Genomic DNA, 57,671 nt, shown 5'->3' with positions numbered 1-57,671 from the left:
ACTAAAGTGCGATCTTTCATCACTTTTGCCCAGAATGCATTGTAATCAAAATGGCGGTGATATTTGTCGCGAGTGGTGTAATAAATGTTTTGTACATCAACTAATATGGATACAGTTTGCATAAATTTCCAAATAAAAAATACGGCATTATGAGTGACTACTAGACTGGATCCATTGTAGGTACTCGTGGAACCCCGTTTCGATGGGCAGCATAACGATTTGTGGTACTTGATAGTTATGGTTAGCTAAAATAACTTGCTCAACTTCTTGGTAGTGTCGATGCAGAATTTTAATGATCAATAGTGATTCTTGATCATAATTCACCTCTCCATGCCAATGGTAGTAGCTCGTTATTGGCATGACTTGGATACAAGCGGCTAATTTTTGGGTTAATAACGCATTAATAATCGCTTGTTGGCTTTCTTCTTCGTTTGTTGTTGATAGAACAATCGCATAGCCATCAGGGTGTGTGTCCATAATGCAATTCTCCCTTTGTTCATTATCGAAAGTGTCTATTTAGTGTAGAGCTTTACTCTGGCTTTACCCATACCTGACTAAAATCAAACCAACCCAAGGCATTACAAGTGGCATTTTGCAGTGAACCACATTGATCTTGGCTTACTCCTAACCAACAGTGAAACATAGGTATGAGTTGCTGAGTTTGAACTAGTTGCTTAGCCAACTCTTTTGCCGGGAAAGTTTGATTGGGTTGAGAACGCCAAGCTGAAACCATCTTCTTCCAATGAGAAAAGTGGTCCTGATTACTCATGATATCGATATCACTGTAACCAAGAAGCCAGCCGATTAAAGCATCCTTACGATGGTTAGCCAACCCCATAGGTTTGAGCCAAATATCCACCTCATCAGGGTTTTCAACGGTGAGATCATATTTAACCGTTTTTAAGCTAATGCCATCTTCTTTTAATAAACTTTTCATGGATTTTATTACATAAGGAAACAACGGGTGCATACTGTGATAGGCAACCGTAATTTGTGCTTTTTCATTATGTTCTATTGCTGGTGGCATTAAGTTTGATTGTAAAATGCCACTATGATGCCAACCAGGCTTTAAGCCATGAGCGTGTAGCAAGCCTAATTCAATAACTTTTTGATCTGGGATCCCTCTCAATAAACTAAACGGATTTAACCTTTGCGCTAAGTAATGCGCCCAATCGTCATTTGTAGCAATACCAGAACGACGGTTAAGTAGTAAATAGGTGCAACCAGGATCGAGTTCTACATCGGTGAACTGCCCTTCTTTAGGCTTATTTGGATGAGTTAAGCTAGGATAAACCATGGATGAATGAGCTTCATCAATGACCCATACTTCCACTCGTTCAATGAGCGGGCGATAACCAAAGTAATGTTCAAAGGCTTCTAGCACCAAACGAGCCGAATCATTTCTGGTGACTTTATATGGCCCTGTACCGTTAGGAATCAAATCAAATTTATCAAGATCACTGATGTGGGACTGCAATATTTTTGCCGGAGTTTCTGTCAGTAATAAAGGTAAGTAATAATCGGCATCGGTTAAGTGAATATCGAGTGTATTATTAGAAGGCGAAGCAACCGACTCAATATGTTCAAATAGAGTTAATGTTTTTAATCGATTGATGCTTTCAATCACGTCCGTCATGTTCAAACGGTCGCCATTATGAAAACGTACGCCTGAACGTAAGTAAAAACGCCAATGCGTTGGTGATAACATTTCCCAGTGGTGAGCAAGATCTGGTTGAACTTGCTCTTTTTCATCTAACTGAGTTAAGCCACTAAAAATTTGTCGGATGATGTGTTGTTCAGAACGGCGAGTTGGCTTTAATGGATTGAGTGTGGCGAGTTGACGATAATAAGGTAAACGGATGACTTGCTGCCCTTCTAAATGACTAAAGCCTAGGTAGCCTTGGAATACTTGAGTAAGCCGTGCAGGATCATTATCTAAAACAGAAAGAGCATGTTCTATTTTGCCTTCTTCTAAATAACGCTTGGCAAGATTCTCACTTACATCAATTTTATTACGTTTAAAAATCAAGCGTGATAATTTACCACGCCCTGCTGCTGGCACCCATTCAATCCAGCCTTCTTCTGCTAATTTGTTAAGGACAATACGAGTATTTCGGCGAGTACAACACAATATATCGGTTAACTCTTCTAAATGAATCGCGCAATCTTCACCTTGGAAGTGTTCAAATAAACGTTCAAATTGTGTTCTTAATCGTGGGCTGCTCATAAAGGGGAAACTCTATTGTTTAGCAATAAGAAATCATTTCCCACTTTATCAGCTTTAAAGGGATAAATCTTGTGGTAAAGCCATTTTTAGGTATGAAATGTAAAACGGAAAGTTCCTCTTTTATTACTAATCGCTATTGGATTGGTAAACAAAGAAAATCAGCCAGTTGCTGTAATTGTTGTTCGGAATCTAACTTAATCGACCACTGACATTGCATATCATGTGCAGTAATCACATTGGCACCACGACCAATCAGTTGCAGCGCTTCAGTTTGACATTGCATCGTGACACTTGCCATTTGGCTTAAACGCACCACAATTTCGTGTTGGTTAGCAATGATTTTGCCTTGTGTGAATTCAATGATCATTTTCGGCTTTTAACTACTTTTTCGAGTTTTAACGGCCATTGTAATTCGGCTCGTACATAGTAGACGCTGTTCTTCATCAACAATTTCAATTTGCCATACCTGAGTAGATACTCCGATATGAATTGGCCAAGTTTTTCCTGTCACTACTCCGTTACGCTTTGCTCGAATATGGTTGGCGTTAATATCGAGACCGACGCAGTAAGCATTATCATCCACACACATATTGGCAGCCAGAGAGCCGAGTGTTTCAGCTAATACAACCGATGCGCCACCGTGCAATAACCCCATTGGTTGGTGAGTGATACTTGATACCGGCATGGTCGCTGAAATACTATTATCTGTGATCTCAACATACTCAATATTAAGATGCTCCATTAAGGTATTGCGAGACGTTGCATTTAAACGTTCTAAAGTGACGTCTTTTTTCCAAATCATGGTGATCCCTATATTCAATAACACTGAGCTCGTAACAATATTCTTATCAATAACTAAGTGCAAGATCTCACTTCTCAATATGAAGACGCCACTCTCATTTTGATGTCAGCCTTATCGTACATTTGAGCAATTGCTGTTATAGATAATGTGTTTTAAAGTTAACTCAATATTGTTAGATCAGGAATTATTATGAACATGCTTTCACCACGATTAAAGAAAGTCACGTTAAGTGGATTAATCATGATGGGTTTGTCTGCTTGTACTTCTTCTCCCACAGGTAGAAGTCAGGTGATTCTATTTTCAGATAGTGAAATGTCTCAATTAGGCGCACAATCTTTTGAGCAAATGAAACAAAAAGAGAAAGTCAGTAAGGATGCCAAGGTCAATGCTTATGTGACTTGTGTGGCTAATGCAATTACCAAGCAAGTGCCTAAGCAAGCAAGTTTTGAACAATGGGAAGTGGTGGTGTTTGATTCTGACCAAGTTAACGCATTCGCCCTGCCTGGTGGCAAAATCGGTGTTTATACTGGTCTACTTAATGTAGCAACTAACCAAGATCAACTGGCAACAGTCTTAGGGCATGAAGTGGCGCATGTAATTGCTAATCATGGTAATGAACGTATGTCACGTAGCCAAATAACCAGCACTGGATTGCAAATTACCGATTTTGCCTTAGCCGGTACGGAATACAAAGAAATGATGATGAGCGCTTTAGGCTTGGGCGTGGAATACGGCATTAATTTACCTTATGGGCGAAGCCAAGAAACGGAAGCCGATATTATGGGTATTGATCTGATGGCCAAAGCTGGATTCGATCCGCAACAAAGCATTCAACTATGGAAGAATATGGCAAAGGCATCCGGTGGAAATCAACCTCCTGAATTGTTGTCAACTCACCCTTCTCATAACACTCGAATACAAGATCTAGGTGATGAGATTAAAGCTTTACCTAGATACAACGCATCAGCCCCGAATTGCCAAGCATAGATGTATGAAGAGTTAATAACAGAAAGCATTGTTTCATCGCTTCTTACGCAGATTTAGAATGAAGTCTAATAACTCAATTATTACAAGCGCGGATAAAATGTTTGTGGTTATAATGAAAGGACAATAATGTCGGCACTAGTGCTGGTATAAATCCCACTTGATGGGAAACGGGTGTTACCTTTGCTTGCAAACACCAAAAGGGGTAAGTCGTTGGACTTACCCCTTTTTCTATTAATCTCAAATATATCGTTGCTAGTACACAATTATTATTTATTATTGGTTACTGACCTTTTTATGGCCTTGTTCTAAATGTACGACACCAATAAGATCGTCACCTGAAACTTGGAAGGCCTGACCAAACCCTTTAACAAACAGGCCTTGTATAGGTTTTAAACAAAAAAGTTTAAAATCTTCTAATTGGCTTAAGCCTTTCACTATTTCACCAAATCGTTGTTCTAATTCTTCTGTCACTTGTTGCCATTGTTTTGAGTCTCGCTCAACAATACTTGCAACCGCATCAAATGTTAGTCTCTTACGAGCAAATAATTGCTTAGATCTATCTTCGTCTTCAATCAACATTAAAGACACTTGAGGGTTTGCGGTAAGGTTTCTAGCATGACGAGCAATTTCAGAAATAAGTACAAAGTATCCATCGCCATTTACCACAAAAGGTGCATAACTCACATTAGGTTTACCTGTTTCATCAACCGTTGCTAACTGGATGGTTTTTCTCTCTGAGCGAAACTCTTGAATTTCTGGACCTAATCTATTTTGTAATCTTTCTTGCTTTATTACTTTCGCTTGAATGGTTTGACTTTCCATAATGTCCCCTTATTGGCTCAATTCAATTTGAATTTGTTTAAATTTCTCTACTTGATCTGCAAATAAAACGCGTTTCTGATCTCGACCTAAATAAATTTTAAAAATGCTATTTCCTAATGAGTCAAAAAAACCGAAGTAATAGCTCTCCTTTCCTCTGAAAGGTTTTGAGACAAGAGCAACTTTCTCGATAAGGTTTAATCTTAAGTGACCCTGTAACTCACCAGGTTTTCCCATTAAATTATAGTAACCATGAGCGTTTTTACCTTTGGGGAATGGTGCTTTCACTTCAAAGATAGAACCAAAGGAATGCATTATAGTTGTCACTGGCCCCCAACCAACTATAGTTTCTAGCATTGTTTGAGCATGTTCACCGGGTACGATAACGGCCATGTCTTTTGGAAATGCACAGACTATTTCGCCTTCACTCACCCCTAAGTGTTGAGCTAAGGTAGCAGGTAAAGTGCTGTCATCTTTGTCTAGAAGTTCTCTAACTCTTTGTTTTAGTACATCCCTATCCATTGGTAATTACTCTTTTTGTCTTCATATTAAGCAGGTGAGCAGAATCATAATTTTACATTAATGAGAATGCAATTGATAATTGATATTATTTAGATTGTGATCAATAATCGTTGAAAGTTAAGTTTATGTTCTAAAGGATTTGATGTGAACGTTCGTCGTTATACTTGTGCTGCAATTATTTCTTTTGGCGCTCATGCTGCATTAGTCAGTCAATTTGATGAGCAAAAAGCTTTTGCCATGCCTGTTGGTACTCAAGCGAGCACAATTTCACTTCAGTTTGTTAAGGTCCCATCACCTTCTACATCAAACAAATCTGAGATAAAGCCAACTGAATCGACGAACCTAAAGTCATCTTCTGAAAAAACTGAGCCTATACCACCTCCCTCTAAAGCGGTGCAGCCTGTAGTAAATAAAAAGCCTGTTACTAAGCCAAAGCCCGTTAAAAAGAAAAACGCTATCGAAAAACAAACAGTTGCTAAAAAAGAAATAGAGAAAAAGCCGGTATCAAAACGCTCCGTTGTAAAAGATCCATCAATAGATAAGCTTCAGCCAAAGGCTCAAGTTGAACCCGTTATCGAAAAAGAACTTTCCGCTCAAGCCTCCCCTGCAAGCTCGGCAAAGCAAGGCGTAAGTGAAAAGCCAATTCTCATTGAACAACCAAGCTTTTTAGCTCCGCCAACAAAGCCTCGTTACCCTAGGTTAGCTCAGCGCCGAGGCATTGAAGGCACGGCTATGTATGAAATTTGGCTCGATGAAAATGGTCAACAAATTAAGCAAAACTTATTGTCTTCCTCTGGTGCATCGATGCTTGATCAAGCTGCTCTAGAGGCAATAAAAAAGTGGAAGTTTTCACCACGTAAAATCAATGGTACTTCGATCGCACATCGAGTACAGGTTCCTATTCGTTTCAAGTTGGATTAATCAATGATATTTATTTCTCAAATAGAACAGTTGCTTGGCTTAATGGCTTGGCCGCTTATGATTTGTTCTTTGCTTACCTTGATTATTATTGTCGAGCGTTTAATTCATGTGGTCTTTAATCACTCGGTTGGACGAGCTCAAATATCAAATTCATTATCTGCAATTAAGTCATCAGAAACGGCAAAGGTTCAACATTTAGCAGATATTTTTGTTCAACGTCGTGCTGTGATTTATCAAGGCGTTTCATTACTTCTTCGTCAATCTTCTTTATCTAAGTCATTGCGTGAAGATGTCGCAGGGATTTGGCTACAAGAAAAGCATCATCAGTTACAAAGCGGTTTAAAGATCCTCTCTCTTATCGGTGTTATCAGCCCATTAATCGGCCTGTTAGGCACCGTTTTGGGACTCATTGATATGTTTAAAGGTGTGGCGGCGAGTTCTGGCAATATTACGCCAAACGATCTTGCTGATGGTTTAGGTATTGCGATGCGCACTACAGCGGCAGGTTTAATTATCGCTCTACCGGCAATTGTTAGCGCGCAGCTTTTCACTTTATGGTCAGAGCAGCTTATTAGCAAACTTGAACATGCGATGAATCAAGTCAATTTATGGATTGAAGGTGTCGATATGTTGCCCTCTGTAAAAACACCATCAATAGAGTCTAGTCATTTAACCTCAACAGAAACGCAGGTTGAAAAATGATTCGTTCAAATATAGCTATTTACTCATCTCCTATTACCCCAGATTTAACCCCGCTTCTCGATATTATTTTTATTGTGATGGTTTTTTTAATGCTAACCGCTTCCGTTAAGTTGAGTTCATTAGAAGTGCAACTCCCATCAACGGAATCAGGTGAAACGAAAGTTGTCGAGAAACAATCCATCACAATCAATATATTAAACCAGCCACCCTACTGGGCGATTGATGGGAAAGCTTCTCCTAATTGGGAAGAATTTCAAAAGTCTTTAACGACTACCGTTACGCAAGATCCTAAAAAAGAAGTGATTATTGCCGCGGATAAGCACGCTGAAATACAACATATAGTGAAGTTATTTGGCTTCCTTCAACAGCAAAACATCTCAGCCACTCAAATTCTCATGGAGGAACCAACCAATGTTAAATAACAATAAGAAGTCGTTAACGGTTTTATTGTCAGTTATTGCAAGCTTTTCTGCTAATGCTTTAGCTTCTAATACTGTGGATTCTAATACTGATAGCAAAACTGAACGTATTATTAGTGCAGGTTCTGCCGTAACTGAAATTATTGAAGCATTGGGTGCGGAAGAGCAATTAATAGCGATTGATGTGACCAGTGATCAGCCTAGTGGAAAATCATTACCGGTAGTGGGTTACCACCGTCAACTCTCTACTGAAGGTTTGATGGCGCTACAACCAAGCCTATTAATAGGTTCGGATGAAATGGGCCCAGATTCGACTCTCAATACACTAAAACAAGCTGGTATTTCGGTAGAGGTTGTCAATAACGAAACGACAATTGAAGGATTAGATAAGCGTATTGATCAAATTGCGCACATTACCGGAAAGCAGCAACAAGCCGCCAGTATTAAGCAAAATGTGGATAAACAAGTTGTCACTTTACAGTCTCATCAACCACAAAATAAAAAGAAAGTGATGTTCTTACTTATCCATGATGGGCGACCTGCAAATGTAGCCGGCAACCATACAACACCAAATGCTTTAATTGAAATGATTGGTGCTATCAACCCTGCCGCAGCATCTCTCGATTCATACAAGCCGATTTCACTTGAATCGATGATTGAGATGCAACCTGATGTTATTTTAATTAGTGGTCGTAGCTTAGATGACTTAGGGGGCGCGGAAGCGATTTTAAAAAAAATGCCTATGTTAGCGGCAACCCCAGCAGGAAAAGCTCATAACATCATTTCAATTGATGGTAAGGCATTAGTTGGCGGTGTGGGCTTAAAAACATTATCTGAAGCTGAGCGTATTCAGCCTTTAATTTACCCAAGCGAATAAGTTAAATATGTTAAGACAAGCTTCCCTACCCATTATTTTATTACTGTTTGCTAGTCTTACGATTATCACAAGCCTGGTGTCGATAGCCGTTGGGCCTATGCAGATTAGCTTGACTCACAGCATCATGAGTTTTCTGCCATCAAATGCAGATCTCCCCCAACATGTCGCTTTAATTATTCATCAAGTTCGCTTGCCAAGAACATTACTATGCTTGTTGGTTGGTGGGATTTTAGGGTTATGCGGAGCGGTGATGCAAGGTCTATTTCGTAACCCACTTGCTGAACCTGGCATAATCGGTGTGTCCGCAGGTGCCGCCTTAGGTGCTGCACTTGCGATTGTGTTATTTTCTAACATAACAAGCTTCTACCCTAATTTTATGAATTTCGCTGCGGTTCCGATATTTGCTTTTCTTGGGGGTGCTTTAACGACAATTATTGTTTATAAGCTGGGCACGAGTAACTTAGGGACATCCGTTACCATTATGCTATTAGCAGGTGTTGCTATTAGCGCCTTATCGGGAGCTGCGATTGGTTATTTAAATTTTATTGCTGATGACCAAATGTTAAGAGATCTCTCTTTATGGTCTATGGGTTCATTAGCAGGTGCAACCTGGCCTAGTATTACTCTAGCTAGCGTAACATTGGCGCTATTATCGTTTCTATTTATTAAACAAGCCCCGGCTTTAAATGCCTTGTTGCTAGGTGAATCGGAAGCTAAACATCTTGGCGTACCGATTCAATCTCTCAAGCGTCGTTTGATCTTACTCACGGCAGTCGGTGTTGGTGTGACAGTTAGCTTAAGCGGCATGATAGGTTTTGTGGGGCTCGTAATTCCGCACCTAGGTAGAATGTTGGTTGGGCCGGATCACCGTACCTTACTCCCTGTTTCTATTTTGTTAGGTGCTTTACTGTTAACCCTTGCGGATATGTTTGCACGAGTGGCGGTGATGCCAGCGGAACTGCCTGTCGGTATTGTTACCGCTCTCGTAGGGGCCCCTTTCTTTCTGTATCTTCTATTTAGGCAAAAGGGACGTTTTATCTAATGCAGGTTCAAAATATGCAGCATGAAATCGCCATAAAAGCACAGCACCTCACCCTACAATACAGAAAAAAGCAGATTTTAAATGATGTCAGCTTAGATATCTGCCTAGGAGAAGTCACGGCTTTACTTGGTCCTAACGGCACAGGAAAAAGCAGTTTATTAAAGTTATTATGTGGAGAAGCATCACTCTCACAACAAACGAATTCAAATGCCAGTTTGAAATATTTTGGTAAGCCTGCAGAAAGTTGGGATAAACAGCAGCTTGCACGTCACTTGGGTATATTACCCCAACACAGCACCCTATCATTTCCTTTTTTAGTTGAAGAAGTCGTTGAGTTAGGCGGTTTACCACTAAATGTTTCTAAAGCTGAGATCAGTATTATAGCTAGAGAAAAAATGAAGCAAGTAGGCATACTCACTATGGCCAAACAGCTTTACCCTCAATTATCTGGCGGTGAAAAGCAACGAGTACACATAGCACGAGTATTAACTCAGCTTCATTATGCTCAATCTAATCGCATTTTTATGTTAGATGAACCCACTTCCGCGCTCGACTTAGCACATCAGCACAATACATTGCAGTTAGTTAAAGAGATGGCTAAAACGGGTACGGCGGTTGTGGTGGTGTTGCACGATTTAAACTTAGCAGCCCAATATGCAGATAGAATTTTACTACTCGATCAAGGTGACATTATAAGTGATGGCAATGCTTGGCATACTTTGACTGCATCGAATATAGAGCAAGTTTATGGACAAAAAATACTCCTATCAAAACATCCTCAACATGAGTTTCCTGTCATCATGCCAGCTTAGTCACTAGCGGTAATATACTGTGGGTTTGTTTTAGCTCAATGCTTTTTTCTGGTTTTAATCTAAAATCAGGCGTAAAGTACCCACAGTTTTTGTACGAGGATAAACATATGACAACAGAAACAGAGTTAGAAGTAAGTGCAGAAAATGAAGTATGCGAAGCTTGTGGTTGTAGTGCGGAAATGGGATTCATCATCAAAGAAGGTGATGATGTTGCTGAAGTAACCATTTTGGCTCAAGGTAAAGAGACATTAATGGCTCAACTACAACCTTATCTTCAACTTGCTGAGCGTGTGAATTCAAACTATCAAAGTGACATTGAAAATGTTGCCGATGATGCCACGCAACTGACCGCTCGCATTAAGTTTGAATGTAGCGCTGAAAAGTTAATTTTTGAACTACAAAGTCGTTCTTTGAATCAATAATTCCGACCTACTCCTTAGGTAATAAAAAAGCAACTGAATCAATCAGTTGCTTTTTTTGTAACTGGGTTTTAGTCGTCGGTTATTCTACTAGTTGCTCGACTTCGTTTTTCTTGGTAACCGGATTAGCATACATCGCGACCAATTTTTCTTGAGCACCAGCCGGTAACGCTTTTAATTTTTTAGCAAAGTTAGCTTCAACTTCTTCTGTGATGGTATCGCTTTGCTTACCTGCAGCTAATAAATTTACTGGGTACAAACGATACAGTGTATGAATTTGACGATCTAATTCTTTGGCAAGTTCATCAGATGTTTCAAAGTCATCGGTGATCACATCACCAAAGCTAACATGTACACGCCCTTTTTCACCAATAATACCTTTAACAATACTGGCAATATCTTCAAATTCTGTTTTTTCGTATTTACCATTCATTTCGATTTCATAAAGCTCTTTGGCTTTGTCGATATCACAAGGATCATTTTCATACGAAATAGAAACCGGAACAATTTTGAGTGATTTAATGTAATCAGGAAATGCAATTTTTTGGCGACGTCCTTCTACATGAAACATCTTCAAAATAGCCGGTTCTGTCATGTCATTACCGTCTTTGGCTCGACCTTCTCGTTGAGCAATCCAAATAGAATTCTGCGTTTCTAGTGAATGTTTAATATAAGAAGACAGTAGACCTAACGCTTTCATCATTTCACGCGGTGCTTTAATTGAGCGTTTTACGATAAAGCTTTTATTTAGCTTCATCATCTCTGTCGCACAAGGCATTTTTAATAAGTTATCACCAATCGCGATGCGAACGGTTTTATGTCCATTATTATAAAGGCCCCAGTTAACTAATGCTGGGTCCATGGCAATATCACGGTGATTAGAAACAAACAGATAAGCTTGCTCAGGGTCGAGCTTTTCTAGACCTGAGTACGTTACGCCATTGGTCGTCTTATTTAAGGTTGAACCCATGTAAAGCTCAACTTCACGTTGAATATCATCAACGGTTTTGAGTTTTGACCATTTGATCTTTAGATAGACTTTTATCGCAGGAGAAACCAGCTTTTTAAACCAGGCCGGCTTATGAGAAAAACGATATTTGATGATCGCATTAATGAAGCTATCATCATTAATTAGACGCTCAAGAGCCGCTGGGATTTCATCATCATTATAAGGACGAATTTCTTTGTATGGATCGTTATCAATGCTCATTAATTTACTGCAGTTATGAATAAACGGGTAATTTTACGATGATATGCTCCAAATAGACAGGAGCAATCTCAAAGCAAAACCAATTGGGATGCGTAAATTACCTGAATTCGTTAAATTAGTGAATAGATGAATGTTCAAGTTTAACAAAACCCTTAATTTTATTGTGCTAAAACAAGAACGATAGGGATTAAAGTGATTGGAAAGGTGACTATAAAACGGTATCTTAACGCTAAATTTTAATCGTTAAAAAATGGCTCATGAACTATTTAATCGCTCACCAGATATATCAATATCCTTTCTTACACATCACCGCACGTAAAAAGACGATAAAGCATAAGTTAATTTCTGTTTTAAGTGGCCTTGTTTCTGTGCGCTTAGGGAAAACGGAATATGTGATGAATGCGGGCGATACTTTCTGGTTGCCTTTTGACTGTTTAAACTCCCTAACCTATTTTCCAAACTGTTCATTGATTGAAATAGAAGTATCGGTACGTTCAACCAAGAACTACCCCCACCAAGCGGGTTTGGTTCAACGCTCAGCATTACTCAATGTTTTGCTAGATACCTTAAGCCAATCCCCTTTCGACCCAAGCCAAAATGAGCAGAAAAAATGGCTGGAAATCGTAGATTTTGAACTTGAAAAACTGAGCCCTCAGCTAGATGATTCCGTGTTAACACTAGAAAATGCTACTAAGATACCGAGTATTGATCACGCCTCACTGCAAATGGCATTAAAAGTAAGACAAGCATTCAAACTTCGTGCATCAGGCATTAAAACAGAACGTATTATTGATGAGGTGTTTTCGGCAAATACCCAGCAGGCTGAACAATTGTGTTTGACCATTGCCAATAAATCGTTGAGTTCATAGCGCATCTTTTGAATTATAAAGTTTATGCTCTTGAATATATGCCTCAACTGAGGGCGTAATCAGATCGTTAATCGATTGATGATTGGCAAGACGCTGTCTGATCTGAGTACTACGAACCGGTAATGTTTCAGGGCAAGCCAATATTGACCATTTGGTTGTAATTTCATCCGCTTTATAAAATTGACCAAAGTTTAGAAAGTTATCGGGGCCGAGAACAAAGGTAAGCTGACTTTGTGGGTAGCGTTCTTGCAACGCCGTCATTACTGCATAGGTCGTTACTGAGATCCCTTGTCCCTCTCCATTTGATTGCAAAATCTCCGCTTCAATATTACTTATTTTTAAATTGTCTAGCTTAGCATCTCGAATAAAAGCTTCAACCATCTCGCAGCGAGCGGAATACTCGAGCATGTCTTTTCCCCATGCGTGAGCAATACTTGGCACTAACAAAACCAAATCATAATGCTTGAGTCTTTCTAGTACACTTTTGTGCCCTAAGCTTGGCGGATTAAATGCACTACCAAAAATTGCAATATTCACGAAGCAGAAGTTCCTCAGTCGATACAAAATAAGTACAAGATTACCATTGTTAGTCATACAGTGAAACGAGATAAAGGTATACACTGAAGTTACTTGGGTATGGACTAGACTCACTCCTTGAGGTCAATTGGGGATAGTTATATGATGGCAATCACAGTTTAATTTATAATTTTTTTGCTGCACAATAAGGAATTCTCATGGAGCAACTCATTCGTCAAGAAATGCAAGTCCTACCCATTATCGATGCTCAATTTGAAATTACTCGCCGAGTTTCTTTTATCAAGAAAAAATTGCAGCAATCTGGCTGTAAATCATTAATTCTCGGTATTAGTGGCGGTGTAGATTCCACTAGCTGTGGTCGCCTTGCTCAGTTAGCGGTAAATCAACTGAATACAGAAAACAATACAACTGACTACCAATTTATCGCAGTACGCCTACCTTATGGTGATCAGAAAGACGAAGATGAAGCTCAAGTGGCACTGTCATTTATTCAACCGACTCACTCTATTTCGGTGAATATCAAGGCCGGTGTTGATGGGCTGCACGCCGCAAGCCATGAAGCACTAAATGGTACAGGGTTACTACCAAGCGATCCGGCAAAAGTCGACTTTGTGAAAGGTAATGTTAAAGCTCGTGCCCGTATGGTGGCTCAATATGAAGTGGCCGGTTATGTTGGTGGCCTAGTGTTAGGCACAGACCACTCTGCAGAAAATATTACGGGTTTTTATACTAAATTTGGCGACGGTGCGTGTGATTTGGCGCCACTGTTTGGTTTAAGCAAACGCCAAGTGCGTCAAGTGGCGGCTGAACTTGGTGCGCCTGAGATATTAGTGAATAAAGTACCAACAGCCGATCTTGAAGAACTTGCTCCACAAAAGGCTGATGAAGATGCGTTAAACCTAACCTATGACCAAATTGATGATTTCTTAGAAGGTAAACCAGTAACGCAAGAAGTGATTGAGCGTTTAGTTGGAATTTATAAATCGACGCAACATAAGCGTCAGCCTATCCCGACAATTTACGACTAAGCTTTTTTATTACAATAAAGATTTTATAACAAGGCTTTTTACGACTAAACATTAAAGTTACGTTGGAAAAAAAGCCATGGTGTCAAATAAAAGAAAAAAGGCTCACTAATTTAATTAGCGAGCCTTTGTTATATGGGTAAGTATACGTTTTAACCGTTACTGCTTAACACCTTCAACATAAAGGTCTAAATCTACGTAAGTTGCCCCTGCCATTTCTTTAATACCAAAGTCTTTTACTTCTAGACGAGTAGTACCTTTAAAACCTGCACGTTCACCACCCCATGGGTCTTTACCTGCACCGATAAATTCAGCATCAATCGTTACTGGAACCGTTTTACCATGTAATTGTAAATTACCATCAACCGCTAATTTGCCGTTGCCTTTATCAGTTACTTTAGTACTCGTAAATGTCGCTTCAGGGAATTTACTCACATTTAAAAGATCATCGCTACGAATGTGTTTGTCACGATCAGCATGATTTGAATCAATGCTGCTAGTATTAACGACAACATTCACTTTTGAAGCTTCAACATTGGTTGGGTCGTAAGAAAAGGTACCTTCAAAATCATTAAAACGACCTTGTGTGAAGCTATAACCTAAGTGGCTTACACGAAAATTTACGGAGGCATGTGCGCCTTTAGTATCAATTTGGTAATCCGCTGCAATTGCCCCCATAGGTAGTACCATAGTGGCACATAAACCAGCAGTTGTTAGCCATTTTTTCATTTCCATTTTGATCATTTTGTCGCTCCTGTCATTTTTCGTAACGTATTGTCTTTATTAACAAAGTGATGTTTTAGTGCTGCAATCGCATGTATGGATGTTAAACCTATCAAGATACATGCAAAGTAATAATGTAGCAGACCTGCAATATCCGATTGGTCTTCAAATAGTGCGCCGAGTGATGGCACTGTGTACCAATCAAAAATATCAATGCCACGGCCATCAGAAGTAGAAATGAGATAACCTGAAATAAAAATTCCAAACAATAACGCATACATTAACAAGTGAGCAATTTTCGCTGAAATTTTTTCAAATGAAGTCCCTTCTATTTCTGGTGAATGAGTAAATAAGCGCCAAATCACCCGAAACACAGTATAAACCGCGAGTAATAAACCGACTGATTTATGCCAATGTGGCGCATCTTGATACCAAGTACTGTAATAACTTAAATCAACCATCCATAGACCAGCAGCAAATAAGCCAATAATGACTAGAGCAGAGATCCAATGGTTAATTTTGCTAATAAGATTATAGCTATGTACAACTTGATTCATGTAACTAATTCCATATATGAAAGTTATTCTTGTTTCGTCTTAGTATTACTAAAACATTCACAGAAGATAAGAGTTTATTCTGTACAACTTGTTCAATTTTTTTGACCATGTTGTATACATTGTGACAACCATTAGAAATTTAAGGAATTATAAATATAAATTAACGGTTACTTTTATGTAACAAAAATTTTGTCAAGAAGTGTAAGTGCAAACCCATTAATCATTTAAGATACATTCAGTATTTATATTTGAAATTAATTGAACAGTATTACGGTCTTATAAAAGTATATCTCTATCATCGTCTTCAATAAGGACTATTTTATGTTGATTAAATCACGTCCATCTTGGGTTTTAAGTGAAAATAAGGCTACACCAGAGTCTATTTATAAACAGCGTAGAGATATTGTTAAAAAACTAGGTATTGCCGCAGCAGTAGCCCCTTTTGCATCTCAGGCTCATGCTAATTTATTTGATGTATTCAGTTCATCAAATGAAAAACTCACTGCGAAAGATTCAAGAACTACGTTAGAAGGCGCGGTGTCGAAGTATTCAACAAAAGGATTGTCACTGACACCAGAAAATAAGGTCCTGACTTATAATAATTTCTATGAGTTTGGTACAGGTAAAGGCGAACCCGCAGAGCAAGCAAAGAATTTCAAAACCACGCCTTGGACGATAGAAATTACAGGTGAAGTCGCCAAATCGGTAAAACTTGATATGGCTGATGTGATGAAGAATATGGAGATTGAAGAACGTATCTACCGCCACCGCTGTGTAGAGGCATGGTCGATGAATGTTCCATGGTTAGGTTTTACATTAGCGTCACTATTGAAATTGGTTCAACCTACCAGTAAAGCCAAATATGTCGCATTTGAAACGCTTTACGATCCTGAACAAATGCCTGGTCAACGTGGTTTTTCAAGTATTGACTACCCGTACGTAGAAGGTTTAACCATGGCAGAAGCCATGAATCCACTGACCTTAATGACGGTTGGTTTATATGGTAAAACTCTTGCGCCACAAAATGGTGCTCCATTACGACTTATTGTACCTTGGAAGTACGGTTTTAAAGGGATTAAGTCGATTGTCAAAATCCATTTACTTGAAAAACAACCACCGACTACTTGGAATTTACTTGCTCCTGATGAGTATGGTTTTTATGCCAATGTGAATCCAAATGTCGACCACCCTAGGTGGAGCCAAGCAAGTGAACGATTTATTGGTGAAGGCAGTGTATTTAGTTCCGTTCGACAAGAAACCTTGATGTTTAACGGTTATGGTGAGCAAGTTGCCTCGTTGTATAAAGATCTAGACCTAAAGCGAAATTATTAATGCCTTTAAAGCCAAAGCACATTATTGGGCTAAAAGTATTCATACATTTAACCCAAATATTTTCATTTACTTGGTTGGCCTTTGCCGTGATTAATGGGCACTTAGGGGCAGACCCTGTTCAGCCGATTATTCACTTTACCGGTAAAGCAGCACTTAATACCCTGTTAATTACACTACTCATTTCACCACTAGCGAAAAAAATCAAACAAGGTCCGTTAATTAGAGTGCGGCGCTTGTTAGGTGTTTATAGCTTCGCTTGGGCAGTCATTCACTTAACGGCATTTGCTTGGTTGGATTTGGCTTTACAATGGCAATTAATCGGTAGTGAAATCATTAAACGTCCTTACCTCGTTCTAGGTGCGGTAATTTGGATTATCTTGTTGTTATTAACCATCACTTCCACACAAGCGGTGCAACGTAAAATGGGCAGCAATTACACAATTGGGTGTATCTCGCCGCCATACTCGCGCCAATTCACTTTTACTGGTCGGTTAAATCAGAAATTTTAGAACCAAGCCTTTATATTGGTGGATCCTTATTATTACTATGGCTAAGAAAAGAGAAAGTTCTACGTTGGCTCGATACCTTACTACCGAGCAAAGCATCAGCAACAAAAAAGAGTTCGAAGTCATAATTCCTTAATCATTGTTTGGCATGGTAGTGATTACTTTAATAACCATGATTTTTATATTTGAAGACACTCAAACGCTACCAGTACGAACGTTATGCCATCCTTTGCCAATTGGCCTACCCTAGAGTTTTTAAGCAAACACGGTATGGTTTTGATCCCAATGGCCAACGCATCATCTATAACGCCAAAGGAAAAACCTTAATCCGTGTATTGTGGTGTAAAGATAAAGAAGAAGTGATTGTTGTTATTAAAGGCTCGCATAGCATAAGTGACTGGCTGTTAAACTTTGCAATGTGGCATAAATCTTGTCTTCCTACCTTAGGGTTGCCATATTCCATACATGCTGGCTTTTATTATTTATTACACCAAGAAAGCATACCATCTCATCGTGACGATAGATTGGGTGACTCTGTTTATACCCGTTTAGAGACGATACTGACCCCGCTGATAGAGGAAGGTAAAAGAATTAGTATTACCGGGCACTCTTCTGGCGGTGCTATTGGATTAGTGTTTGCCGATTATTTAGAGACAAAGCACCCGAATATCATAAAACGTGTAGTGACCTTTGGTCAGCCTGCCATCGGAGGGTGGCGGTTTCGACGACGTTATCAATTAACAAGAAGAACATTTCGTGTCTGCTGTGATATTGATATCGTCACCTTTCTACCTCCTATTCCATTTATGTATTGGCATGTAGGAAAAATGTTGTGGTTATACAATGGACGTGTTTATGAAAATACCCCGACAATTTTACGGTTAGGTCGTTCATTATTGAGTTGGTTAATCAGACCATTTTCTTATCATTTAATGAGTAAGTATATACGTGACAAAGATTTTTTTGATGAACGATAACATAAGCGAAACATTCCTCAAACAATTGATTTTATCTCTAAAAATCAATATTGATCTGAGTTAAAAAAACGTTTTTCTCATATTAAATAGATAGCTGATATTGCTTGTATTTGGTATCTTAAACACAATTTTTAGTAGTAATTGAGCACCTGAATCAATGTCAAAAAAATTCGACATGTATTTTATTAAAGACGAGCGTGGTAATCATTTTGCACGATATAAGAACTTAATATTGAGTACTGTTTTTCAGCCTATTTTTAATCAAGAAAATACGATTGTTGGTGTTGAAGCATTGCTAAGAATGAAAAGCGAATCTGGTGAACACATCTGCCCTGGCGACTACTTTTCAGATGATAACCAAGATCAAGATGAAAAAAGCGCAATAGACCTTATTAGTCGAATTCTACACATCAATAATTTTGTTGATTCCCAACATAAAAAAATTAAGTTATTTTTAAACTTCTTACCTAATAGTTTTAAAGCTTTAGAATCCTATTGCCCGCATGAAGTTTGTTTTCTAAAAGAGCTTAACAAGCTTAATCTTTGCTCAAATCAAATCGTACTCGAATTACTTGAGTTTCATTGTGAAAATATTAAACAACTGAAGGCATCTGTTAACAAGATGTATGAGCATGGGTTTGATATTGCGATTGATGACTTCGGTTCGGAATATTCAAATAGCGAACGTGTTGATCTTATTAACCCGAGTATTGTTAAAATTGATCGAATGCTTTTAGAGCAATACATGAAAGGCAAACAAGACAACCTCCTAGAAGCAATGGCTATCGCCAAGGCTTACGATGCTCAAACCGTTATTGAAGGCGTTGAGACTCAACAACAGCTAGATACCATGCAAGCATTAAGTATCGATATGTATCAAGGATATTTCCTTGGCATGCCTGAACCAATGATCCCAGCAGCGTAAGCTCTCTGCTTCAGATACAAAAAAACGTTCACTTCAACTTTGGAGTGAACGCTTTTTTATTGTTTAACTATCGAATAATTAAGTGCGATAAAGTACTTTTACGACGTGCCAGCCAAATTTAGTTTTAACTAAATGAGGTGTAATTAACTCTCCGCTAAAACAGACTTTATCGAAAGCAGGAACCATTGCACCTTTAGGGAACTCCCCTAGATCACCCCCCTTTTTGCCCGATGGACATGTTGAGTACTTCTTAGCTAATGCTTGAAACTTAGCGCCTTTCTTAAGCTGCTGTAGAATGTCTTTTGCTTGAGACTCATGCTTAACTAAGATGTGCAGTGCCGCGGCGGTACGTGCCATATTAACCTCTCTAAATAAAAATAGCGCCCATATTATCGGCGCTATTCTATATAATAAATCTGAATCAAAAGTAAAGACGGATCACCGATACGACGACACAACCTGGTCGTCTTACACCATCGATTTCAACTTTTACTTCACGTTCGATTTCTAAACCACGTTTGATTGGTGTCACTTTCAAAAGCTTGCTACGAGCACGGATCTTATTGCCAGCTTTAACGGGATAAGGAAAGCGAACTTCATTCAGTCCAACATTAACTGTCATTTTAGCGGTTGGAAATGGCGGGTTTTCCTCATCAACACTATCGGTTAAACGAGACAATAAAGATAACGTTAAAAAACCGTGTGCGATAGTCGTTTTAAAAGGTGATTCTGTTGCCGCACGATCGGCATCAGTATGAATCCATTGCATGTCTTCGGTGATTTGGCCAAAAGCGTTAATGCGATCTTGATCAACTGACATCCAGTCACCTACATGAATTTCTTGGTCAATCTTTTCACTTAACTCAAGATACAAGGCTTCTGCTTCCGGTGACATTTCTATTTCAGGAACAACAGTAGGTACGACTTCTTCATTAACAGCGGGTGTTTGATGATCTTTCAGCCAAGGAAATATTTGTTGAGAATTCGCACGATTAATAAAATCAGCCCAGTATTCTCTCAATACTGGCGACATCAAATCTTTTAATTCAAATTGATGTTTCGCTAAAGAATCTGTTTTGTGCTTGATAATATCAACGACTTTCATGTTCAGTCTTTGCCCTATAAGATGTTAGAAGAACTCTTACCAGTTACTCACTAAACGATAATTTTGAACCAGTTCACATATCCGTGCAAATACTTTCGAGCGTACAACTGTATTGCAATTATATGACAATCCTTTTATATCAATTACTTATCGGTATTATATAAATTTTCTATTTGTAGTGAATTTGACATAATCATGACTTTTAACGCGTCTTTTTAAAAGAGATTAATGCCTTAGTTTAGTTGGATATATTTCACTCTATTCATATTTGGTCACTTTTTGTTATTTTTCAAATTAAATAGTTAAAAAGCAAATTAGATAGCTAAAAAAGCCTTGTTATCTCAACAAGGCTTACTCTTATAATCAGGTATTTAAGTATTTGGTCTCTAGGTCGCTTTATTTGAGTTGATAGACTGACACACTACCACTTACCTCATTTGCTACCAGTAACAATGCTTGATTGGTTGGGCTTTTTTGCTTACTTATAAAACGCATACCTTCTGGCGCTAAATCCCCCGCTTTTTCATAATCACCTTTTAAAGTGATTGGCTGGGTTGAATCGTCTATTTCAAAATCAACGGTCAAATCGCGATTCAACTGATAATCGACAAACTTAGATTGATTTGGTTGGCTGATATCATAAATCATGATGCCACCCATACGCTCTAAGCCTATAAAAGCGTAGGTCTTGCCATCTATTTCCCCTATTGCAAGCGCTTCAGGCTCTGAGCCTTTATCGTCAGAGCGATTGTCCATTTTGTTTTCAGTCTCGTTAGTGTTGAAGGTATCTGGAAAACGTTCGGCAATCACATTGGCAAACTCATTTCCACTATCAAAAATTTGTAGCCCCTGTTCATCCCAAATAGAGAACGATCGAGCACCGAAACTGACAACTTTCTCATACAAACCGTCAGCATTTTCATCCCCCATTGCTTTTGTCACTTTAAGACGACCAAGCGCTTGTTTACTCATGTTTTGTTTTGCTGGGTTATTGTCAGCTAACGGTAATTTTGCTGCTCGAGTTTCTTCACTGTAGGCTAGGCAGCCATCTTCTTCATCATACTTTTCACCGCCGGCATCGATACAGGTTTGCTTATCGCTCGCCTCAAACCACCAATCTCGTGAATCGCCTTCATTAGCCGTGACAATGTAACTCTTTCCGTTAACGGTATAACTATGAATCGTATCGGGTTGATATAAACCATAAACCCCTTGCCACGGTTGGATGTTAATCGCCTTATCTTTATCGCTTGCATCAATCCCATTCTTTTCTAAGCCATAATCTTTCAGACCTAATGGGTAAATCACATCAATATTACTTTTTTCTAAATCGACTTTAGCTAAAGCATTATTATCTTGTAAGGAAACCCAAGCATAACGGCTATCAGCACTGACAGTAATGTATTCTGGCTCAATATCTTGTGCTAGTGAGTGTCCTTTTGGACTCGCGTATTTGAATCCTTGTTTTATCAGCTGTTCTTTTTGTTTTTCAAATTTATCAAACATAAGTAAAACAGCGGTATCAACAGGGCCGTTATTATTGAAATCAATCACGCCAATACTGCCAACAGGATCATGCTGGTAATCATTCGTCGGCTCCCCTTCATTTGCAACCACGACCTTTGAACCATCTGGAGTAAATGTCACCATATCGGGTAAAGCGCCAACTTCAACGGATTTAATCAGCTTTGGCTGGTCAGCTTTAATGTGATAGAAAAGAATGGCACCATTTTCTTGTTTCTCTTTATTCGCGGCTGCCACCGCTAACCAGTCACCATAGATGCTTAATGAGTTAGCCGCACCTAGTTGCATAGTTTGATTATTTGCGGTGACCACTTCTTTAGGTAGGGTTAATTGGTTTGCTTTTAATGTGTTGGCAGTATACGAATTTTTAATCGCTTCCGAAGATAAGTTATCTAACTTAATAATATCAATGCGGTTTTTCGCACCGTTAACCACGTAAGCTGATTGTGTACTTTGATGATAGTCGATAATTTCGGCGCCAGCTTCACCATAAATTCCCGTTTGATAACGCCCGACCAGATCCATCGTAAGTGCGTAACTAGGAAAAGCAGAGAGATTGAGTGCTAATACAGATAATACAGGTAATAACTTAGTGTTCATTGTGTTCTATCTTCCTTGGATAATGAAAACACTATGCTCTAGGTTATATTTGAATGTTAAATGACAGCAATATTTCGATTTGATTACGAGAAGAAATTTTGAGATATGAGAAATAAAAAAGACCTACCGAAATCGGTAAGCCTTTGATATAGATGGTGCCCCGGGCCGGACTTGAACCGGCACAGCGCGAACGCCGAGGGATTTTAAATCCCTTGTGTCTACCAATTCCACCACCAGGGCACGCAATTCTTTTGCGATGCGCCTAACCATTTAGCAGTTAAATGAAAAGTTAAGACATCATCTTTAACATCACATTTGCCATGTTAATAAATAGTTTATTAAACAGTAAAGAATCAGCTGTTTAAACAATGTTTGTTACTTTACTGGACTGAGCGATTGAGTCAATAATAAATTTAATCTTTTTAGCTTGAATGCTCAAAAATCCAACCAAACTTCCTAAAATGCTAATAAACTTTGATGAGTATCCTACTTTTGCTTTACCAATTTTTGTCCCAGACTAGGCATATAAGACCATACATGGTCAAAGATATTCATCAATTCTGGGTTTCCGTACTTTGATAAACTTATTGCATGGAAACGGTTATTTCTTTGCTTTAGTGCTTCAACTTGCTGGATCATAGCTTTGGATTGTTTTGGGGCAATAAAGTCAGACAAAATAACCAAATCAGCATGTTGATACTTGTCTCCTTGCATTTGTTTTATTGCTTCTGAAATGGCAGGCTCTAAGTCGGTACCACCATGAAATGTATAGGAAAGAAAGTCACTCGCTTCCCTTAGCCCATCTTGTTTGGTTAGTTGATAAGTGATGTAGTCTGTAGAAAATAACACTACATAACAGTCACGGTCTTCAGCCAAGGCTATCTGCATTAACGCAAAGGCAATAGCTTTTACACATTGCTCAGGAAAGCCACGCATTGAGCCAGATGCATCGACACAAATAATGAATGGGCCGGTATCATTTTCGACTTTAGCGGGAATAGGTTCCATTGCCGTGACTTTCTTCGATGAATGGGCTTTTCCTTCCATCTGGTAATTCATCAAGCGTTTATCAATCAGGTGTTTATAAAACACTACTTCGAGTTCTGGATAGGTAAGAAATAACAGCTCATTAGGGAGTAGTTTATTTAAATCATCACTTTCGTGAATACCAACAATATCGTCAGTCGCTTGTTGAGAGTTTTCTTCTTCAAAACGAATCCCCTCACAATAACTAGGCGGCTCATTAGAATCCTTTTGGTTGGCCATTCGACCTAATTGCTCCGCAATATCTTTTAACTTTGGATGCTTGTTTAAAAAATCGGCCTGCTCTTTCATTACGGACCAATCACTTTTTGATAAGCTGATATTAGTCATGTCCCACATTCGTCCAGCAATAGTTCCAGCATCTTCATTGGGGCAAAGTTGTTCCATTTTCTTTATATTTTCTAAACGTTTACGTAGCTGTTTGAGTTCTTCTTGCTTTTCTAGTTCCAGTTGAGACTCTTGAATTTTCTGAACATTACTTACAATGCGGTTATACCACTGCTGACAAAAATAGTGAGGCAACATGGGGTTCAATTTAGCATTGGAGGATGACAAGATTTTTTTAGCGTCAGGATAAAACTCTGAACACGATTGTAATTGCTCAAGCAGCGTGTCAATTTTCGCTATAAACTCCACTTCGCTCCAATGAATGACTTCCTGGTATAACGCCAATTCTTGTTTGATTTCTTTGGTATGGGGAATGTTATCAACCTTAGCGGCAACTTTACTTTTCCAGCGTTTAAGTTGCGATTTAACCATCCCTCGAACACTTTTATTTTCCTCAACCAAAGGCAATAACTGAGATCGGCCCATTAAATCTTGTAAGGCCACTTCAATCATTTCAGCATCGGCTAATAAAACCGCAATATCTAAAGCATCAATTCCAAGCATGATAATCGCTCATTACTCAAATGCTTCTTGCAAGCGATGAACTTGTTCCATCGCCTCATCGGTTTTTTGTTTGATCGCGTCAGTAAGCTGAGTAAGCTCTTGAATGCTTGATTCGATTTGTAGTAATAAAGCTTTATCCAAGAAGCTATGAGGTAAACTAGAGTGAAACGCTTCACGAGCCTTACGTACATCGAAATCTAAGCGAGTCAATTCTTTCACTACTGACTCGGTTGTTGATTGCCACTGTGTGACTACATCAGGATCAAAACCTTGCTCGGTTGCCAGTGTAATGGTAATGGCACGGTTGCCTATATCTTTAATGACTAAACGCTGTTCTACATCTACATCAAATTGGAAGCGGCATAGATTGGTTTTTTTATTCACAAAACCATACGCTTCCCCACCGCCATCTTTAATAATTTGCTCTAGCTCTTTATAAGGAATGTAAACCCAGCGACTATCACCGGTATCGTGGTTTGTCACTGACATGTTGGTTTCTAATAGAACAAGCTTAACTAAATCCGATGTATTACCGACGCGGTATTTTTTAGCTTTTGATAAGTCATATTGATAAATATTTTTGCGGCGAATCGTCCCTTCTACATCCGACGATAAAGCCATAGCGAATCGCTGAGTGATCGATTTATCCAACTCGGCTAATTTACTCTGCTTTTGTTCAATTTGAGCCCGTAAAGCCCCCTGATGATAGGCTTGTTCACTCGCGAACTCAGCAATACATTCACGAACAATTAAACGAGATTGTGGTGAATTCCATAAGCAATCTTGCAGTAGCAGTAAATCAAGCGCGTTAATGCTATCTCTACCATTAAAGTAGGCGCTGGCTTTTAGTAGTTTAACCGCCTTTTTCCAGCGACGGTCTGACACATATAAATCACTTTCTACTGCCGTCGATGAAGATGCTTGCTCTTTTGCTTCAAGCTTAGATTTTAAGTAGTAAAGTTGTTCAAAGGTACTTTCAGAGAGCTCTAGTTGATCAAGTTCAGTTAACCAGCGATAGTACTCTTCATCTTTAATGGCGAGCCCTTCTGGAAGCTTCGCTTCTTGCGGAGTCCCAACCGTTAACATCGAGTGGAAGTTTTGCTTGTTTTGAATACGGTTAACGAAAACACGAACCAACATACGATCATATAATGCTTCGAGACCACTGTCTTGATTTGGAAGTTCATTGGATGCAGTAATCAATAAGCGCATTGGTATAGGTTCAATATCACTGCCATTTTTGAAGGTTTTTTCATTTACCACGGTAAGTAGTGTATTTAGTATCGCCGGACCTGCTTTCCAGATCTCATCTAAAAACACCACTTGTGAGGTCGGTAAATATCCATCCGTAAGACGAACATAGCGTCCATTGTCTTTTAATTCTTGAATGCTTAGTGGGCCAAAGACTTCTTCTGGGGTAGAAAATCGTGTCATCAAGTATTCAAAGTAGCTATTGCTTTCAAAGGCTTGAATCAAACGCTTAGCAATGAGGCTTTTAGCAATCCCCGGAGGGCCAAGTAAAAAAACACTTTCACCGGATAACGCGGCCAATAAACATAGTTTAATGGTGTCTTCTCGCTCGTAAACACCATCGGACAGCGCTTGAACCAATTTATTGATTCTTTCTGATAACAATGAACGTTCTGTAGCGGTTCTTTTTTGTGCGCTTTCCATGCATCCCTCTTCTAAATATTTCCTTACTAACACTTTGTCTTATTCTGACCGAAAGGTGAATCATTTTTTTATTATGGATCAATTAGCTTATTCATTTTAATGAGGTCTGTACCCAAGTTACTTAAGTGTGGACAGTGTAATCCATCAATCCTTTTGGTAACCTGCATTTAATCTCGCAAGTACATATGAGTAATCATTATGAACCATACTGTTTTACACCGTTGGAAAAATATTCAATTGGCGGAGATTGATGTGGATCTGCCTAATGGCAAGTCTATTCGTCATACCACAATTATCCACCCTGGCGCGGCGGTTATTTTACCTATTACGGATGATGGTAATATTTTATTACTACGACAATTTCGTCCCTCATTAAATAAATGGATTTTAGAACTTCCAGCCGGAACCATTGAAGATAATGAAAGCCCAATAGAATGTGCAAGACGAGAATTAATTGAAGAAACCGGCTATAGCGCTCAACATTTTAAACCTTTGGGACAATGCTCACCTCTAGCAGGATTCTGTGATGAGATTCAGTATTTATTTGTTGCTAAAGGCTTATCTCCGAATCAATCGTTATCACCAGATGATGATGAGGTGATTAATGTCATTAAGGTTTCATTAAATGATATTGAGAACTGGATCAAAACTGATGAGATCACCGATGGAAAAACCATAGCGTGTTTAAGCAAAGCAAAACTGTGTGGTTTTTTAGTTTAGCTATTTAATTTTAAGGAAATGATATGGACTTTCGTTCAGATACGGTTACTCAACCTACGGAAGCGATGCGTATCGCGATGGCAAATGCAATTGTAGGCGATGATGTATATGGGGATGACCCTACAATTAATGCTTTAGAAATCTGGGCAGCAGAGCGTCATGGTTTTGAAGCCGCAATTTTTACTAGTTCAGGAACACAAGCTAACTTACTCGGCTTAATGTCTCATTGTGGTCGTGGTGAGGAGTACTTGTGTGGTCAACAAGCTCATAACTATAAGTTTGAAGGCGGCGGCGCAGCGGTGCTCGGTTCGATTCAACCTCAACCAATCCAGAATGAGCCCGATGGGACGCTTTGTTTTACAAAGCTTGAACAAGCGATTAAGCCCGATGATATTCACTTTGCACAAACTAAGCTATTAAGCTTGGAAAATACCATTAATGGCAAAGTACTGCCGCTTGACTATTTACGTCAAGCTCGTGAATTTACTCAACGTCATAACTTACAACTCCATTTAGATGGTGCTCGTGTTTATAACGCTGCTGTGGCATTAAATGTTGATATCAAAGAGATCGCTTGTCATTTTGATTCTATGACAATTTGTCTTTCAAAAGGACTATCCGCTCCGGTGGGTTCACTTCTATTAGGTACCAAAGAGTTCATCACCAAAGCACGACGTATTCGTAAGATGCTTGGTGGCGGTATGCGTCAAGCTGGCATTTTGGCGGCTGCGGGTAAAATTGCGTTAACAGAACAAGTCAACCGTCTACAAACCGATCATAATAATGCTAAAAGGTTGGCGATTGGTTTATCTGAATTAGATGGCTTTAATATTAACGTAGATCATGTACAAACCAATATTGTCTTTGCTAAATTAGCGCCACATATTGATACACATGCCATGCAATCTCAGTTGAAGAAAGAAGGCATTATTATTAGCCTCGGAAACCCTCTCCGTTTTGTTTTACACAATGATGTTCAAGCCAGTGATGTTGATATCTTAATAGAACGTATTCGTCGTTTTATTACTGCGGATTAGGTGGAATAGATAGGTGTGCATATAAATTAAGTAGGCATGTTCACACCTACTTAATTTTTAATGTTATGCCTTATTTAACGCTATAACTTATAGCGCATCTCCCCGTGAAATAGCTGAAGAATTTTCTTACTTCGGTATATAATGACAAAGAAATATTGGTTGAATAAACACTAAATAACGATGTTGGTAGTAGATTGAGCTCTGTCACTGAAAAAAAGCAAGGTCGCCGCTCCGCTCAAGAAGCTAAGCAGACCAAAAAAGCCATTTTAGATATTGCTGCGGAGCTTTTTTGTCAATATGGCTATAAAAAAGTATCCCTACGTCAAATCAGTGAGCGAGCTAATGTATCTCATAGTTTGCTGCGTTATCACTTTGGTAGCAAAGAGAAGATTTGGCAGCATATTAGTGATCATCTCTATCAATACTTTCAAGAGCACTTTCAATACATCATTGACTCTCTGCCACAAAACCTACCGGAAAATGTTCAGTTATATATGTTGATGAATCGTGTTCTAGCTTGCAGCTTACATGATTCACGTGCCACCTCCTTCCTCGCCGATGCAGTTCAACAAGAAAAAAATATGGTGAGCTACTTCTTAGAGCCAAGTCGTAAAAATAATCAACTGATTGATGGTTTAATACAAGCGTTTAAACAAGATCATCCCAATTCCCCACTTACGTCTAAGACGTTACGTTGGCAAGTTTCAATGTACTCTCATGCGGCGAGTACTTTAGACCCTTTGATGCTACACGCATTTGAATCTGACGATCGTCAATCTGCGCTATTTGCTCATTGGCAACAATTTAGTCGAATATTGGCAAGCCAGCTATATATTGCTAATGAATTTATTGAGTCACCAAGTTGTTTAGATGAGATTATTGTACCGCCACCCAAAAAATCTGATGGGTAGTGGTAACCAATAGATATTAATAAGCAATAGCTATTATCGACGTTTACCTCGAGAACTGTGTATCTTCAATTTTGCTTTTAGCTTTCTCTTTTCTGAAGAACGACGACGTTTGGTTTGAGTCTCCTCTTCTTCAAATGTAGGCTCATAGCCCGGCAGCCATTGCTGAGGTAAGCGTGTATCAAGCAAGGTTTCAATCGCATCTAATAAGTATTGCTCTTGTGGACACATTAAGGAAATTGCTTGGCCTTTCTCTCCTGCTCGTCCAGTTCTTCCTATTCGGTGAATATAATCCTCTGCTTGAAAAGGTAATTCATAGTTAACTACGTGTGGTAGTTGTTGGATGTCTAATCCACGAGCTGCAACATCGGTAGCAATCAACGCTCTTACTTTGCCCGATTTAAAATCATCTAATGCTTTTTGTCTTGCGCCTTGGCTTTTATCACCATTGATAGACGCCGCCTCAATACCATCTAGCTTTAATTCTTTGGCTAACACATCCGAAGTTTGCTTTGTTTTAGCAAATACCAAAACTTGTTGCCAATTTCTAGAGCCAATTAAGTAAGACAGAAGCTCCCGTTTACGCGATTTATTCACCGGGTAGACTATTTGTTCCACGGTTTCTGCAGTGCTATTTTCCGAAGCAATTTGGATCTCAACCGCATCATTGAGCAGATTATAAGCCACTTCTCGAATGCGCTTAGTAAAGGTTGCCGAGAAGAATAATGTCTGCTTTTCTTGGCTCATTCGGCGCAAGATTCGTTGTAGATCCGGCATAAACCCCATATCCATCATGCGGTCGGCTTCATCCAGTACTAGTGTTTGAGTTTGCTGTAAGTGTAAATTGCCAACAAAAAGATGGTCAAGTAAACGGCCAGGAGTCGCCACTACAATATCAGCCCCAGCGTTTAAGTTTTTAGTTTGCACGCTCATGCTGGTTCCGCCATAAACCACGACAATTTTCAAACCTTGGTTATAAGATTCAAGATTGTCGTAGACTTGTTGAGCGAGCTCTCGTGTTGGGGTCAAAATCAATGCTTTAACGGCTGCCCCAAACGTTTTTTTCTGCGGATGGTCTTCAGACTCAGCAATATTATTGTTTCCATTTAAATCAGGGCTACCTAAATTATTATTTCTATCTAATAACTGTTGAATGATAGGCAAACCAAACGCAGCCGTTTTCCCTGTTCCGGTTTGTGCACTAGCAAGCACGTCCTTGCCTTCTAATATTTGGGGAATGGCTTGTTGTTGAATATCTGTTGGCGTTTTAAAGCCAAGATCCGATAAGGTTTGGCAAATTTGGGGAGATAAACCTAAGGTTACAAACGACATAGAGAGCCTAATACGATAAATAAAAAATGAAACTAAACTGAGGCGTTTATTCTATCAAACTTAAGCTCACGACTGTTGATGTTTATCGATGAAACTCTTGTATTACTAAGCACATCAGGATAAAACTGAAAGAACACCGCATGTAACTCTTCATAATGTGCGATTAAAGCGCCACCATAATCATTTAAAGGCCCCATTCTAAGGCTACGGTGTGACATTCTTTCAAGGGCGTAAAGGTGCTATTAATATGTGGGTGCGCTAAACAATTCAGATTATTCCTTATATCCAAGTGACATTTATAACTGGTATGATCTGGTGATTAAATAAACATTTTGAATCATAGTTAAGTATACTGCCAACCTTGACTATTTGATTTTTGCGACACTTATCTTAATACAATGTAACTGAGTGCTAAAGTTAAAGTGGGTTGCTGTAAACCAGTCGCTTTATTACCGCTCAATAACAGGAAACTTATGCACACTTTTATTGATATGCGCATACTGTATAAAGATAAAAGAGGGATTTATAATGAAGAAAAACAACAACGATACCTCTCTTTACGAGGATTCGGAAATTAGCTGCTGCCCAATTTGTTCAAGTGATGAATTTTTGCTGTCAGAAGATCAGGACGTATTGATTTGCGTTGAATGTGGGCCAGTTCCAATAGAAATTAAAAACAGATTACCAAAAACAACTAACTTGGAAGTCCACCTTATAAAATCCGTTCCTACCCTGCATTAGTCTCTGTACTTATCGATAAAGGTTTTTCAGATATTTCATCAGACTTATTACTACGGTTTAGTTGAAAAGGAAGTTAACTAAACCATCGCTGTAATTCAGTTAGACACTTGACCGTTGTTACTTGTGGAGCATCTATATTACTACCAACGGGAGAATAATAAATTGTCTTCAATCCCGCATTAATACCCGCGTAAACACCATTCTCGGTGTCATCAACAAACATACACTCTTCAAGCAAGAATCCCATTTGCATAACAGCAAACAATAATAGATCAGGGTCTGGTTTCCAGCTATTAATATCAAAAGCACTAAAAATCTTATTTTCAAAAATAGGCAGCATTCCTGTTAGTGCAAGAGAATGTTGCATTTTACTTTGTGGTCCATTAGAAGCCACACAAACAGCAATGCCTTTTTGAGTCAAATATTCGACGGTCTGTTTTGCATGTGGAATGGGTTGAAGTTGTTCATCAAAAAGTTGTTTTACTTGTTCACGGTATTTAGGTTCTAACACTTCCATAGGAATACTTAAACCTGCGGCTTGACTGGTGTCTTTCAATATATCGAACATTTTTCCACCCTGAAAATTGTTCATACATTGTTCAAAGCTAATGTCGGCACCATAACTTGCAAACACGTTTACCAGCGCTTGACAACATAAACGTTCACTGTCGACTAATGTTCCATCACAGTCAAAGATGACACATTTTATCTTATCCGTATCCATCATCGCACCTATTCTTTTATTTCAATATATTCAGTGTCGATGTTTATCTAAAAAAGGACAGAATCGATTAAATTTTGTGTTATCTCAAACAGAATTAAAATTTAAAAATTATAACAAGATCACTATTTATACCCAATCAGGGTGAATAACCGTATGTATTATCATAGATTTTGATATTAAATACTGTAAAACATCTGATGAAAAATCCTTCATCTCAAATGAACCTTGAGCGTTTTCTGAAATGACAATATCGGTTAAAACTGCAACGTGATCATCGAGATCAGTTTTACAAATCAGAGCTGAAACGGCTTCACCATTATCAAACCCTAAGAAGAGTTGATATTCGTCATCGAGAATTATTTGTGTAAGAAACTCGATAATAAGCCCTTGCTCTTCTGGGTCACTGGACAGTTGGGATGCTTGAAGAACTGAAAATATAATGGTTAATCGATGAAAATCGACTTCAATAATATCCAACCCTACTTTGTTACTTAGCTTAGCTTTGTTACTTAGTAATGATTCAATCTCAGATACGTTATATTTTATATTTTGTTGAGCTTCTAAATATAGCTTTCGTCCCATTATACTTTCTGGTGTCGGATACTCGACATCAACTTGTTGAGATAGCCAATGATTTTTAGACGAAATATAACTGTCGATTTGAGATTGCATATTTTACCTCAGCGACATTCGTTGCCGCTTTGAACACGTGAGTACGATTTTAACCGTACGAATGATGTCATCCTAACAGCTCAAGACTATAGGGGCTAGTGATAGCAAGCCATTGAATTTATTTTTCATTACTATAGATGGGCTATGATAGACTTTAACTATTATTAAATGTTTTTTCGATGAACAACTACTGATTTATTCCAAAGGAAAGGAACATGATAAAGAAACTTGTGCTTTTATCTGCCATTACACTGTCACTTACTGCTTGTGATAAAAATGAAGTGGGAGATGTCTCTTTGGGAATTTTCACCACCAAAGACATTAAAATTGAAGTGTTATCTGACCCTATTGTGACGGGTGTTACTTGCCATATCTCTAATGTAGAAGCCAATTTAGATTTTGCTGACCCTTCTGATATGGGGATTTCATGTCGTCAAACCGGCGAAATAACGTCAGACATGATAGCTAAAATTGATAAATCGAAGTCAGGCGAAGTGGTCTTTAAAAAGTCGAAAAGTGTGTTATTTAAAACTTTGAAGATACGCCGCATTTATGACCAAAGTTCACAAACCTTGTTATATCTTTCATACAGTACCAAAGAAATTCAAGGTAGTTACAAACATAGCCTATCAACAGTACCTCTTTGGAAAACGAAAGCTTACAAAACACCAGCACAAATTGAAGCTGAAAAAATAGCCAAACAAAATAACGGCTAAAAACGTTAAACCTAGAAAATTGCTAAAAAGCAGCGAATAACATAAAGATATTCGCTGCTTTTTTATGACTACTTTGTATTCGTTTTCTTTCTAAAGATCAGTAGTGATAACAATACTGCTAACCAAATGAAGTTTAACGTCCCACCACTGCTTCCTGAAGAATCAGATTCATTGTTGTCATCTTCTTTTAGTTTAGTAACATCAAATTTAGGAATTTCATTACCATTTAGTACGTTAGCTATCCAATCAGCATAATCATAAACTTCAGTATAAACGCTTTGAGTCGCCACATTAAGATCGCCACATTCTTTAGGGCCGAAACTCACGATCCCAACTTGATATGATTGTCCATTATCTTCATACAATAATGGCCCACCAGAGTCTCCGCCACAAACACCAGAATGTAAGTTATTTTTTTCTTCACCAGTTACACAAATTTGCTTATCAGAAACATTAAAGTTCTGCTTACATTGCTCAGGTTGTAAATATTCGACTTGAACCTCTTTTAAAGAATTGGCGCTGTCAGCTTGTGGTCCTGTTTTACCATAACCTATAACGGTAAATAATTGACCATCAACTCGATAGCTTTCATTTGGTGCTTCAGTTACGTAACTGTTCGAAGAAACAATATTTTCAGGGACCGTAAACTCTAATTTAATAATAGCGATATCATTTTGAAAAGTTGTGGTGTTGTAAGCATCGTAATAAAACACCTCCTTTGCGGCATAAGTGTTTTCCTGATTGAAAATATCTTGTTCAACATCATTAACATTAAATACCACCGCTAAATTTTTAAACTTGGATGGGGTATCGGTATATAGACAATGAGCAGCAGTTAACACATATTGTTCATTGAGCAAAGTACCACCACAAAAACGAGTTACGGTACGTTTGTTATCAGTCACACTATCTGTGATTAATACTCCTATATAGGGAAATGATGAGGTTGAAGTCGTATTGCCATTGATGATGTATGGCATGATTGGAGTCGTGTCTTGCGCATGAAGTAAAGAGGAAAAGCCACATACTGCGAAGACACTTAATGTAAGTAAGTGATTTAATTTTCGTTCCATATTTAAAAATTTTTTATTCATAAAATCCAACAAAATCCATCGATATTATGAACAAGTTTACGCTAAGCTATGGTTGATTTGTATACTTTTATACCACTTAAGAACACATTGATAAAAAAGAAGTTTTATTTATTCTGGAACTTTTCATCTCTTACAAGTTCTATATTTTTACGTAGTTAATTGCTATCTATTTACCTAACCTAACGCCGAAGAGCATCATGTTAAAAATATTAAAAAACATCATTTTACTGACTGTTATTGCCTTTTTTATTGCCGGATGTTCTGACTCCGACACGCCTAAACAAGGTAAGCAATATCAACAACTCACAGCACCATTAACTCAACCGGAAGTACTCCCTGTTACTGAAGTTTTTTCTTTAACTTGTGGACATTGTCGAAATATGGAAGCTTCAATTCCTGATCTAGAAAAGCTGACAGGACAAGATATTGGCAAAGTACACGTGACTTTTAACAATCAAGCACAAGTAGCAGCCTTAATTTATTATGCCGCGGTAATGCAATTGAATCACAAGCCTGATGAAGGCATGATGAAAGATTTATTTGCAGCGATTCAATTAGGTGAAGGTTCAACAATTTCAAAACAAAAACAAGTCATTGATCAAGTCTTCACCTCTCGTCACATGAGCAGCCCTTATAGTTTTGATGACTTACAACAAAAAGCACTCTTCCGTTATTTAGACCAAGCAATGGAAATCAGCAAACAAGGTAAATTTAATTCAGTACCAACCTTTGTTGTTAACGGTAAATATGAAGTACTGGTTGGCGGTCATAAAGACATCGAGGAAATCGCACACACTATTAATTTTCTACTCAAACAACCTTAAGGAACTAACGTGAAAATCATACTTCCTATCATCATTTTATTGTTTGTTGCATTCTTCATTTATCGCAACATTAATAATCAAAAACATGCAGCAGTGAATATTGAACAAGGTAAACAATTTCTAGAGGAAAATAGCCAACGTGAAGGTGTCATTCAAACCGAAAGTGGCTTGCAATATCTAGTGCTAAAAGAAGGTAATGGCACCGTTCACCCTACTGCAACGAGCCAAGTTAAAGTTCATTATCAAGGTACATTGTTAGATGGCACTGAGTTTGATAGTTCTTATAAGCGTGGAGAACCAATTAGTTTTAAACTTAATCAAGTGATCAAAGGTTGGCAAGAAGGCCTACAATTGATGGTAGAAGGTGAAAAGGTTCGTCTATTTATTCCTTATGATATCGCTTATGGAAAAAGTGGCTCAGGTCCAATCCCAGCAGGTGCGACACTAATTTTTGATGTCGAACTACTCGAAATCTTAGATTAACCCTTACTACAGATACAAAAAATGCAATACCAGAGACTGTATTGCATTTTTCAATTTTAGCGTACGTTATACCAATCACACTAATTATCTGAACATTCTTGCTTGTTAAAAGCCTCGATAACTACGTTATAAATCTTGATTGTAGAGCAACTACTTATCCAAATTTTATGCCTTGTTCTCAAGGCTTTTTCCTTCGCAACTTCTGATCATCTAATTAATTTGATTGGTATTACTTATAAAATGCTTCAACTTCACCTTTTAATTTAATCAACATTGGCTGACCAAAACGATCTTTTGCTTTCGGTGATGCAATTTTCACCCAACCTTCACTAACACAGTATTCTTCTACATCAGTCCGTTCTTTACCATTAAGACGGATACCAATCGGTTGCTCAAAACATTCCGCAACATAATGTGGGCTGCGAGGGTTACCAGAAAGGTGATCAGGTAAAGCTGGAGTTGAATTAGTATCGCTCATTATTTTGACCTAGTTTTTAAAAGTGCGCCATTGTATACCTAAGTAGACAAACACCTCAATAATGTATTTACCATTAGGCAATTAGCTGACCATTAACCACCATAATACATGCCATTCCCGCAGACAAAGCAGCCTGTCGCCCTATTTCCGTATCTTCAAAAACGACGCACTCACTAGGCAATAAACCTAATTTTTCAGCTGCTAATAAAAAGGTATCGGGGTTAGGTTTGTGGTTTTTAACATCAGCAGCTGTAATGACGATATCTATTAATGGCAATAAGTTATTATGCTCTAATAATCTCAGTGCATTTTGTTGATTACTGCCCGTTCCAATCGCCAGCTTTTTTTGACCGTAGAATTGTTTTAGGACGTCATAAGTGCAATTTATGATGTTGGCATCCTCAATCAAACCAGCAAACAAACCAGTTTTCATTTCAGCAACCTTTTGAGGATTGATATCAATGTGATATCGTTCATTCAATAACAACGCGACTTTCTGAGTTGGCATTCCACCTAGGCTGTGGATCCATTCTGCATCAAACGGGAAATTGAATGCTTCCGCCGTTTGTTTCCATGCGAGTAGATGTGAAGGCATGGTATCAATTAAGGTGCCATCCATATCGAAAATTAAGCCTTTATAACTAGAAACATCTACTGCCATACGTGCCTCTCTTGTTTTATTTTTGCTGAAACTCGCATCTTGAAATCACTTGGGGGTATATTCGGCAAGCATACCACCGATGCAATTAACAATTCGATAACTAAATCCACAAAATCTGTGAGCTAATGGTCAATTTATGTTAAAAATATCCAATAATGTCGAGCTAGGAAGCTGGGAAATAGAATTAACGGCTATTAGAGCTCAAGGGGCTGGCGGTCAGAACGTCAACAAAGTCTCCTCTGCGATTCATCTGCGCTTTGATATTAATAAATCATCGCTTCCAGAATTCTATAAACAAAGACTACTCGAATTAAAAGATAAGCGAATCACTACAGATGGCGTGATTGTGATTAAAGCGCAGCAATTTCGAACTCAAGAAAAAAACCGTGAAGATGCACTCGAACGCTTAAAACAGATGATTTTAGATGCGGCGAAAGTGGATAAAGTGCGTCGAGCGACTGCTCCATCTAAATCTTCGCAACGCAAGCGTACTGATAAAAAAGTTATGCGTGGTCAAACCAAGAAGTTACGTGGTAAAGTCAACGTTTAGTTTCACATTATCAAATTCCAGAAACAACAAAGCCGCTTAAAAAATAGCGGCTTTTCTGTTTATTTGAGGATGTAATTTAAAGTAAATAAACTAATTATCTTAACCCATGTAAAAATTCAGCGCGTGTAGCTGGGTTTGATTTGAATATTCCACCTAGAGCTGTTGTTGTCGTTACGCTAGTGGCATCCATCACCCCACGCGATTTCACGCAGTAATGCGTTGCATCCATGGTTATTGCAACATCATCAGTTTCTAACAAGGCTTGTAGTGCCACTAAAATCTGCTGCGTCATGCGTTCTTGAACTTGTGGGCGCTGTGCAAAAAAGCGCACAATACGGTTAATTTTAGACAGGCCAATAATTTTACTTCTTGGAATGTAAGCCACCGCCGCCAGGCCATCAATCGTCACTAAGTGATGCTCACAAGTACTAGTAACGGTAATATCTTTTACACGCACCATTTCACTGCAAGACATTTTATTTTCAATCACAGTGATCTTAGGGAAGTTTTTATAATCAAGGCCTGAGAAAAGTTCATCTACGTACATTTTAGCAATACGGCGTGGCGTTTCTTCTAAACTATCATCAGCAAGATCAAGCTCAAGTAGAGACAAAATTTCACGCATATGATATTCAATACGTTCTTTTTTCTCTTCTCTTGATACATCATTCGGATACATAGGAGTTTCAATGCCACGTTTAGCTAAAGCCTTTTGAACTAATAATGCCGCTTCACTTAGCTCAGAATTTACTATTGCGTGTGTATCCAAATTTGCCATTTGATTTCTCCAATTCCAAGGACTTGATTCCTGTGTATAGTGCCTACAACCTATACAAGGCAGATAAGGATACTCGTTCTTAATAAAAAATACATCCCTAAATTGAATGTGCTCTTTCGACAATTTCAACCAAAAATAAGTTTCTTGTCGGTTGTCATTTCATATCACTTCAAATTTAGGGATAATGAGCTCCATTAAACGATGAAAATGATTAGGAATATTGAATATGGGCTGCTGCGACACTCCGGGCTTAATGCCAATTGATACTGCCATTTCAAACATGCTTGAATCAATTACACCAATTTCGTTGGTGACAGATTTATCTCTTGATCAAGCTGTTGGACATGTTTTAAGTGAAGACATCCACTCACCAATCAATGTCCCACCTTTTGATAACTCGGCAATGGATGGATACGCCTTACGTGCTAACGATTTGGAGTCGACTACGCAACTACCATTAGCAGGAAAATCTTTTGCTGGTATTCCATTTGAAGGTGAATGGCCACAAGGTACTTGCATTCGAATTATGACAGGTGCACAAATCCCGCAAGGTTGTGATCTTGTGATCATGCAAGAGCAAGCCGAAGTGAATGGCGATCTTGTTGACTTCACACAAGCACTTCCGGTTAAACCGCAACAGAATATTCGACCAACTGGCGATGACATCGAACAAGGTGCATTAGTTTTACCAAAAGGTCATAAACTAACCTCTCGAGATATTCCGATGATCGCCACACTCGGTATCCCAAGTGTTTCGGTATTCCAGCAGCCCAAAGTGGCCTTTTTTTCAACTGGCGATGAATTAAAACCTTTAGGAACAAAACTTCAAGCCGGTGAAATTTACGACAGTAACCGATATGGCATTAAAGTAATGCTTGAAAAATTCGGCTGTGAAGCGATTGATCTAGGCGTGATTCCTGACAATAAAGAACAACTTAAACAAGCCTTTCAACAAGCACAATCTCAAGCGGATGTTGTGATCACATCAGGTGGTGTAAGTGTCGGAGAAGCCGATTACACGAAAGAAATTTTAGATGAATTAGGTGAAATAGGTTTTTGGAAAATTGCCATGAAACCGGGCAAACCGTTTGCTTTTGGTCAGTTGTTAGAAACAGAAGAACGTCAGAGCGCCCTATTCTGTGGCTTACCGGGTAACCCAGTATCGGCGGTATTAACACTTTATATTCTAGTTCAACCGCTATTAGCGAAGCTAGCAGGCTACAGCCAATGGCAGCCACAAACAAGTATTCCTGCGGTTAGCCGAACACGCTTCAAAAAAGTTCCGGGTCGAACTGATTTTCAACGTGGTATTTTCTCAATCACTGAACAGGGTACACTTGAGGTATCGACAACAGGTAATCAAAGTTCTGGTGCATTTCGTTCAATGAGCCTAGCCAATTGCTTTGTTGTATTAGAGCAAGATCGTGGTCATGTTGAAGCAGGTGAAACGGTTCATATCCAATTATTCAACCCAAGTTTTTATTAAGCATATTTTTCTTACTTGAAGTATATGCTTAGATAACAAGGCCGAAGCGATAATACATTGCTTCGGCTTTTTTTGGCTATCCCCCGAATGAAACACAGAACAGAGGAAGCGGATGGGTTACTTTATATCTAACTTTTTGAGCTTTTTCTCTTTCATAATTGAGGCAATCACTGCGACAGTCATGGTCGTTAATAATACGACCAAGGATACCATCGTTGGAATGGCCCACGGCGTGCCAATTAATAGCATCTTGATACCAATAAATATCATGATAAACGCTAATGCCGGACGTAGATAAACGAACTTATCAAGCATACCTTCTAGAACAAAATACAAAGAGCGCAATCCTAGTAATGCAAACACATTCGCCGTTAACACCAAAAATGGTTCTTGGGTCACCGCGAAAATTGCAGGTATTGAGTCTAAAGCAAACAGTACGTCAGTCATTGCGATTACTGCCACAACAACTAACAAAGGTGTCACCATCAAACCTAAATGATCACGGGTGAATAACTTAGTGCCTTGATAGCTTTCCGTCACTCTGAAAAGTTTGCGTACCATTCGCTCAGGGAAAGAATTCAACTCTTCCTCATCATCACTTTCTGGTTTACTTAGTTGATACCCGGTCCAAATTAGAAAGAAAGCAAATAAGTACAATACCCAATGGAAGGCTTCTAATAATTCAGCCCCAATCGCAATCATCAAGGCACGTAAACATAACGCGCCAATTACACCCCACAATAATACTCTCGGTCTTAATTCTTGAGGCACCACAAAACGACCAAAAATTAAGGCAAAGACAAATAGATTATCAACACTGAGGGATTTTTCGAGTAAATAGCCAGTTAGAAATGCTGTCGCAGCATCATGGGCAGAATAGGCACTATCCGGTTCGAATACTGGCCAAAACTCATATAAAGAAACGAAGAATAGTAAAGCGAATAAAACCCAAAGCAGGCTCCATATAGCGGCTTTTTTAATGGTGACATTGCCATTACGTGTTTGCCAAACATCTAGGGCTAACATCAGTACGGTAAGTAAACCAAAATAAGCATAGGTTGTAACGTGCATTTCTGATCCTTAAATGGCGGATAGAAATGAATGGGGGCATTCAGACCATCCGCACAATATGAAAAAACATCAGGCTCATACTTAGTATTTGTCCTGATATTCAAACTATGTGCGTTGGTCTCGTCAGAGTGGAAAACCACCTTTGCTTACCGGAAATAGATCTATCACGCTAACGTGGCCTACTTCGAGATGACGACAAGCAAATTCTCACTGACTACTCCCCAAACGCAATCAATTTACTCTGTCGTAGGTTGACCTACAAGCACTATTTTATGAATACGTTAATTCTGACAATAAGTCGTATTTAATTGTTGAATTCGCTCAGGATTATTTTGTAAAAATTCTGAGAAACAATCTGCCATCGAGAAGTGTGTCACCTTGCCATATTTATGCATATTTAAAATGGCATCGTAACCCTCTTTGCCTTTCATGGTATAGGCTGATGAGGTACCTTTATACCATCGTTCTTGTTCTATTGGTTTCCATTGCTCATCAATAGAAAAAATACGTAAATTAACAATTCTTTTTCCCAATGGATTGTCTGCAATATAACTAAAGTCAAGGTTATGAGCATAAGGGTAACTGCCAGAACCTGTACCTTCTACTCCGTTATTCAAAGCATTATTGATCGCACCTTCTAATATGGCAGCTAAATAACAACCTTGAATTTCATAGACACCAATCGGTACCGCAAATGGCAATAATTTCCCGGCAATATCCGCAATAGTAATGTTACCAGGGTTCAATGAAGCTCTCACACCACCGGCATTATGAATCGCAAAATCAACCGCATAGCCTTGTTGTTTCATCATAAAAGCGAATGATTCTGCGACCAATGGCGCTAACACACTTGGGCCATCTTGATCAGGAATACGCACGTGTCTTAATGATGAGTCAGTTTGTGCCACAATGGTTTCTTGCATCTTACGTACACGTGGGATGTATTTATTCAATAAAATTAAATGCACTTGCGGATCTTTTTTACAAATTACAATGTGTTGGTGTTGGCGTAAATAATCACTCGCTTTTGCATGAAAATTATCTTGATAAGCATCCGAAAGCGTGGCATCTAAGCATAAACGTCTGCCTAGTAACAATTCATTCTTACCATTAAAAGCAATCACTTTGCCATTAGCATCAAAAGTAATTTCGCTGTGCCCCATCGAAAGCGCATGGTAGCCGGCCTGCACAACATAAGTACCGTTAATGCACTGACCGTAGTCATCATCTTTTGCCAGTCCAACATCAGAAAAGTCACCCTGTAACCTATGAGAGTGTCCTCCAACAATAATACCAATACCTTCAACTTGTTTGGCTAGCTCTAAATCCGCTTCATAGCCTAAGTGGCTAAGCAGAATGATATTTTTGATACCTTGAACATGAATTGCTTTTACTGTCGCTTTAGCAACATCGATAGAATTGATAAATGGCGTATCTTGATCAGGGTTTGAAATATCCGCCATCTTATCGAGTGCCAAACTAAAAATAGCCACCTCACCACCCTGCACTTGCTTGGTGATCCATCCGGCATGTTGAGAGCTTGCTTGATAAGGAACTAGCTTCGATGAGTCACTGACACGAATCGCCTTATTATTTGACTCATTCGACACATCCCAGTTTCCTGCTAGCAACGGAAATTCGATACGTGTTAAAAATCGCGCTACCGGCTCATTACCCATATCCAATTCGTGATTACCGAGTGCCATTGCATCAATGTTTAACGCATTGAGTAACTCGGCATTAGCCCGCCCTTTAAATAGCGAGAAATATAGAGTGCCTTGGAAACAGTCACCTGCGTGCAGAAATAGAAACCCTAAATTTTGTTGTTGAGCTTGTGCTCTCAGTTGTTGAGTACGAGTCGCAATGCGAGCAAAACCACCGGCGCTGACGTAAGGTTTTAGTTGCTGCTGTTCAATATTCAGCTCAAGTTGTAACGAACTAGGTTCAAAATAGGAATGCGTGTCATTGATATGAGCTAAAATTAAGCTAACGGCTTGGTTATTCTTTTGGGTCATTATACCTCTGTTTTTAATTGTTTAACCGACACAGTTTTAAAACCTGACTAGCCAGTTAAGTTACTTGAGTAGATTTTACTGCTTGAATGATGACAAAACTATGAATATTTCATATTCGATCATGATTTCATTTGCTCAAGAAAGCGTATTAATAAAAAATGTGATAAATACAAACGTTTAGCACCATTCAATCCTATACTCTACACTCGAAGGCCAACTTTTTCTCAGCCGCTTCACTTACCTTATTGTTGGTCTAGAGAAAGGAGCGATTAATGATACTAGACCGAATTGAAATCCTTGGCTTTCGAGGCATTAAACGTCTTTCCTTAAGCTTAAACGAAATGACCACACTACTCGGTGAAAATACTTGGGGTAAATCATCATTACTAGATGCGTTGTGCATCGCCTTGCCAACCACAAATCAACGATATCAATTTGAACTTGAAGATTTCCATGTCGATTACGCTCAATCTCAGCCACAAACTCAGCAGATTCAAATCATTACTCGTTGGCGCACCTCTCAACCAAATGAACATAGAAACATTCGTTATCGTAAGCTCAAGCCAGTTTGGCAAGATGATAAAGATATTGACAATCAGCCCTGTAAAATCTGTATCTATCAACTGAGTGCTTCACGAAGTGAACTTAAAATTGACACTAAATACCAGTTTTTAGATCACCAAGGCAACCCTCTCAAGTTAAATGATGCTCATAAATTAGCGATGGAGCTATCTCGTGTACATCCCGTCATTCGTTTGCGTGATGCAAGGCGTATACCGATGGCGCCGCACCACCGAGAACAGCATCTTGAAAATCCAATCAATGACAAAACAGAAAAACGCATTAATAACACCTACCGCCGATTACTGGCGATGCCCGGCCATGTAAACAAAGGTGAATTGAAAAGTACCATTAATGCAATGCAAGATTTGATCGAACACTACTTCTCTTTTGAGCGGCATGTTACCCAACAAAAAATAGAACCAAGGGAAAACTTGTTCAGTGGAGAACATCCTTCGTCAGAAGACCAAACCAGCTTAATAAAAATCCTGCGTAAAAGTAAAAATCAACAAAGCAAATTATTACTCATGGGACTACTGAATGCTTTCTTACAAGCCAAAGGTAATGCGACCATAAGCACCATGGCAAGGCCTATCTTGATCTTAGAAGATCCCGAAGGCCGACTGCACCCAACCAATTTATTGAAATCGTGGGAAATACTGCAACTCATTCCAATGCAAAAAATCCTTACCACCAATAGTGGAATGTTACTTAGCGTGGTTCCCCTTTCATCGATTCGTCGACTCGTTCGCCAATCAGATATGACACAAGCTTATAGCATTCACGAACATCAACTTAACCGAGATGATCTCAGGCGGATCAGCTTTCACATTCGTTTTCATCGCCCTAATGCTTTATTTGCTCGCTGTTGGTTATTGGTCGAAGGCGAAACTGAAGTCTGGTTGTTCAATGAATTAGCAAAAATTTATGGTTATAACCTAGCAGCAGAAGGCGTGCAAATTATTGAATTTGCGCAATCTGGTTTGAAATCATTAATCAAAATGGCGAAAGCGTTACATATAGATTGGCATGTAGTTGTCGATGGCGATCCTGCGGGTAAAAAATACGCCACCACGGTAAGAACCCAACTCGCCCAAGATATGGAAAAACACCGATTAACTGAGTTACCTGACCGAGATATCGAACACTTCTTATATCATAATGGCTTTGAAGAGTTTTTCCGTGGCATGGTACACATCACCGCAGATCACCCTATTCCTGCGAAAAAGATTGTGCAACGAGCGGTAAAAAAACATGCTAAACCCGATCTTGCATTGGGGATTGTTGAATACTGTGAAGAACATGGACCAGAGAAAATCCCACTACTACTCCGCTGGATTTTAAAACGAGTGATGACGATGGCTAGCGGAAATAATTAACGAGGGGCAATAATTAAATGGTAATATTACAGCGATAAAATGAATACTACTATTGCCTCTCTCGCTGTAAGGATTCGATTCAATGTACAAACTTATCGCTATCGATATGGACGGAACGCTATTAAATAGTTCTGGCAAAATTTCTGAGCACAATAAGCAAGCCATTGCCCAAGCAAGACAACAAGGTGTTCATATTGTACTCGCATCAGGACGCCCGCTGGATGGTATGCGTGCGGCTCTTAATGAATTAGGTATGATTCAAGATAGTGATTATGTCATCAGCTATAACGGTTCATTAGTTCAAACCGTAGCAAGCAATACCATGATTCGCCAAGAAATTCTTACCGGAAAAGATGCAAAACTATTAAATCATTGGGCACAACGCTTAAATGTTTTCATTCATGCTTTTTCTCTTGAGCAAGGTTTAATTAGCCCTCAATCTAATCCGTACACTAATCATGAATCGGAAATCAATGGCATTACATTAACTGAGCGCCCTTTTGAAACTCTCAATGACGCTGATCCCATTTTAAAAGTGATGATGGTTGAAGAAGAAGGAAAACTGACACAATCGATACAACAAATACCGGCTCAATTATACCAACAATTCACAATTGTCCGTAGCACCCCTTTCTTTTTAGAATTTTTAAACCCAACCAGCGATAAAGGCACAGGGGTACAAGCTTTAGCGGAGTACTTAGGTATTAAGGCATCAGAAGTGATGGCAATAGGTGATGCTGAGAATGATCATCACATGATGAAGTACGCTGGTTTAGGTATTGCAATGGGAAATGCGACAGAAGCAACCAAACACATTGCAGATTATGTCACTGATACGAACGAAAATAATGGCGTTGCTATGGCCATTGAGAAGTTTGTCTTCAATTAACTTAACTTGTTAACCATAAGCTTATGCTACGCACTAGGTTATCTTTATCTAGTGCGTTTGTTTGTAAATAATAAAATTTAACCTTGACCTTAGAGTGTACTCCAAGGTGTATTCTTATCATAACAGCCTTAATGGAGCTTGGTTATGACGACGAATAATATAAAAACACTTCACTCAATCTCAGCAATACAACCTTTAGTCGAGCAGGATAAAAACTGTTGCTCTTCAAGTAACTGCCATACTAATAACGAACAGCAAGCTCCGCAGAACTCTCAGGATAATACAGCGAATGGTCAGCTTGAATCATGGAAAGTTTTCGGTATGGATTGCCCATCGTGCGCACAAAAAATCGAAAAAGCGATCGCGAAAATCGCTGGCGTAGACAAAGTACAAGTACTATTTGCAACAGAAAAGCTACTCGTCAGTTTCACCCAGCCTGCAACTACTCAACAAATTGAACAAGCTTGTCAAAATGCTGGCTTTACCTTAAATAATTTAAGCTCACCGACATCAGAAAACGCCAATAACAAACCGGCGAATATTGTTAAAGACAATCTACAAATTATTAGTATTGCCGCTGCGATGCTGATTGGCGCACTTGCTAAAATATGGTCACCCGAAATTAGCCAGTGGATATTTACATTAACTTGCCTCGTCGGTTTATACCCTATTGGTAAAAAAGCCATTCATCTGGCCAAATCAGGCACACCTTTCGCGATTGAAACATTAATGAGTGTTGCTGCTCTCGGCGCGTTATATCTAGGTGAAACCGCAGAAGCAGCGATGGTGTTACTACTCTTTTTAATTGGTGAACGTTTAGAAGCCTTCGCGGCATCCAGAGCACGTAGCGGCGTACAAAGCTTAATGGAATTAGTGCCAGAAAACGCGACTAAAATCGTTAATGATGAAAGAGTTACTGTAGCTGCTGCATCACTCCAACCGGGTGATATTGTTGAAGTATCGCCTGGTTCGCGCCTACCCGCTGATGGCCAACTTCAAGATAATAGCGCCAGTTTTGATGAAAGTGCATTAACCGGTGAATCTATTCCGGTTGAACACCAAAAAGGTGACAACGTAATGGCTGGTTCCATTGCGACCGATCGCGTTGTGCGCTTTATGATCACATCGAAGCAAGGTGAAAATGCCATCGACCGCATCTTACATTTAATTGAAGATGCTGAATCACGCAAAGCTCCTTTAGAGCGATTTTTAGATAAATTCAGCCGTTGGTATACCCCGCTAATGATGCTGGTCGCTTTAGCCGTGATCATTACGCCACCACTGGTATTTGCTCAACCTTGGGAAACATGGGTATATCGCGGTTTAGCATTGCTACTGATTGCCTGCCCTTGCGCCCTTGTGATTTCAACCCCTGCAGCCATTACGTCTGGGCTCGCTACTGCCGCTCGTCGTGGCGCGCTAATTAAAGGCGGAGCAGCATTAGAGCAATTAGGCAAAGTGGAAATCATGGCGTTTGATAAAACCGGTACACTTACTCAAGGGAAACCTGATGTTACCGATATTATTGGCTTAAATGGCACCAATGAAAAAGATCTGATGCGTTATACCAGTGCGGTTGAACTAGGCTCTAGCCACCCACTCGCTACCTCTTTCATTCGTAAAGTAGAAGCTCAAAGTATTGTCATTCCAGAAGCAAGCAATAAACAGACGCTATCTGGGGTCGGCGTTCAAGGGGAAGTTGATGGGAAGCTTATTCAAATTATGTCGCCATCAAAAATGAAATTACCTTTAGATGCAGAAACTTTACTGCAAGTAGAACAACTTGAATCACAGGGCAAAACCGTGGTAGTGGTTATCCTAAATAATCAAACTGCGATGGGTATTATTGCTTGGCAAGATACATTAAGAAGCGATTCAAAACAGGCGATTAAAGCGCTGCATAAACTCGGTATCCGCTCAATCATGCTTACCGGTGATAATCCGAGAAGTGCCGAGGCGATCAGTAGTCAACTATCAATGGAATACAAAGCCAGCCTACTACCACAAGATAAAGTGACTTTTGTGGAGCAATTAGCGCAGCAATCTCAAGTCGCAATGGTTGGTGATGGTATCAATGATGCTCCTGCCATGAAGGCGGTAAGTGTCAGCGTGGCAATGGGTGGCGGCACCGATGTGGCACTAGAAACCGCCGATTCAGCACTCACTCATAATCGCTTAACCGAACTCCCTGCGATGATTGAATTATCTCAAGCAACCCTTGCCAACATTCGTCAAAATGTCACTTTAGCACTAGGGTTAAAAGCGGTCTTTCTTGTCACTAGTCTACTTGGTATCACTGGATTATGGGTTGCCGTATTGGCAGATAGTGGCGCAACCGCCCTAGTAACGTTGAATGCATTAAGATTGTTGAGGTTTGAGCCTAAAAACATCGATTAGATAAAAGCTTGAAATAAAACAAGTTGAAAGTTAGTGCCTCAGAAGTATGATGTGCGGATTAACGTTATCGAATAGGAAAGCCGATGAAGATCGTTGCTGTTACTGCTTGCCCAACTGGAATCGCGCACACTTACATGGCGGCTGAGGCACTGGTTAAATCTGCCGCACAAGCTCAAATCAATATTCATGTAGAAACACAGGGGGCAATGGGGATAGATAATAAACTGACTTACAAAGACATCAGTTTAGCACAAGTGGTTTTGATCGCATCCGATATTGAAATAGAACAAGCGGAACGATTTGAACAAACTCAAACCATTCAAGTCTCTATCGAAGATGTGCTCACCGATCCAGATGCGCTCATTCAGCGCTGCATAGCTCATGCAAAATAAACGTATTACCTTCTACTTAGGTTCAACTGGGCTACCAACCTGGTTGATAAAAGGGATTCATCAACAAGTAAAACCTTTTGTGGGTAGTGTCACTTTAATTCAAGTGCAATCCATACAACAGGTCGATGTCAAAGACTACCTCAGCGCAATGACGTTAGGGTTTCAACCTTTTGAGCTTTGCCAACTGCTATTAACTGGTGAAGGTGCCGAGCAATATCAGTCGCAATTAATCACCTTCTTGCAAACAGATTGCTTTGTAATTGAAACTCAAGCTACCAACGCTCCTACCATGTCCAATAACAGCCTATTCCAAATCCAGTGTTTTGATATTGAAAAAGAGTTAAACAACTTTACCAAGCTTTATACTACGTTGTATACCGCACAAAAAGATACCGATCAAATAGACCAATTGTTTCAGAAACAATATTGCTTAAAAAGACTCTCTCAGCTAACTCAAAATCAAGATAGCCAAGTGATAGAAGAAGCATTGAAAAAGCGGGAAGCCTTATCTTCGACAGCGATGACCAATGGCGTTGCTCTGCCTCATCTACTTAATGCTGCAATAGATAAACCACAACTGATTATATTAACCACCAACACGCCTGTAGATTGGGGAAGCCATTTCCCACCAGTCACTCATATCATTGCTGTAATGCTACCTATTGATGCAAGTAAACAGACCTTATTGGCAGTAAGGCACTTAGCAACGGCTTTAGTGAATTACGAAATTAATCAATTTATCTGCCAGCATAGGCACCATTCGGAACTACAAGCCATCATCACTTGTTTTATGAAGTTGGATAAATAACGCTTAAATATCGAGAGGAGTAAAGCATCCTAAAGCACCGGCGCAGCTATACTGCGTCCGAATGCTTTAAATGGTTAAGTTTACATTTGGTAATCGCCAGCTCTTTCTGGTTGATAAGTGATTTCTGTGATCTTCACTTTTAGAAAATCACCACCTGGTTTTGGCCATTCAATTTGATCACCGATTGAAAGCCCCAATAATGCGCTCCCTACAGGAGCTAAAATGGATATTGTTTTTCCATTTGAGGCTACATTTTTTGGATAAACTAAAGTTAACTCAAATTCTTTCTGACTGGATTCAACAAAAAAGCGTACAGTAGAATTCATTGTAACAATGTTTGCTGGTATTTCGTTAGGCTCTACGATCTTCGCACGGCTAAGTTCATCTTCCAACTCTTCGATACCGGGCACGCTATTTTTTGGTAAAGAATCTATGAGAGAGTACAACCTTTCTGAATCAAGCGATGATAGTACTATTTCCGGCCTGCTTTTCATTTCTACCTCATTAATAATGACATGGAGCTCTTGGTTATTATGTAATAGCAAAAGTTAGCAATTTTCTAACAGCCTCACGCCAAATGGTCGGCTTTGATGCATTGTTAGGCATTAATTGCACGCATTAGTTCATTGGGATTTTTACAATAGATGATTGGTCTTCATAACATAGTTATTTATTCTGCTGTAGCATAGCGTGAAACAACAAAACAAACAACGCAGAGACGAGTCTTGATCTAACAGGCATTAAGCGCGGACTCTCAAATTCAACTTATTAAACAGATTTAACCAGCATCTAAAACTAACCAAACCCACTGTTTTCATTTCAAACTATGCAAAATTGGCACTATTGAGTATGAACCTGTCTTACCTAATATAAGGATTAATTACTTACCCTAAACAGAATGAGCAAATTACTCTACAGACATGGCACGAAATTCACTCGGCGTTCTACCGGTTTTATTCTTAAACACTCGAAAGAAGTAGTTCACGTCGTTATAACCGCAACGCAAAGCCACTTCACTTAAACGAAATGAATAACGAATTAACATAAATTTAGCCCGCTCCAACCTAACCCAAGTAATATAATCGGCCAAGCGCATGTGCCCCTGCTGACGAAACAATCGTGAAAGGTGATTTGGGCTGATATTAAAACGATGCGCGATACTATCCCGAGTAATATTACGGTGGAAGTTTTCTTGTATATAAATACATATCCCTTGATAAAGATCCTCACTCCTACTTTGAGATGATAAGTCAGGAGACAACAGCATACCGTGGCAATAAGTCATTAAAGCCATCAATAAATGTCCACCTGTAGGATGGAGGTTCTTTTCTTTTGATAACGTATTTAATGCGCTGAGGATATGGTCTATCGCATGGCCGGTTCGAGTTTGAATACTATGCTTTTGTACATCAAAGAAATTGGCCTCCCCTTTCTTTTTTTCAACCAAACTAAACCCTAGTTGGCGTTTACCAAACAGTAAGCTTAATACGCAACAATCACTATCCCAATCAGGTTTATTCCAACTATTGGGCGGAATATACAGAATATCGCCGGGAAGAACTTTTACTTTAGTGACTCCAAAATCAGGATCTTCAATTTCGTTGATGTACTCCCCGGTTATCACAAACTCCATACGAGGAAAGTTGACTTGATAACTAAAAGGTGGTGGTGTGGTGTGATCATTGGCAAACCACACACGATTAAAGTACTCACGGTCGGATAGCACACCTTCGAGTACATTGATAAAAGTCTGATTCATGCAGTACAGCAGCCTTAGATTATTTAGTGAGTGTATACGCTATATAACACCACTTAATTTACCAGTGATTGGGATCACAAACAATTTTTGTGGTTACAATAATCCAGTAAATGCCACTTATATGCACTATTATTTCTTTAGTAAATGTCCAACAATTCATATCAACAATACATCAATACTAATAATAGGTACTGCCATGATTACCCAGTTGATTAATGCGAAACTAATCTGCTTAGATCTAAAAGCGACCACCAAGGACGAAGTGTTCAATGAAATGGTGGCAATTTTAGATGCTCAAGGAAAGCTCAGCGATAAAGCACAATTTTTGCAAGATATTTATGCTCGTGAAGATATTGGTAACACGGGTTTTGAAGAAGGTGTGGCGATTCCGCATGCAAAAAGTGCAGCGGTAGCAGAACCGGCGGTAGCCATTGGTATCAGCCGTTCTGGTATTGAGTATGGAGCTGAAGATGGTGAAGATTCTAAACTATTCTTCATGATCGCATCTCCAGATGGCGGCGCTGATCATCATATCGAAGTATTAGCAGAATTATCATCAAAATTAATTGAAGACGGTTTTATTGAATCATTTTTCAAAGCTGAATCATCGGAAGCGGCTTTAGCTTTACTACTTGAAAAGAAAGAAATTGAAAACACGGTTGCCGCGGATAAAGGCTTAATCATTGGTGTAACAGGTTGCCCTGCGGGGATTGCACACACCTACTTAGCTGCTGAAGGTTTGGAAAAAGCCGCGGCTGAAATGGGTTACGAAATTAAAGTCGAAACCAATGGTTCGATTGGTGTTAAAAATGCGCCAACTCAAGAAGAAATCGACCGAGCAGTTGCCATCGTAGTAAGTTGTGATAAGCAAGTTGATATGGTTCGCTTTAACGGTAAAAAGCTGATTCAAACTGGAGTAAAAGCACCGATCAGTAATGGTAAGGGCGTTATCCAACAAGCACTCGATGCAGCGCCTTATCAAGCCGATGCGAGCAGTAATACCAAAGAAGAAAAATCTGCTGCCAATTCGGGCCGCTCAAACCTTTACCGTTACCTTATGAATGGCGTATCACACATGATCCCATTTGTGGTAACTGGTGGCTTGATGATCGCCCTTTCATTAGCAATTGGCGGTGAGCCAACGCCAAATGGCATGCAAATTCCAGATGGTAGTTTATGGAACCAAGTATTAAATGTCGGTGTCGTTGCCTTTACTTTAATGATCCCAATTCTTGCTGGCTATATTGCTTATGCCATTGGTGATCGTGCAGCACTTGCTCCGGGCTTCATTGGCGGCTGGATTGCCAATAATGGCTCTTTCTATGGCGCAGATGCTGGTACTGGCTTTATTGGTGCCATCATTGCCGGTCTGTTAGTCGGTTACTTTGTTCGCTTTATCGCACAACGTGAATACCACAAAATGATCGCGCCACTTGTACCAATCATGATTGCTCCAATCCTGGGTACGGTATTTATCGCGTCACTGTTTATTTTTGTTATTGGCGCACCAATCGCTGACTTAATGCAATGGTTAAACGCAGTACTAACCGAAATGAGCACGGGTAACGTCGTTTTACTGGGTATTGTTCTTGGTGGCATGGCTGGTTTCGATATGGGGGGTCCATTCAACAAGGTTGCCTTCCTATTTTCTGTCGGCATGATTGCTAGTGGTCAAACTCAATTCATGGGCGCAATGGCTGTGGCTATTCCAATCGCGCCTCTAGGTATGGCACTAGCAACCGTTATTGGTCGTAAGTTTGGTATCTTTGAAGACAGCGAAATTGAAGCCGGTAAAGCTGCGGGTGCAATGGGCTTAGTTGGTATCTCGGAAGGTGCAATTCCATTTGCCGCGCAAGATCCACTATCAGTAATCCCAGCAAACGTACTTGGTTCTATGGTTGGCGCAGTCATGGCATTCTCATTTGGCATCACTAACAGCGTAGCTCACGGTGGTCCTGTGGTTGCCCTACTAGGTGCAATGAATAAACCATTCTTAGCACTTCTATGTATGGCAACAGGTGCAGTGGTAACCGCCGCTCTGTGTGTGACATTGAAAAAAATGCGCCAAGCAAAAATGGCAACAGCTTAATCAGAACTTCGTAACACTTTTAATTCAATGCAGGCTATAATGCCTGCATTGCTTTTTCCAAAAATTTAACTTTTTGTACTCAATGCGATTTAAGAATCTTGGGTATAGTCGTAAGGGATTATTATGAAAGCTCTTCCTCCATTTTTACTCATGCAGAACGTGATTCAAGATTATGCATGGGGCAGCACGTCTTCTATTCAACAATTATTCGATATTCCAAACCCTGAGAGCAAGCCACAAGCTGAAATCTGGATGGGTGCACACCCTAATGGATGTTCTCAAATAGAACTAAACGATAATTTCGTCCGTTTAGATAGTGTCATTGAGCAAGACAAAACCACAATATTAGGCGAACGTACTGAAACGCGTTTTAATGAACTGCCTTACCTATTTAAAGTTTTGGCCGCAGAAAAAGCCCTATCGATTCAAGTTCATCCAAGTAAACAAGCAGCAGAAATTGGCTTTGAAAAAGAAAACCAAGCGGGAATTGATTTAAACGCGGCGAACCGTAACTACAAAGATCCAAACCATAAACCTGAGTTGGTCTACGCATTAACGCCCTATCAAGCAATGAATGGTTTCCGAGATTTTAAAGATATCATTCATCTGTTTGAAACGGTGAACGCCCCTGCTCTACAAGCACAAGTTGAGGCATTAAAAACCAATCAAACCGAATCTGGTTTGAGCCAGTTTTTCGAAGCTATTTTGTCCTTAACCGATGAAGCAAAAGATTCTTCGATTCAAGCACTAATAGCCTACGCACAAGAATACAAAGGCAACGAGCTCGCTGACCTACTAATTGAACTAGAAAAACAGTACCCAGGTGATGTCGGTTTATTTGCTCCACTGATGCTGCATGTGATCACATTAAAACCAGGTGAAGCAATGTTCCTTGATGCGTGTACTCCACATGCTTACATTAAAGGCACTGGCTTAGAAATCATGGCGAACTCAGACAACGTACTACGCGCAGGTTTAACACCAAAATATATGGATGTGCCGGAACTGGTTGCCAACACGATTTGTAAACCAAAACCTAATGATGAAATTCTTCTTGCTCCTATTGAAGAAAAAAATACCAAACGCTACCCAATTCCAGTTGATGATTTCAAGTTTAGTGTCTATGAATGCGAAGCTAACTTAACTTGTGACAGTGCGGAAATCATTTTTGCGATTGATGCGGATGTCACATTGACCCATAACAGCGGTGATATTTTGATGCTAACTAAAGGTCAATCCGCCTTTATTCCATGTTCAACAGGAGAATATAAAGTTTTAAGCTCTGGGCATTTTGCTAGAGCGTATAATTAATTTATTGTCCCAATACAAAAGCGCAAAGTGCACTATACTCGATAGCCCTTTGCGCTTTTTATTTAAATTTGACGGGTATCACATAAGTAATGAATCGTCTATAATGCGCGCTAATTCACAATCTGTGGCGTCATTATGAACAACAAAACTTTCGCCGTAGATAAAAGTAACAATTAACCCAATTAATAATAGGAATATAGGCTTAATATGCGTAGAAAATCAATACGCTAAGTCTCCTATATAATTGCTTTTAGATCAGAGGAATGCCGTTATCTTAAGTACAGCGAACATCACCATGCAATTTGGTGCTAAACCCCTATTCGAAAACATCTCTGTTAAATTTGGTGACGGTAACCGTTACGGCCTGATTGGTGCGAACGGCTGTGGTAAATCAACCTTCATGAAGATCTTAAGTGGTGAACTTGAACCTAGCTCTGGTAATGTGAGTGTTGACCCTAATGAACGCGTTGCAAAATTGAATCAGGATCAGTTTGCTTACGAAGAATTTACGGTTATCGATACGGTTATCATGGGCCATAAAGAACTTTGGGAAATCAAAGTTGAACGTGACCGCATCTACTCTTTAGCTGAAATGAGCGAAGAAGATGGCATGAAAGTAGCCGACCTTGAAACTCAATTTGCAGAAATGGATGGTTATACCGCAGAAGCTCGTGCAGGTGACTTATTATTATCCGTAGGCATTCCAACCGAACAACATTGGGGCCCAATGAGCGAAATAGCTCCGGGTTGGAAACTACGTGTTCTTTTGGCACAGGTATTATTTGCCGATCCAAACATCATGTTACTTGATGAACCCACCAACAACTTGGACATGGATACCATTCGCTGGCTGGAAGACACATTAAACCAACGTAACTGCACCATGATCATTATCTCGCACGACCGTCACTTCTTAAATGAAGTGTGCACGCACATGGCAGATATCGACTACGGTGAGCTACGTGTCTACCCTGGCAACTACGATGATTACATGTTCGCAGCGACTCAAGCTCGTGAGCGTTTATTATCTGATAACGCGAAGAAAAAAGCACAAATCGCTGAGCTACAAACCTTCGTATCTCGTTTCTCGGCGAACGCCTCAAAAGCGAAGCAAGCAACTTCTCGTGCTAAGCAAATTGATAAAATTCAGTTAGAAGAAGTGAAAGCCTCTAGCCGTCAAAACCCATTTATTCGATTCGAGCAATCAAAAGAATTGTTCCGTAACGCATTAGAAATAGAAAACTTATCACAAGGTTTTGAAACCACGCTCTACTCTGACTTCAATGCAATTTTTGAAGTGGGTGAACGTGTTGCGATTATCGGTGAAAATGGCGTGGGTAAAACCACCCTACTAAATACACTAGCCGGTGCTTTAGAGCCTAAAACTGGTAGCTACAAATGGTCTGAAAACTCAAATATTGGGTACTACGCTCAAGATCATGCTCATGAATTTTCAGAAGATCTAACAGTGTTTGATTGGATGGCACAATGGCGTCAAGAAGGTGATGACGAACAAGTCGTTCGTAGTTTCCTAGGTCGTATGCTTTTTGGTCAAGATGACATCAAGAAACGTGTTCAAGTGCTTTCTGGTGGTGAACAAGGTCGTATGCTGCTTGGTAAATTAATGATGCACAAACCAAACATGTTGTTGATGGATGAACCAACCAACCACATGGATATGGAATCAATCGAATCTTTGAACTTAGCGCTTGAAAACTACAAAGGTACCTTATTCTTCGTATCACACGATCGCCAATTCGTATCATCATTAGCCACTCGTATTCTTGAAATCCGCGATGGTAAAATCCATGATTTCCGTGGTACTTACGATGAGCTATTAAAAGCGCGTGCCGCGACAGCTTAAACAATAAATTAAAGACTAAATACACAAAAGCGAGCCTCAACAGCTCGCTTTTTTATTACATTCCGCTTTTTGTTGGCTCAATCTTAGAACCTAAAGCTGCTGATTTTTAAAGGGCAACAACCGTAAATATTACTTCATTAAAGCAACCGATTCTTGAGCAATCACAAACTCTTCATTAGTTGGAATAACCAGTGCTTTCGCACCTAGCAACTCAGATGTTGCAATAAGGCCTGCGTTGCCAAATCTTGCGTCTTCGTTACCTTTTTCATCTTCAACAAACCCTAACAGTTTTAAGTTGTTCAAGATTTCACGGCGAATTGGCAATGAGTTTTCACCAATACCACCAGTAAAAACGATAGCATCTAATGAATCAAGTGCAACCAGATAAGAAGCAATATATTTCGCAACGCGATAAGTGAATATATCAAACGCCAATTTAGCACGTGTATTACCCGCTTCCATTTCTTCTAGTACACCTCGCGCGTCACTTGTCACACCTGACACTCCAAGGAAACCTGACTTTTTGTTCATCATTTCGAACACTTCGTCTTTTTCCCAACCTTTACGGAAAAGAAACTCGATAACACTTGGGTCGAGGTCACCACAACGAGTGCCCATCATTAAGCCGGCTAAGGGAGTTAACCCCATACTGGTATCAACACATTGGCCATTTTTAACTGCACTCACTGATGCACCGTTACCCAAATGCACGGTGATAAAATTGCTTTCTCCAAGCGGTTTATCTAACATTTTCGCAGCTTCACGGCTTACGTAGTAATGACTTGTACCATGAGCACCGTAACGACGCACTTTATGTTCTTCGTAAAGTTCGTACGGAAGTGCGTACATAAAGGCTTTCGCTGGCATGGTTTGGTGGAAAGCAGTATCAAAAATTGCGAATTGAGGTAGAGAAGGGAATGCTGTCATCGCAGCTCGCATCCCTTCTGCGTTTGCTTTATTGTGTAGAGGAGCTAATTCAGCAAGGCGATCAACTTCCTGAATAACGCTTTCATCTACCTTCACAGTGCCTTTAAAAGTCTCGCCACCAGCAACAATACGGTGACCGACGGCTACAAATTTTGAACTCAAACTTAAAGTCTCGAGTAGTTTCACTACTCGCTCAAAAGCGTATTGATGATGGTTACCGTCAGCAGAAATTGCTTCAACGGTTTTCTCTCCCTGATATTTCCAACTGATTTCAGCTTCGGGTAAGCCGAAACATTCCCCTAAACCTGTTAAAGGAGCCTCGCCTGTTTGAGAGTCAATAACAGCGAACTTTAATGAAGAACTGCCCGAGTTGATTACTAATACGTATTGTTTTGACATGAGTTTCTCTTTTGTGCGGTCTGTAGATATCTACACTATATTATAGTTTGCGTGTAAGTTTCATTACATTATTCAATATTTTTTTAATCTTTCAACTTTATTTTGATGGTTTCAGTAATGAGAAATAATTGGCTTGATCTAAAACAAAGGATAATTTCTTTTGGACATTAAATTAAACCGCAAATATTAGAGGGCCTGAAAAAGAAACGTAAAAAAGCCGAGATAACGAATGCTATCTCGGCTTTAGTATTTTTAACTTAAAAAGTTATCAAGCTTAACCTTCACGGTTACCGCGTGCTGCTGGCTTACCAGCGGGCTTCGGGCCACGGTTACGGTCGAAACGACGTTCACCATTACCAGAACCACCTTCACGACGTCCACGGTGGCCTTCACCACCACGACCACGGAAACCACCACCATCACGACGAGGACCACCAGAACGCGGACCACGTGATTCACGAAAGTCATCAAAATCACACACAACTGCGCCAACTTCTTTCTGACGAATACGTAACTTCTTAAGTTTACCAGCTACTTCTGAAGTCATTGCTTTAGGTA

The 57,671-nt window shown here is 39.4% G+C and carries 58 protein-coding genes, 1 tRNA gene and 1 pseudogene (2 of these 60 running past the window's edge); 30 read left to right on the top strand and 30 right to left on the bottom strand.

Annotated features, from left to right (window positions below):
- The 5 genes from ACE3G9_RS06110 to ACE3G9_RS06090 form a co-directional block, all read right to left on the bottom strand.
- On the bottom strand, window positions 1-122 hold the start of the coding sequence (locus tag ACE3G9_RS06110) for an NYN domain-containing protein (protein WP_027695917.1). The gene continues 352 nt to the left of window position 1, outside the view; only the first 122 of its 474 coding nucleotides appear in the window; it begins with the start codon at window positions 120-122; its stop codon lies off the left edge, out of view.
- A gap of 25 nt (window positions 123-147) precedes the next feature.
- The gene (cutA, locus tag ACE3G9_RS06105) at window positions 148-477 is read right to left on the bottom strand and encodes a divalent-cation tolerance protein CutA (RefSeq protein ID WP_449218683.1); all 330 of its coding nucleotides are present in this window, start codon (window positions 475-477) and stop codon (window positions 148-150) included.
- A 52-nt stretch (window positions 478-529) separates the two neighbouring features.
- Window positions 530-2,227 (bottom strand): SgrR family transcriptional regulator, encoded by a 1,698-nt coding sequence (locus tag ACE3G9_RS06100; protein WP_449218682.1) that lies wholly within the window; start codon window positions 2,225-2,227, stop codon window positions 530-532.
- Window positions 2,228-2,360: 133 nt separating this feature from the next.
- Window positions 2,361-2,594, bottom strand: a complete 234-nt coding sequence (locus ACE3G9_RS06095; RefSeq protein ID WP_417878936.1) for a DUF3389 family protein — start codon at window positions 2,592-2,594, stop codon at window positions 2,361-2,363.
- A gap of 9 nt (window positions 2,595-2,603) precedes the next feature.
- Window positions 2,604-3,029, bottom strand: a complete 426-nt coding sequence (locus tag ACE3G9_RS06090) for a hotdog fold thioesterase (RefSeq protein ID WP_449218681.1) — start codon at window positions 3,027-3,029, stop codon at window positions 2,604-2,606.
- A 195-nt stretch (window positions 3,030-3,224) separates the two neighbouring features.
- Between ACE3G9_RS06090 and ACE3G9_RS06085 the strand changes: the two genes are divergently transcribed.
- The gene (locus ACE3G9_RS06085) at window positions 3,225-4,016 is read left to right on the top strand and encodes a M48 family metallopeptidase (protein WP_417879477.1); all 792 of its coding nucleotides are present in this window, start codon (window positions 3,225-3,227) and stop codon (window positions 4,014-4,016) included.
- Window positions 4,017-4,289: 273 nt separating this feature from the next.
- Here ACE3G9_RS06085 and hutZ read toward each other — a convergent pair whose 3' ends face one another.
- Together hutZ and hutX are read right to left on the bottom strand one after the other, a co-directional pair.
- Window positions 4,290-4,838 carry a heme utilization protein HutZ gene (gene hutZ, locus ACE3G9_RS06080; RefSeq protein ID WP_417878934.1) on the bottom strand — a complete coding sequence of 183 codons (549 nt, stop codon included), beginning with the start codon at window positions 4,836-4,838 and terminating at the stop codon, window positions 4,290-4,292.
- Between the two features lie 9 nt (window positions 4,839-4,847).
- Window positions 4,848-5,357, bottom strand: a complete 510-nt coding sequence (gene hutX, locus ACE3G9_RS06075) for a heme utilization cystosolic carrier protein HutX (RefSeq protein ID WP_449218680.1) — start codon at window positions 5,355-5,357, stop codon at window positions 4,848-4,850.
- Between the two features lie 144 nt (window positions 5,358-5,501).
- On the opposite strand from hutX, the gene ACE3G9_RS06070 reads away from it, so the two are divergent.
- From ACE3G9_RS06070 to ACE3G9_RS06040, 7 genes are all read left to right on the top strand, one after another.
- Complete coding sequence (locus tag ACE3G9_RS06070) at window positions 5,502-6,278, top strand: energy transducer TonB (protein WP_449218679.1); 777 nt, start codon at window positions 5,502-5,504, stop codon at window positions 6,276-6,278.
- A gap of 3 nt (window positions 6,279-6,281) precedes the next feature.
- Entirely contained in the window at window positions 6,282-6,980 is a 699-nt protein-coding gene (locus ACE3G9_RS06065) for a MotA/TolQ/ExbB proton channel family protein (RefSeq protein ID WP_449218678.1), read from the top strand.
- Entirely contained in the window at window positions 6,977-7,402 is a 426-nt protein-coding gene (locus ACE3G9_RS06060) for an ExbD/TolR family protein (RefSeq protein ID WP_449218677.1), read from the top strand. Before ACE3G9_RS06065 ends, ACE3G9_RS06060 begins: the two co-directional genes overlap by 4 nt.
- Window positions 7,392-8,276, top strand: a complete 885-nt coding sequence (locus ACE3G9_RS06055; protein WP_417878929.1) for a heme/hemin ABC transporter substrate-binding protein — start codon at window positions 7,392-7,394, stop codon at window positions 8,274-8,276. The genes ACE3G9_RS06060 and ACE3G9_RS06055 overlap by 11 nt, the downstream gene beginning before the upstream one ends.
- Window positions 8,277-8,283: 7 nt before the next feature.
- A complete protein-coding gene (locus tag ACE3G9_RS06050) occupies window positions 8,284-9,318 on the top strand; it encodes a FecCD family ABC transporter permease (RefSeq protein WP_417878928.1) in 1,035 nt (344 codons plus the stop codon).
- Window positions 9,319-9,332: 14 nt separating this feature from the next.
- The gene (locus ACE3G9_RS06045; protein ID WP_449218676.1) at window positions 9,333-10,130 is read left to right on the top strand and encodes a heme ABC transporter ATP-binding protein; all 798 of its coding nucleotides are present in this window, start codon (window positions 9,333-9,335) and stop codon (window positions 10,128-10,130) included.
- 107 nt (window positions 10,131-10,237) lie between these two features.
- Entirely contained in the window at window positions 10,238-10,552 is a 315-nt protein-coding gene (locus ACE3G9_RS06040; protein WP_449218675.1) for a DUF406 family protein, read from the top strand.
- Window positions 10,553-10,631: 79 nt separating this feature from the next.
- On the opposite strand, the gene ACE3G9_RS06035 is transcribed toward ACE3G9_RS06040, so the two are convergent.
- Window positions 10,632-11,759 carry a 1-acyl-sn-glycerol-3-phosphate acyltransferase gene (locus ACE3G9_RS06035; RefSeq protein WP_417878925.1) on the bottom strand — a complete coding sequence of 376 codons (1,128 nt, stop codon included), beginning with the start codon at window positions 11,757-11,759 and terminating at the stop codon, window positions 10,632-10,634.
- A gap of 257 nt (window positions 11,760-12,016) precedes the next feature.
- On the opposite strand from ACE3G9_RS06035, the gene ACE3G9_RS06030 reads away from it, so the two are divergent.
- Complete coding sequence (locus ACE3G9_RS06030; RefSeq protein WP_449218674.1) at window positions 12,017-12,628, top strand: hypothetical protein; 612 nt, start codon at window positions 12,017-12,019, stop codon at window positions 12,626-12,628.
- Here ACE3G9_RS06030 and ACE3G9_RS06025 read toward each other — a convergent pair.
- Window positions 12,623-13,183: a nicotinate-nicotinamide nucleotide adenylyltransferase gene (locus ACE3G9_RS06025; RefSeq protein ID WP_417879476.1), complete on the bottom strand. Its 561-nt coding sequence runs from the start codon at window positions 13,181-13,183 to the stop codon at window positions 12,623-12,625. The genes ACE3G9_RS06030 and ACE3G9_RS06025 overlap by 6 nt on opposite strands.
- A 179-nt stretch (window positions 13,184-13,362) precedes the next feature.
- On the opposite strand from ACE3G9_RS06025, the gene nadE reads away from it, so the two are divergent.
- Entirely contained in the window at window positions 13,363-14,193 is an 831-nt protein-coding gene (gene nadE / locus ACE3G9_RS06020; RefSeq protein ID WP_449218673.1) for an ammonia-dependent NAD(+) synthetase, read from the top strand.
- A gap of 156 nt (window positions 14,194-14,349) precedes the next feature.
- Here the strand turns inward: nadE and ACE3G9_RS06015 are convergent, their stop codons facing one another.
- Together ACE3G9_RS06015 and ACE3G9_RS06010 are read right to left on the bottom strand one after the other, a co-directional pair.
- Window positions 14,350-14,919, bottom strand: a complete 570-nt coding sequence (locus tag ACE3G9_RS06015; RefSeq protein WP_417879475.1) for a YceI family protein — start codon at window positions 14,917-14,919, stop codon at window positions 14,350-14,352.
- Window positions 14,920-14,930: 11 nt separating this feature from the next.
- Window positions 14,931-15,470 carry a cytochrome b gene (locus ACE3G9_RS06010; protein ID WP_449218672.1) on the bottom strand — a complete coding sequence of 180 codons (540 nt, stop codon included), beginning with the start codon at window positions 15,468-15,470 and terminating at the stop codon, window positions 14,931-14,933.
- Between the two features lie 321 nt (window positions 15,471-15,791).
- Here ACE3G9_RS06010 and msrP point away from each other — a divergent pair, with 321 nt between their 5' ends.
- The 4 genes and pseudogenes from msrP (at window position 15,792) to ACE3G9_RS05990 (ending at window position 19,210) form a co-directional block, all read left to right on the top strand.
- Window positions 15,792-16,802: a protein-methionine-sulfoxide reductase catalytic subunit MsrP gene (gene msrP, locus ACE3G9_RS06005; RefSeq protein ID WP_417878922.1), complete on the top strand. Its 1,011-nt coding sequence runs from the start codon at window positions 15,792-15,794 to the stop codon at window positions 16,800-16,802.
- A pseudogene (msrQ, locus tag ACE3G9_RS06000) lies at window positions 16,802-17,436 on the top strand (protein-methionine-sulfoxide reductase heme-binding subunit MsrQ). The gene msrP and the pseudogene msrQ overlap by 1 nt, the downstream one beginning before the upstream one ends.
- 57 nt (window positions 17,437-17,493) lie before the next feature.
- Window positions 17,494-18,285 (top strand): lipase family protein, encoded by a 792-nt coding sequence (locus ACE3G9_RS05995; RefSeq protein WP_417878920.1) that lies wholly within the window; start codon window positions 17,494-17,496, stop codon window positions 18,283-18,285.
- Window positions 18,286-18,442: 157 nt separating this feature from the next.
- The gene (locus tag ACE3G9_RS05990; RefSeq protein ID WP_449218671.1) at window positions 18,443-19,210 is read left to right on the top strand and encodes an EAL domain-containing protein; all 768 of its coding nucleotides are present in this window, start codon (window positions 18,443-18,445) and stop codon (window positions 19,208-19,210) included.
- Between the two features lie 78 nt (window positions 19,211-19,288).
- Here ACE3G9_RS05990 and ppiC read toward each other — a convergent pair whose 3' ends face one another.
- The 6 genes from ppiC to ACE3G9_RS05960 form a co-directional block, all read right to left on the bottom strand.
- The gene (gene ppiC, locus ACE3G9_RS05985; protein WP_417878918.1) at window positions 19,289-19,567 is read right to left on the bottom strand and encodes a peptidylprolyl isomerase PpiC; all 279 of its coding nucleotides are present in this window, start codon (window positions 19,565-19,567) and stop codon (window positions 19,289-19,291) included.
- Window positions 19,568-19,631: 64 nt separating this feature from the next.
- The gene (locus ACE3G9_RS05980; RefSeq protein WP_417878917.1) at window positions 19,632-20,315 is read right to left on the bottom strand and encodes a MaoC family dehydratase; all 684 of its coding nucleotides are present in this window, start codon (window positions 20,313-20,315) and stop codon (window positions 19,632-19,634) included.
- 396 nt (window positions 20,316-20,711) lie between these two features.
- Window positions 20,712-22,439 carry a choice-of-anchor I family protein gene (locus ACE3G9_RS05975; protein WP_449218670.1) on the bottom strand — a complete coding sequence of 576 codons (1,728 nt, stop codon included), beginning with the start codon at window positions 22,437-22,439 and terminating at the stop codon, window positions 20,712-20,714.
- Between the two features lie 153 nt (window positions 22,440-22,592).
- Window positions 22,593-22,679, bottom strand: a tRNA-Leu gene (locus ACE3G9_RS05970).
- A gap of 246 nt (window positions 22,680-22,925) precedes the next feature.
- A complete protein-coding gene (viaA, locus tag ACE3G9_RS05965; RefSeq protein WP_417878915.1) occupies window positions 22,926-24,374 on the bottom strand; it encodes an ATPase RavA stimulator ViaA in 1,449 nt (482 codons plus the stop codon).
- A gap of 12 nt (window positions 24,375-24,386) precedes the next feature.
- On the bottom strand, window positions 24,387-26,048 hold the full coding sequence (locus ACE3G9_RS05960) for an ATPase RavA domain-containing protein (protein ID WP_449218669.1): 1,662 nt from the start codon (window positions 26,046-26,048) through the stop codon (window positions 24,387-24,389).
- A 198-nt stretch (window positions 26,049-26,246) separates the two neighbouring features.
- Between ACE3G9_RS05960 and ACE3G9_RS05955 the strand changes: the two genes are divergently transcribed.
- From ACE3G9_RS05955 to ACE3G9_RS05945, 3 genes are all read left to right on the top strand, one after another.
- Entirely contained in the window at window positions 26,247-26,768 is a 522-nt protein-coding gene (locus ACE3G9_RS05955) for an NUDIX hydrolase (RefSeq protein ID WP_417878913.1), read from the top strand.
- A gap of 23 nt (window positions 26,769-26,791) precedes the next feature.
- Window positions 26,792-27,805, top strand: a complete 1,014-nt coding sequence (ltaE, locus tag ACE3G9_RS05950; RefSeq protein WP_417878912.1) for a low-specificity L-threonine aldolase — start codon at window positions 26,792-26,794, stop codon at window positions 27,803-27,805.
- A gap of 194 nt (window positions 27,806-27,999) precedes the next feature.
- Window positions 28,000-28,716 (top strand): TetR/AcrR family transcriptional regulator, encoded by a 717-nt coding sequence (locus ACE3G9_RS05945; protein WP_449218668.1) that lies wholly within the window; start codon window positions 28,000-28,002, stop codon window positions 28,714-28,716.
- Window positions 28,717-28,749: 33 nt separating this feature from the next.
- On the opposite strand, the gene ACE3G9_RS05940 is transcribed toward ACE3G9_RS05945, so the two are convergent.
- From ACE3G9_RS05940 to ACE3G9_RS05930, 3 genes are all read right to left on the bottom strand, one after another.
- A complete protein-coding gene (locus ACE3G9_RS05940; RefSeq protein ID WP_449218667.1) occupies window positions 28,750-30,045 on the bottom strand; it encodes a DEAD/DEAH box helicase in 1,296 nt (431 codons plus the stop codon).
- A gap of 814 nt (window positions 30,046-30,859) precedes the next feature.
- Window positions 30,860-31,510 (bottom strand): 6-phosphogluconate phosphatase, encoded by a 651-nt coding sequence (yieH, locus tag ACE3G9_RS05935; protein WP_417878909.1) that lies wholly within the window; start codon window positions 31,508-31,510, stop codon window positions 30,860-30,862.
- Window positions 31,511-31,636: 126 nt separating this feature from the next.
- On the bottom strand, window positions 31,637-32,182 hold the full coding sequence (locus tag ACE3G9_RS05930; RefSeq protein ID WP_417878908.1) for a flavodoxin: 546 nt from the start codon (window positions 32,180-32,182) through the stop codon (window positions 31,637-31,639).
- A gap of 215 nt (window positions 32,183-32,397) precedes the next feature.
- Between ACE3G9_RS05930 and ACE3G9_RS05925 the strand changes: the two genes are divergently transcribed.
- Window positions 32,398-32,898, top strand: a complete 501-nt coding sequence (locus ACE3G9_RS05925) for a CreA family protein (protein WP_417878907.1) — start codon at window positions 32,398-32,400, stop codon at window positions 32,896-32,898.
- 68 nt (window positions 32,899-32,966) lie between these two features.
- Here ACE3G9_RS05925 and ACE3G9_RS05920 read toward each other — a convergent pair whose 3' ends face one another.
- Window positions 32,967-33,992 carry a S1 family peptidase gene (locus ACE3G9_RS05920; RefSeq protein WP_449218666.1) on the bottom strand — a complete coding sequence of 342 codons (1,026 nt, stop codon included), beginning with the start codon at window positions 33,990-33,992 and terminating at the stop codon, window positions 32,967-32,969.
- A 197-nt stretch (window positions 33,993-34,189) separates the two neighbouring features.
- Between ACE3G9_RS05920 and ACE3G9_RS05915 the strand changes: the two genes are divergently transcribed.
- Both ACE3G9_RS05915 and ACE3G9_RS05910 read left to right on the top strand, forming a co-directional pair.
- A complete protein-coding gene (locus ACE3G9_RS05915; protein WP_449218665.1) occupies window positions 34,190-34,816 on the top strand; it encodes a thioredoxin domain-containing protein in 627 nt (208 codons plus the stop codon).
- 9 nt (window positions 34,817-34,825) lie between these two features.
- Entirely contained in the window at window positions 34,826-35,299 is a 474-nt protein-coding gene (locus tag ACE3G9_RS05910) for an FKBP-type peptidyl-prolyl cis-trans isomerase (RefSeq protein WP_417878904.1), read from the top strand.
- A 229-nt stretch (window positions 35,300-35,528) separates the two neighbouring features.
- Here ACE3G9_RS05910 and ACE3G9_RS05905 read toward each other — a convergent pair whose 3' ends face one another.
- Window positions 35,529-35,777, bottom strand: coding sequence for a DUF3297 family protein (locus ACE3G9_RS05905; RefSeq protein WP_237295763.1), 249 nt, complete (start codon window positions 35,775-35,777; stop codon window positions 35,529-35,531).
- 73 nt (window positions 35,778-35,850) lie between these two features.
- Window positions 35,851-36,438, bottom strand: coding sequence for a beta-phosphoglucomutase family hydrolase (locus ACE3G9_RS05900; protein ID WP_417878903.1), 588 nt, complete (start codon window positions 36,436-36,438; stop codon window positions 35,851-35,853).
- A gap of 136 nt (window positions 36,439-36,574) precedes the next feature.
- On the opposite strand from ACE3G9_RS05900, the gene arfB reads away from it, so the two are divergent.
- Entirely contained in the window at window positions 36,575-36,988 is a 414-nt protein-coding gene (arfB, locus tag ACE3G9_RS05895; RefSeq protein ID WP_089122903.1) for an alternative ribosome rescue aminoacyl-tRNA hydrolase ArfB, read from the top strand.
- A 94-nt stretch (window positions 36,989-37,082) separates the two neighbouring features.
- Here the strand turns inward: arfB and folE are convergent, their stop codons facing one another.
- Window positions 37,083-37,766, bottom strand: a complete 684-nt coding sequence (gene folE, locus ACE3G9_RS05890) for a GTP cyclohydrolase I FolE (RefSeq protein WP_417878902.1) — start codon at window positions 37,764-37,766, stop codon at window positions 37,083-37,085.
- A 226-nt stretch (window positions 37,767-37,992) separates the two neighbouring features.
- On the opposite strand from folE, the gene moeA reads away from it, so the two are divergent.
- Complete coding sequence (gene moeA, locus ACE3G9_RS05885; RefSeq protein ID WP_417878901.1) at window positions 37,993-39,252, top strand: molybdopterin molybdotransferase MoeA; 1,260 nt, start codon at window positions 37,993-37,995, stop codon at window positions 39,250-39,252.
- Window positions 39,253-39,369: 117 nt separating this feature from the next.
- Here the strand turns inward: moeA and ACE3G9_RS05880 are convergent, their stop codons facing one another.
- Together ACE3G9_RS05880 and ACE3G9_RS05875 are read right to left on the bottom strand one after the other, a co-directional pair.
- A complete protein-coding gene (locus ACE3G9_RS05880; protein WP_417878900.1) occupies window positions 39,370-40,323 on the bottom strand; it encodes a TerC/Alx family metal homeostasis membrane protein in 954 nt (317 codons plus the stop codon).
- A 281-nt stretch (window positions 40,324-40,604) separates the two neighbouring features.
- A complete protein-coding gene (locus tag ACE3G9_RS05875; protein WP_417878899.1) occupies window positions 40,605-42,338 on the bottom strand; it encodes a bifunctional metallophosphatase/5'-nucleotidase in 1,734 nt (577 codons plus the stop codon).
- Between the two features lie 272 nt (window positions 42,339-42,610).
- Between ACE3G9_RS05875 and ACE3G9_RS05870 the strand changes: the two genes are divergently transcribed.
- The 5 genes from ACE3G9_RS05870 (at window position 42,611) to ACE3G9_RS05850 (ending at window position 48,764) form a co-directional block, all read left to right on the top strand.
- Window positions 42,611-44,278, top strand: coding sequence for a DUF2813 domain-containing protein (locus ACE3G9_RS05870; RefSeq protein WP_417878898.1), 1,668 nt, complete (start codon window positions 42,611-42,613; stop codon window positions 44,276-44,278).
- An 82-nt stretch (window positions 44,279-44,360) separates the two neighbouring features.
- Window positions 44,361-45,167: a sugar-phosphatase gene (gene yidA, locus ACE3G9_RS05865; protein ID WP_449218664.1), complete on the top strand. Its 807-nt coding sequence runs from the start codon at window positions 44,361-44,363 to the stop codon at window positions 45,165-45,167.
- 144 nt (window positions 45,168-45,311) lie between these two features.
- On the top strand, window positions 45,312-47,564 hold the full coding sequence (locus tag ACE3G9_RS05860; RefSeq protein ID WP_449218663.1) for a zinc/cadmium/mercury/lead-transporting ATPase: 2,253 nt from the start codon (window positions 45,312-45,314) through the stop codon (window positions 47,562-47,564).
- A gap of 83 nt (window positions 47,565-47,647) precedes the next feature.
- Window positions 47,648-47,956: a PTS fructose transporter subunit IIB gene (locus ACE3G9_RS05855; RefSeq protein WP_417878895.1), complete on the top strand. Its 309-nt coding sequence runs from the start codon at window positions 47,648-47,650 to the stop codon at window positions 47,954-47,956.
- Complete coding sequence (locus ACE3G9_RS05850) at window positions 47,946-48,764, top strand: PTS sugar transporter subunit IIA (protein ID WP_417878894.1); 819 nt, start codon at window positions 47,946-47,948, stop codon at window positions 48,762-48,764. The genes ACE3G9_RS05855 and ACE3G9_RS05850 overlap by 11 nt, the downstream gene beginning before the upstream one ends.
- Before the next feature lie 80 nt (window positions 48,765-48,844).
- Here ACE3G9_RS05850 and rnk read toward each other — a convergent pair whose 3' ends face one another.
- Window positions 48,845-49,258 carry a nucleoside diphosphate kinase regulator gene (gene rnk, locus ACE3G9_RS05845; RefSeq protein ID WP_417878893.1) on the bottom strand — a complete coding sequence of 138 codons (414 nt, stop codon included), beginning with the start codon at window positions 49,256-49,258 and terminating at the stop codon, window positions 48,845-48,847.
- 413 nt (window positions 49,259-49,671) lie between these two features.
- Window positions 49,672-50,523 carry a helix-turn-helix transcriptional regulator gene (locus ACE3G9_RS05840; RefSeq protein ID WP_417878892.1) on the bottom strand — a complete coding sequence of 284 codons (852 nt, stop codon included), beginning with the start codon at window positions 50,521-50,523 and terminating at the stop codon, window positions 49,672-49,674.
- Between the two features lie 196 nt (window positions 50,524-50,719).
- Here ACE3G9_RS05840 and ACE3G9_RS05835 point away from each other — a divergent pair, with 196 nt between their 5' ends.
- The 3 genes from ACE3G9_RS05835 (at window position 50,720) to ACE3G9_RS05825 (ending at window position 55,787) form a co-directional block, all read left to right on the top strand.
- The gene (locus tag ACE3G9_RS05835) at window positions 50,720-52,612 is read left to right on the top strand and encodes a PTS fructose transporter subunit IIABC (protein ID WP_449218662.1); all 1,893 of its coding nucleotides are present in this window, start codon (window positions 50,720-50,722) and stop codon (window positions 52,610-52,612) included.
- 123 nt (window positions 52,613-52,735) lie between these two features.
- Window positions 52,736-53,923: a mannose-6-phosphate isomerase, class I gene (gene manA, locus ACE3G9_RS05830; RefSeq protein WP_417878890.1), complete on the top strand. Its 1,188-nt coding sequence runs from the start codon at window positions 52,736-52,738 to the stop codon at window positions 53,921-53,923.
- 271 nt (window positions 53,924-54,194) lie between these two features.
- Entirely contained in the window at window positions 54,195-55,787 is a 1,593-nt protein-coding gene (locus tag ACE3G9_RS05825; protein WP_449218727.1) for an ABC-F family ATPase, read from the top strand.
- A gap of 129 nt (window positions 55,788-55,916) precedes the next feature.
- Here the strand turns inward: ACE3G9_RS05825 and ACE3G9_RS05820 are convergent, their stop codons facing one another.
- Window positions 55,917-57,113, bottom strand: coding sequence for an acetate/propionate family kinase (locus ACE3G9_RS05820; protein WP_449218661.1), 1,197 nt, complete (start codon window positions 57,111-57,113; stop codon window positions 55,917-55,919).
- 274 nt (window positions 57,114-57,387) lie between these two features.
- A protein-coding gene (locus ACE3G9_RS05815) for a DEAD/DEAH box helicase (protein ID WP_417878888.1) crosses the window boundary here: on the bottom strand, window positions 57,388-57,671 show its 3' portion. It continues 1,564 nt past the right edge of the window; the window shows 284 of its 1,848 coding nt (coding positions 1,565-1,848); the start codon falls outside the window, past its right edge; its stop codon occupies window positions 57,388-57,390.

The sequence above is a fragment of the Vibrio sp. E150_018 genome (genome assembly GCF_053544035.1).
Note: the sequence above shows the minus strand (reverse complement) of the source record. Positions and strands in the feature narration are given on the sequence as shown.

Coding starts and splice junctions, on each gene's coding strand:
- ACE3G9_RS05900 (WP_417878903.1), bottom strand. CDS start 36,438: ATGGCAGTAGATGTTTCTAGTTATAAAGGCTTAATTTTCGATATGGAT.
- ACE3G9_RS05880 (WP_417878900.1), bottom strand. CDS start 40,323: ATGCACGTTACAACCTATGCTTATTTTGGTTTACTTACCGTACTGATG.
- ACE3G9_RS05930 (WP_417878908.1), bottom strand. CDS start 32,182: ATGCAATCTCAAATCGACAGTTATATTTCGTCTAAAAATCATTGGCTA.
- ACE3G9_RS06045 (WP_449218676.1), top strand. CDS start 9,333: ATGCAGCATGAAATCGCCATAAAAGCACAGCACCTCACCCTACAATAC.
- ACE3G9_RS05905 (WP_237295763.1), bottom strand. CDS start 35,777: ATGAGCGATACTAATTCAACTCCAGCTTTACCTGATCACCTTTCTGGT.
- ACE3G9_RS05955 (WP_417878913.1), top strand. CDS start 26,247: ATGAACCATACTGTTTTACACCGTTGGAAAAATATTCAATTGGCGGAG.
- ACE3G9_RS05840 (WP_417878892.1), bottom strand. CDS start 50,523: ATGAATCAGACTTTTATCAATGTACTCGAAGGTGTGCTATCCGACCGT.
- arfB (WP_089122903.1), top strand. CDS start 36,575: ATGTTAAAAATATCCAATAATGTCGAGCTAGGAAGCTGGGAAATAGAA.
- yidA (WP_449218664.1), top strand. CDS start 44,361: ATGTACAAACTTATCGCTATCGATATGGACGGAACGCTATTAAATAGT.
- ACE3G9_RS05960 (WP_449218669.1), bottom strand. CDS start 26,048: ATGGAAAGCGCACAAAAAAGAACCGCTACAGAACGTTCATTGTTATCA.
- hutX (WP_449218680.1), bottom strand. CDS start 5,357: ATGGATAGGGATGTACTAAAACAAAGAGTTAGAGAACTTCTAGACAAA.
- ACE3G9_RS05855 (WP_417878895.1), top strand. CDS start 47,648: ATGAAGATCGTTGCTGTTACTGCTTGCCCAACTGGAATCGCGCACACT.
- rnk (WP_417878893.1), bottom strand. CDS start 49,258: ATGAAAAGCAGGCCGGAAATAGTACTATCATCGCTTGATTCAGAAAGG.
- ACE3G9_RS05860 (WP_449218663.1), top strand. CDS start 45,312: ATGACGACGAATAATATAAAAACACTTCACTCAATCTCAGCAATACAA.
- moeA (WP_417878901.1), top strand. CDS start 37,993: ATGGGCTGCTGCGACACTCCGGGCTTAATGCCAATTGATACTGCCATT.
- ACE3G9_RS06015 (WP_417879475.1), bottom strand. CDS start 14,919: ATGAAAAAATGGCTAACAACTGCTGGTTTATGTGCCACTATGGTACTA.
- ACE3G9_RS06085 (WP_417879477.1), top strand. CDS start 3,225: ATGCTTTCACCACGATTAAAGAAAGTCACGTTAAGTGGATTAATCATG.
- ACE3G9_RS05920 (WP_449218666.1), bottom strand. CDS start 33,992: ATGAATAAAAAATTTTTAAATATGGAACGAAAATTAAATCACTTACTT.
- ACE3G9_RS05990 (WP_449218671.1), top strand. CDS start 18,443: ATGTCAAAAAAATTCGACATGTATTTTATTAAAGACGAGCGTGGTAAT.
- folE (WP_417878902.1), bottom strand. CDS start 37,766: ATGGCAAATTTGGATACACACGCAATAGTAAATTCTGAGCTAAGTGAA.
- ACE3G9_RS05975 (WP_449218670.1), bottom strand. CDS start 22,439: ATGAACACTAAGTTATTACCTGTATTATCTGTATTAGCACTCAATCTC.
- ACE3G9_RS05820 (WP_449218661.1), bottom strand. CDS start 57,113: ATGTCAAAACAATACGTATTAGTAATCAACTCGGGCAGTTCTTCATTA.
- viaA (WP_417878915.1), bottom strand. CDS start 24,374: ATGCTTGGAATTGATGCTTTAGATATTGCGGTTTTATTAGCCGATGCT.
- ACE3G9_RS06010 (WP_449218672.1), bottom strand. CDS start 15,470: ATGAATCAAGTTGTACATAGCTATAATCTTATTAGCAAAATTAACCAT.
- ACE3G9_RS06065 (WP_449218678.1), top strand. CDS start 6,282: ATGATATTTATTTCTCAAATAGAACAGTTGCTTGGCTTAATGGCTTGG.
- ACE3G9_RS05870 (WP_417878898.1), top strand. CDS start 42,611: ATGATACTAGACCGAATTGAAATCCTTGGCTTTCGAGGCATTAAACGT.
- ACE3G9_RS05915 (WP_449218665.1), top strand. CDS start 34,190: ATGTTAAAAATATTAAAAAACATCATTTTACTGACTGTTATTGCCTTT.
- ppiC (WP_417878918.1), bottom strand. CDS start 19,567: ATGGCACGTACCGCCGCGGCACTGCACATCTTAGTTAAGCATGAGTCT.
- ACE3G9_RS06090 (WP_449218681.1), bottom strand. CDS start 3,029: ATGATTTGGAAAAAAGACGTCACTTTAGAACGTTTAAATGCAACGTCT.
- nadE (WP_449218673.1), top strand. CDS start 13,363: ATGGAGCAACTCATTCGTCAAGAAATGCAAGTCCTACCCATTATCGAT.
- ACE3G9_RS06060 (WP_449218677.1), top strand. CDS start 6,977: ATGATTCGTTCAAATATAGCTATTTACTCATCTCCTATTACCCCAGAT.
- ACE3G9_RS05835 (WP_449218662.1), top strand. CDS start 50,720: ATGATTACCCAGTTGATTAATGCGAAACTAATCTGCTTAGATCTAAAA.
- ACE3G9_RS05875 (WP_417878899.1), bottom strand. CDS start 42,338: ATGACCCAAAAGAATAACCAAGCCGTTAGCTTAATTTTAGCTCATATC.
- ACE3G9_RS06040 (WP_449218675.1), top strand. CDS start 10,238: ATGACAACAGAAACAGAGTTAGAAGTAAGTGCAGAAAATGAAGTATGC.
- ACE3G9_RS06100 (WP_449218682.1), bottom strand. CDS start 2,227: ATGAGCAGCCCACGATTAAGAACACAATTTGAACGTTTATTTGAACAC.
- msrP (WP_417878922.1), top strand. CDS start 15,792: ATGTTGATTAAATCACGTCCATCTTGGGTTTTAAGTGAAAATAAGGCT.
- ACE3G9_RS06030 (WP_449218674.1), top strand. CDS start 12,017: ATGAACTATTTAATCGCTCACCAGATATATCAATATCCTTTCTTACAC.
- ACE3G9_RS06050 (WP_417878928.1), top strand. CDS start 8,284: ATGTTAAGACAAGCTTCCCTACCCATTATTTTATTACTGTTTGCTAGT.
- ACE3G9_RS05850 (WP_417878894.1), top strand. CDS start 47,946: ATGCAAAATAAACGTATTACCTTCTACTTAGGTTCAACTGGGCTACCA.
- ACE3G9_RS06095 (WP_417878936.1), bottom strand. CDS start 2,594: ATGATCATTGAATTCACACAAGGCAAAATCATTGCTAACCAACACGAA.
- hutZ (WP_417878934.1), bottom strand. CDS start 4,838: ATGGAAAGTCAAACCATTCAAGCGAAAGTAATAAAGCAAGAAAGATTA.
- ACE3G9_RS05940 (WP_449218667.1), bottom strand. CDS start 30,045: ATGTCGTTTGTAACCTTAGGTTTATCTCCCCAAATTTGCCAAACCTTA.
- ACE3G9_RS05925 (WP_417878907.1), top strand. CDS start 32,398: ATGATAAAGAAACTTGTGCTTTTATCTGCCATTACACTGTCACTTACT.
- ACE3G9_RS06055 (WP_417878929.1), top strand. CDS start 7,392: ATGTTAAATAACAATAAGAAGTCGTTAACGGTTTTATTGTCAGTTATT.
- ACE3G9_RS05980 (WP_417878917.1), bottom strand. CDS start 20,315: ATGAAAGTCGTTGATATTATCAAGCACAAAACAGATTCTTTAGCGAAA.
- yieH (WP_417878909.1), bottom strand. CDS start 31,510: ATGGATACGGATAAGATAAAATGTGTCATCTTTGACTGTGATGGAACA.
- manA (WP_417878890.1), top strand. CDS start 52,736: ATGAAAGCTCTTCCTCCATTTTTACTCATGCAGAACGTGATTCAAGAT.
- ltaE (WP_417878912.1), top strand. CDS start 26,792: ATGGACTTTCGTTCAGATACGGTTACTCAACCTACGGAAGCGATGCGT.
- cutA (WP_449218683.1), bottom strand. CDS start 477: ATGGACACACACCCTGATGGCTATGCGATTGTTCTATCAACAACAAAC.
- ACE3G9_RS06035 (WP_417878925.1), bottom strand. CDS start 11,759: ATGAGCATTGATAACGATCCATACAAAGAAATTCGTCCTTATAATGAT.